The sequence below is a fragment of the Methanooceanicella nereidis genome (genome assembly GCF_021023085.1).
Taxonomy (GTDB): domain Archaea; phylum Halobacteriota; class Methanocellia; order Methanocellales; family Methanocellaceae; genus Methanooceanicella; species Methanooceanicella nereidis.
Window position 1 is genome coordinate 57,527 of the sequence record NZ_PGCK01000012.1, and the last position, 57,671, is coordinate 115,197.

A 57,671-nucleotide genomic window follows, 5' to 3' on the forward strand; every position below is an offset into this window, starting at 1 on the left:
GCAGCTTATTATCTTCCCGTCTTTAACGATACATGCCCCGAACGGGTTCTGGCCTTCCATGATGCCTTCTTTAGCTTTTTCTATGGCGATCCGCATGAAGGACTCGTCATCCATGAATGACACCTTTAATTAAAAATAATATTTATTTGGATTATTTTAAAATTATTTCAAACAATAAATGAAAAAATCACTGGCCCCAGAAGGAGCCGGTTGAATAATAAGCCCATCTTATTTAATTAAAAACTGATATCTTATTTATTAAGTAATACTTATCATTCCCTGCCGTGAACATCTCAATCCTGTACTTTTCAAGCACGGAATATGTCTTTCGCGGTGTGCAAACATCATAGGCCTTATCACAGTCCAGCCCGCCGCAAGCCATGTTTTTACAGCATCTTTCTTCCGGATCTTGAGAGCCGCATTTTTCCAGCTTTTCATTCAGCATTGTCACGACGCCCAGGAACTTGTCTAAAGCCTCCGGGTTCGAGACCTTCATATCCTTTGACTTGAGTTCTTTGATGGTACGGTCAATGAGTTCCAGTATGGCATAAGAGTTTGTGAGCCTGTTACAGAACGATAGCTCGTTATTCTCTATGTAAATTTTTTTTAACCTTTCGTATTGCACTTCGATGCGACTGAATTGCTCCTCACAATCCATAAAATCCCTCAGTTGTGCGATTAGATACAAATTACAAATACTTTGTCAATAATTGCTGTTTTTAACATTAATTTGTAGCTAAACCATTATTGAACGAGTCTTAATTACCAAATCTTATACTGTTATTATATAGCCTGTTACTAACAAAAAGATTGTATAGCAATATCTTTTTAGAGTAAAAAATTAATATAACAACATATATTATATTTTAAAATAATTTATTATTAAGTTATGAGTAATGGCGGATATATTAGGCTATATAAACAGTTTGAGGATATATTTGAACACTCCGCAGGACCTGTTTTTATATTCAATGAACTCGAAGAGCTTGTTTATCATAACCTGAGCGGTAAGTCTCTTCTTGATACATCGGGCAAAATAAAGCCTGTATTTGCTGAGATCATCGATGTTGAAAATAAAAGTTTAAAGGAGATAGTTGAAAATTTAAGATCGGGATACATGGCAAATCCAGTAGAAAGCAATGTCATGACACCTACCGGCATTTCTAATTACTATATGGACATATGGCCGGCAAAATATGGCCGCGAGACATTTTACGTATGTTATCTAAATGCAAGCCGGAAAGAATGTCCCGATGTCATTAGCCGTGCCTGTGAGTCATTTTATAACGAGTCGAGCGACGCGATGCTTATCATAGACTGTGAGAATTACACTTTCATCAATGTAAATAAGCGGGTCGAAGATCTCTGCGGCCATCCTTCGGGAGACCTTAAAGGCAAAAGCATGGAATCCCTTTATCCCCCCGATGATACGGAAAAATTAATACAGACGTTCAAGAGGCTCATCGAAAGCGGGGGATCGGGCAGAGACCGCGTATATATGAAGATCAATAAAGGTAAAGTAAAGCTCGTCGAGATAACCTCAAAGAAGATGTCGTTAAACGGCAGGGATGTCATCATTGCGCTGGTGACCGATATCTCCGAGCTGGAGAATGCCGCGGTAATAATAAAGCGAAGGAACAACGAGCTATCGGCGCTTAACGACATCAGCGCGACGATCAACAGCACTCTTGACCTTGATGTTGTCCTTGAAAGCTCATTGAACCGGTCATGCGAAGTGACCGGCATGCAGGGCGGATGCATCTATCTGCTGGATAAAGATACAGGGAAGTTCACTCCCTCATCCTGCATGAATATGGATATTTCGATACTGTTGCCTATAGATGAGATCGATATGTTAAAATGTATCGATAAACCGGCCTTAAGGGGCGGCTCTCCCGTAGTGGTGGATACATCAGAGTATTCCGGGGAGGCTTGCAGATCACTTCTGGAGGCCGGCATAAGAACGGTCATATATGTGCCTATCATATTCCAGGGCCAGCTGCTTGGGATCATGAACCTTGCCGAAAAAAGTGTCCGTCACTTTACCGAAGAAGACCTTACGTTCTTTACAAGTATCGCGAACACAATAGGGATAGCCATTAACAATGCCCGGTATGTAAAAGATGTCAGTTCCCAGGCAAAGAAGTTTTCATTGTTATTCAAGACGACGGGTATACTGACTTCCACGCTGGACCTTGAAGAGGTGCTTGAGCTTTTTGCCAAAAACGCCGCGGAAGTGGCCGGAACGGAGACATGTGCCGTATATTTCCTGGATAAAAAAAGAAATCGACTTAATATTAAAGCGGTATACGGGACAGGCCCGGAAGAAGTTGGCGAGCTGCTTGAAAATGCCCTTTTATCCTCGGGGATCATATCCGATGTCATTGAAACAAAATCCTCAAAGGTAGTAGAGGACACATCTGCGGATCCGGAGCTATCCCATGTTTTCCTCGATAAATACGATATTCGCTCGTTCTTATGCACGCCGCTGGTATACCACAAGGATGTCACCGGGGTCATACTACTTTTTACAAGGGGTAAACAACAGGAATTTTCTTCAGGCGCCATCGACGTCATCGAAAACCTTGCCGACCAGGCTGCACAGGCTATAGAGAACGCAAAGCTTGTGGACGACCTCCGTAAGCGTAACGATGAGCTAAGGCGCGTTTTCGACATTCAGAGAAAAATAACACAGAGCATCAACATCGGGGATACGCTGAATGTCATAGTTGAAAATGTCCCTTACCTGATAAAGCTTCCTTACTGTGTCATATTCCTCATAGATGAGGAACATCAGGAGATAACCTCGGTCAAGGCGACAAAAGCGGTTGAAATGAAACATGGCAAGCTAAAGTTCAGGATGGACGAGCTTGTCGCATCCCGGATCGCCATGGACGAAATGAGGCCGCTGGTGATCGAGAACGCCCGTGATTTCCCTAAGATCGCCCGGCCGATAGTTGATCTTCTCGATATGAAATCAACAATAATCCTGCCTCTCATAGCCCGTGGGAAGAAGCTTGGCGTAATGTGGCTATACACAGATGAAAAGCCCGTAATATTCGAGGATGAGGATGTGAGGCGTGCTATAGCGCTATCGGACCAGGCAGCTGTATCCATCGATAACGCCAGGCTGTTCAGAGAACTGTCAAGCGCAAATGACCAGCTTGAGAGCTCTTACGAAAAACTGAAAGACCTTGATAAAATGAAAATGGAATTCTTCACATTGATATCCCATGAGCTCAGGACACCTTTGACGACGATAAAAGGGTTTACGGAGCTGCTGCATGATGGTCTCCTCGGCCCTATAAACGAGAAGCAGCGTGATAAGCTGGATAAGATAAAGCATAACGTAGACAAGCTAAGCGATGTTGTGACCAGCCTGTCGGATCTTTCAAGCATCACGTCAAAGAAGTATTCCATAACAATGCTCCCGATGGCGCTGGATGAACTTATACGCGAGGTCGTGAGAAGCATTTCATTCCTGGTAGAAGAGAAAAAGATCAAACTTTCGGTTGACGTGCCCGTGAACCTCCCGTTGATAAATGCGGACAGGGAAAAGATCCAGCAGGTATTGCTCAATATAATCAACAACGCGATAAAGTATACGCCTCCCGGGGGAGAGATCGCGATCAAGGCCGAGGACAGGGAGAACGACATCCTTGTCTCGATACGTGATACGGGCATTGGGATACCTAAAAGCGATCTTGAGAAGATATTTACCGGATTCTATCATTCCGGATATAAATTATCTTATGAATATAAGGGAATGGGCCTCGGGCTCGCGCTCTCCAAAGGGATAATCGAGAGCCATGGGGGCAGGATATGGGCGGAAAGCGAGCTCGGAAAGTGGAGCACGTTCTATTTCACCCTGCCGAAATATGTGACGCCGATAGAGGAAAAATACCAGCTATCGGAGGCCAGATAACCTGTATTATCGTCATTGATATGTTTGAACGTTGTTCATAAGCGCGATCTATCCGGTCCATATGATACTTTGCAATGCTTAATTTTAATAACTTCCAGGGGTAACATATTTTCGATGGCAGAGCGTTGCACAGTTGATCTTGACCGATATAAGGCCGTACTTTTTGACATGGATGGAGTAATCACAAAAACAATGCCGCTGCACTATGAATCCTGGAAGGAGGCATTCGGCATGTATGGCGTGAAAGTGGAAAAGATCGATGTCTATAAGCGGGAAGGAGAGACATCGACACAGATGGCAAAGGAGATCTCGGATGAAAAGAACGCCGGACTAAGCCCTGAGGAATTGGACGCGATACGTGAAGAAAAAGGAAGGCTCTTCAACGAGAGGGCATCAATGCATGCCGAAGCTTTTCCGGGGGTGTCGGATACTCTTAAGATGCTGCGTGAAAAAGGAGTGAAGCTTGCGCTGGTCACCGGCAGTAGAAAGGATTCCTTAAAGAGCATAATGTCCCGGGTAGGCCTGGAGCACAGCTTTGACGTAATTGTCACCGGAGATGATGTCAAGAACGGAAAGCCTAACCCCGAGCCGTTCCAGAAGGCGATGGAAAAGCTGGGGGTGGATAAGAGCCATTGTGTCGTCGTGGAGAACGCTCCGCTTGGTATAAAGTCGGCAAAGGCGGCAGGCGTGGACTATGTCATCGCCGTAATGACCTCTCTGGATGAAAGCTACCTGAAGGAAGCTGATGACATCATGCCTTCGTTCGCCGACCTGGAAAAATGCCTGGCAAGACGTTATGAAAAACCGAAGCGCATCAGTGAGAATTAAGGATTTAATTTTAAATTTTATTGCTGTGTCATACAAATTTGCGCGTGATCCGGTATCATGCCCGCGTATAAAAATCAGGGGCTAAAGTTACTCCCCCGCTCATAATAATCTATCATAAAGGACAATTACCATATGGGATATTAGAACAGGTTCTTTAGCTCCGGGTATTTTGCCACATATGTCTCCCTGAACTTTTGCGCTTCCTCGCGCTTGTCATCCATGTTCATCGTCTGGTACGAATGCCAGAAGGAGAACTTTATACCGATCCAGTATCCGATCTTTTCGGAGTAGGTCATACAAGCGTTGAATAGCTGTAAAGCCCGGATATAATCTTTTTTATAACTGTACACAAGCCCCATGTTGCCAAGCTGGTTGGCTATCCCTTCGCTGTCATTGATGCGGACGCACATCTTTATCGTCTTCTTATAATACTCCATGGCCTTACTGTAGTCGCCTTTTATCCGGGACACTATCCCCATATAGTTATTCGAGACAAGCCTGCACTGATGTATGTGCTTTCCCCTTAGCTTGCCGGCAAGATTTTCCATGGCGTCAAATTCTTCTTCCGCCCGGTACACGTCCCCTAAGTTTACCGCACAGGACCCTATGTTGTTATGTATCGTGACTAAGTCTATGGGCTCCGTAACGTTTTTTAGCGATACCTCAAAGCTTTCTATAGCTTTTGCATAGTCCTTTTTCTCGAAGTATACGACACCAGTATAAAATGAAATAAGCGCCTTCAGCCTGCCGTCCTTAACCAGGCCGGAGCCTTCGGACAGGGATGTTATGGCTTTGTCATAGTCACATTGCTTTATGGAGATGCATCCCTGTAGTATCCTGACGTATGCTTTTTTATCCGTATCGGTCGTTCTGGTAAGGGCGTTCTTTGCGTGCAGAGACGCGAGGTCTAGCCTGCTGGTGAGCAGGTAGTTCAAAGCAAGGATCGCATTATACATATAGAGCAAATGATCGCTGGCGCAGGACGGTCTAAGTGATGCCAGGTAAGATACGAGCTTTTCCGACGGGTCTATGTTATAGAGTATTATGCCTATGGACACCATAAGGTCGTCTTTTTGAGGGCTTCTGTCCTTGCTACCCTGCTCTACATTCCTGACTATCCGGTATAGCCTCATCACCTCTTCGTATTTTTTACGCCTGTCCAAAAACCTTAGATATCCCGGCGCGCCCATCATCTTGTCTATTAGCTCGATCGTCCTGCTCGCGTCACGATCCGATATCAATTTTATTGCGTTAAAGTGGCTGACGAGATCCGTCATATACTCCGATAGCTCTATCTGGGCCGGCATCTTGGAGATCTCGTTAAGGTCAAGCTCTCCGAAATCTCTACACGGGAACACACGAAGCTCCATAATGCTGTCGTTAAGGTCATGGACTTCTCTGCCGGCCGTCGAAAAAGTGTCCATCGTATGCTTTACTATATCATTTAGAGACGAGCTCAGGCTCTCGATCAATTTGTTGAAGCAGCAATCGAAATCCTCAAAATCCGGGACTATTTCCGGCGACGATCTTTTGTAGGTCTCGTAAAGGTCGGCTTCCAGCGCGACCCTGAAGCTTCTTGTACCTGTCATTGAAAAATCATGGGGCTCATACTTGTCTATTACCTCGGATAGCTTTCCTATGTCCCTGTCATTCAAAACGTCTTTAAAGCTTACCTCAATGGACTTTCTGATCAGGGTGCTTATGTCCTCATCGGTCATCCTGTTGATCTTTTCATTGATCTCCCCCTGGCTTTCCGGGTCCATATGGCCGAATAGCTGTGTCAGCAAGTATCGAGACGGCATAAAACCTCCTGAACATAGACCTGCAATTAATATAATAATTTTATTATATAGTTACCTTTGTCGCATAGATAACGAAAGTGACAAATCGTGTGCATAAAGAATGACAAAAGAAATTATTAAAAAGATAAAAAGTTCGATAAGGTGTTTTTATTTTATATTTTGCCACACATATCATCCGCTCATACCCTGTCCGGGCCTATCCTCCCGCTCATGATCATATGGTCGACGAGCACCAGGCTTATCATCGACTCTACGACCGGTACGATGCGGGGAACTATTGAGGGATCGTGCCGCCCTTTTATCTCAATGACGGATTCTTTTTTCGTGACAATATTGACCGTGTTCTGAGGCTTTGATACTGAAGGAGTCGGCTTCACTGCCACAGTGCAAACCACGGGCATGCCCGAGCTTATTCCTCCTACGATGCCGCCGGCATAGTTGGTCCTGGTCTTGATGACACCTTCATCAAGGTAATACTCGTCGTTCATGACGCTGCCCCTGAGCCTGGCGGACTCGAAGCCAAGCCCTATCTCTACGCCTTTTACGGCACCTATGCCCATAAGCGCTGATGCGAGGTCTGCATCCAGTTTTCCGAATACGGGGGCTCCAAGGCCTGCAGGGACTCCCAGCGCGATAGCTTCCACCGTGCCGCCTAAGCTGTCTCCCTCGCTCTTTGCAGCTATTATGGCCTCCTCCATTTTTTTGGCCGCGGAAAGATCGGCGCATCTGACCGGATTAGTATAAGTGTTGTTGATGACATCGTCAAGGCCCATATCTGTTGCAATGACGTCATAGATTGAAGTCACATGGGCATATACACGGATGCCTTTCATGTCAAGAAGCTTCTTCGCCACCGCTCCGGCCGCAACGCGGCAGACTGTCTCCCTTCCCGAAGACCTGCCGCCTCCTCTGTGGTCCCTGAAACCAAACTTTTCCATATAGCCAAGGTCAGCATGGCCGGGCCTTATTAAGTCTTTAATAGCGTCATACGAGGATGAGTCTACGTCTTTATTCCGGACTATCATGGCTATCGGCATGCCAGTCGTCCTGCCTTCAAACACTCCTGACAGTATCTCCACCCGGTCAGCCTCAGACCTTTTTGTGGTCAGCTCGCTCTGCCCCGGACGGCGCTTATCAAGCTCCGGCTGTATATCCGATTCGCTCAGTAAAAGCCCTGCAGGGCATCCGTCTATCACCAATCCGAGGGCGGGCCCGTGGCTTTCTCCAAATGTCGTTACTCGAAAGCACCTGCCAAAAGTGTTGCCGAACATTAAAACTCCACCTTAGCACCAAGCTTTTTTAAATCGTCAAAGAAGCCAGGATATGAAATGTTGATGGCATCCGCGTCAGTTATGGTAGTGGTCCCGGTTGCGACAAGGCCGGCTATCGCCAGCGACATGACTATCCTGTGATCATCGTATCCTTCCACGTGCGCACCTCTCATCATGCCTCCCTTGATGACAAGCCCGTCCGGTTTCTCGATTATGTCCACGCCCATCTCTTTCAGCTCGTTAGCCATCGCCTTCAGCCTGTCCGTTTCTTTGAACCTTACGTGCTCGGCGTTGACTATCCTTGTAGTTCCCTTTGCGCAGGCTCCCAGGACAGCTAATGTCGGGACCAGGTCAGGAGTAGCGCTCGCGTCTATCTCGATACCGTGAAGTTCACCGCCTTCGACAGTGACGCTCCCTTTTTCGGTATCCCAGTATACGTTGGCGCCCATGTCCAGCAAGTATTCCAGTATCGCCGAATCTCCCTGTTTTGACTCGAACAGGTTATTGACGGTCACCTTCGTGCCTGTAATGGCCGCTGCCGCGACCATATACGATGCCGATGAAAAATCCCCCGGTATGCGATATGACCTGAGATCATATTCCTGTTCGGTCGGGATCACGAACTCCTTGAAATTTGTGGCGACCTGTGCCCCGGCCTTCTCCAGCATCTCGAGCGTGACCTCGATATACGGGCGGGACTTAAGCTCGCCCTCGATCTCTATCCTTGTCTCGTTCTTTGCGAACGGGCATGAGATAAGGAGCGAAGATATGAACTGTGAGCTGATCCCCCCGTCTATGGAGATCTTCCCGCCTTCCATAACACCATGCACTACTATGGGCGCGGTGCCGGTGCCTCTGGTCGAATAGCAAACAGCGCCGAGGTCGTTTAAGGCTTTTATCAAAGGCTTGTTAGGTCTTTTTCTCAGGGACTCGTCCCCGGTGAAGACCGTAGCACCATCGGCAAGCGCCGCCATGGACATGCACAGCCTTAAGGTCGTGCCGCTATTCTTTGCATCTATCACGTTATCCGGCACTTTTGGCTTTCCTATGACGCCCGCTATCTCTATTTCCTCGCCCTCTACTTTTATCTCGGCACCCAGCGCCCTGCATGCGTCCACGGTCGCGAGAGTGTCCGCTGATAGCAGCGGCTTCTGTATCTTTGAGTATTTGCCAAGGCTTCCGATTACGATAGCCCTATGAGTATAACTTTTCGACGGAGGGGCTTCGACACTGCCCCATACTTCGGACTTGCTGACCTTCGCGTTCATCCTGTCATAATATGATATTATTTAATATAAAGCTAAACCACATCTGTGTCAGAAGTCAGATGTTACTTATCTTATTTGTCTTAATTTTATATGCTGCGTCGACAGATACTCATACATGTACCCCCCCGAACCTGAGGATGTCCGCGAGATGTATCTCAGCATAATATTCGATGCAGAAGAGCTGGAGGTCATAAAACTTGCCTGCACAATGCAGTCCTCCCGGGAGGATGAGCTTGTAGATGATGCCGCAGGGATCGGGATGGACGAGATGATCGAACAGGCTGCAAAAGCCAATGAAATGTATCTTATCAGCGAAACGATCGTGTTCATGAGGCCCGGCCAGGAGACTTTAATGCGGTCGGAAGATCTTTTACTGATTAAAAATAGCCTTAAGAACTACCGGGGTCATGCAAGTGAAGGGCTGTCTGCTCCGCTTGAGAGCGCAATAGCTAAAATCGACTTAAAGATCAAAGTATAAGGTTAGCATTTTTAATCTGTCTGCGAAACAGCCAAAACACTCTGTTTTTCACCACTAAGCGCACAAGGGGCTCCAGGGTACACAAAGGACTTCTTTTAGAATGTTAGCATATTTTAAAAAAGATTTGTGGTCCTTCGAGCCCTTCGTGCGCTCCCATGAAAAACTTTTAGATGGTCTCTTTAAAAATGGGCATATAACATCTGTTCTGTGATTGAGTTCTGGCGTTGTGCCTGTCGGATGGCAGGTAGACACATAACCTCACAGAAACACAGAAACACAAAATTTTTTTATATGATTTTTTAAGGGCTCAAAGACCCCAAAATCTTACTCACAAAAACCACAAATGCTCCAGTATCACCGTCAACGCACCAAAGTATCAAATGCCCGGCTTAATGCTCGAAATGCTCTAATCCACTAACGCTAAAACAAGACCCGAACATTCTCCAAGGCACTAAAGTTTAATATCCCGGTTTGTGTACTCCTGATCCCATCAAGGATCATATCGATCATGTAAGCGTCAACCGTGCAATTAGACCTTCGTGCCCCTTGGAGAATGTTCGGGTCTTGTTTTAGCGTTGGTGACTTAGAGAGGTTGGTGCGTTGGGCCGAGCGTTAGAGGTGTTAGAGCGTTGACGGTGATACTAGAGCCTTTGTGATTTGGTGAGTGAGTTTTTGGGGCTTTTTGAGCCCTTAAAAAATCATATAAAAAAATTTTGTGTTTCCGTGTTTCTGTGAAATTACGTGTCTACCTGCCATCCGACAGGCATAACCATAAAAAACTTCATCTCAAAGACCGGGTAAGTACGACACGTTCTTTCATTCTTAAAACCTGAGCAAGACCCCGCTCATCAAAAATTTCGTGGTGAAAAATAGTGTGACTTTGTGGTGAGAAAAATAAGAATGGCGAGGTTTTGTCACCCCGCGGCTATCTTTATCTTGGCAGGAAGGCTATGACCTCGAATGCGATAAGCAATATGATGATTATCTCCGTTATCAGTGCCATCTTGCTATAGGATATCTCCTGCGATGTCGAATACAGGTCATCCAGCGCATCTATCTTATGCGTGACTATGTTCTCGTATTCTTTGACCTTCAGGAGCTTTAGCATATGCTCGTACGTGCTCTGGTAATACCAGTCAGACGTGACCTTTAGCGGGTTCATCAGGTCTTCCAGGTTATCAAGGATCTCCAGCTTGAACTCGCTCACCTTTAGCAGCGAACGCTCGAGACGCCTTGGCGCCTGTGTGAATATAGTGGACTTCTGGGCGGTCTTGATCGCCTTGAAGGCCTGCGATATCTCAAAGTCTATCTTCCAGTCGTATATGTGGTAAAGGAACGAAAGAGCTAGAGACAGCTCAAGATAGTGCCTCATATCGGTGAAATAGTCATCGCATCCCTTTACAAAGGCCGCTTCATATGATACCAGGAACAGGTCCTCATCATAATACGAAATGTCATGCGACAGCTTATCCGTGATCTCTTTCACATGTAGCGTCCTCGGCGTTGACTCGCCAGACAGGAAGCGCGTTATCTCCGCACCATACTCAGTCTTCAGTTTTACCTGGTCAATATCCGGGGAGTATTTTTCCAGCCGCAGCATGCTGAACTTTTTTGTAGGGTTATAGTAGGATTTGGATTTCGAGACAGGCTTTAAAAGCTCCCTTATCTCATTCATCTTCCTGTTCATGAAAGAGTTCAGGTCTAACCCGTCTACGAAGATGCCCTGGACATGCGATGCCAGTATCACGTCCTGGACTAGCATACCCTCCGGTATCTCGAACTCTATCCTTATGATCCCCACGCCCATCGCGAACATGTCCGCATATGCGTGGACGTTACATATCTTATTCTTGTCCTCGGACACGATAAGTCCGGTAAGCGTCCCGAAGCTCACCTCTATGGGCTTACTGTATTCGGGACCGGCCTGTATTTTTAAAACACTCGAAAGAGTCTGTTTTTCTACCTCTCCGCCAAAATCGAAAGAGGCCAAAATTATTAGCTTACCCTTGAGTATCTTTAAGCTCTCATTAGGTTGGGCCACAAATATCAATCTTCCTTAATAATTATAAGCTTAAATAATATCGGTATATTATCGTAAATAGCTTTTGTTATTATCCTATTTTTTAAAATACCCCCGCATCGACCTTTTTGTGTTTTCATGCGATCTAATGTATGGGCATGATCGCGGACATATGACGTGAAATTTCGTTGTGAACTAAGAATAACTTTTAATCTGATTAGCACCTATCTCCTCCGCAGGCGAGATCAGGATGTTACCTATCACAGATAATCACATGCATATCAACCTGGTGTCCGGTAGGGGCATGGAAGCCATAAAAGAGTTCAAGAACGTCGGAGGAACTCATGTCCTCATTGTCTCTTTACCCGCATCGGAGCTTGGATTCACCATAAAGAGCTCTGAAGACTACCACAGAGTATACGGACTGACACTGGACGCGGTCAAACAGGCGAACGAGTTCGTCAAGGCATATGCAGTCGTCGGCGTGCACCCCGCAGAGTTTATTGGCATGTGCGGTCCATATGGCATGGATAAGGCATATGAGATAGTAAAGGAAGGCCTTGAGATGGCCGCCAAATACGTGGCCGAAGGAAAGGCCATAGCCATTAAATCAGGCAGGCCGCATTACCCGGTGACCCCTGAACAATGGGAAGCTTCCAACGCTCTTATGAGCTATGCCATGCAGCTCTGCAAAGAACAGGGCTGTGCGATACAGCTTCATACTGAAAGCGAAGAAGGCACTATGGAAAGCATCTCCGGGATCGCCAGAAACGTGGGGATGCAGCCATACAAGGTCATCAAGCATTTCTCTCCGCCGCTGGTAAAACATTGTGAAAACCTTCATGTCTTTCCTTCCGTCATAGCGACAAAAGGCGCTCTGGAAGAAGCTTTATCGCAGGGGACCCGGTTCATGCTCGAGACCGATTATTGTGACGACGCGAACAGGCCCGGAGCCGTACTTGGACCTAAGACCGTGCCACGCAAGACAAAAGACGCGATAAGGAATGGCGTTCCGGAAGAGGTCTTCTACAGGATACACAAGGACAATCCCGAAAGGTCGTATGACATAAAGATCGAAGTTTAAGGCAGGAATAGCTTTCGAGAACTTAATGCTCTGTCCTTTAAGTTCTTTTATACATATCCGTTCATCTTTTATCAAGCCCATCACAAAGGCAACAAAGGTCCACTATTTTTCACCACGAAATCTTTGATGAGCGGGTTCTTGCTCAGGTTTTAAGAATGAAAGAACATGTCGTACTTACCCGGTCTTTGAGATGAAGTTTTTTATGGTTATGCCTGTCGGATGGCAGGTAGACACGTAACCTCACAGAAACACAGAAACACAAAAAATTTTTTATATGATTTTTTAAGGGCTCAAAGACCCCAAAATCTTACTCACCAAATCACGAAGGGCTCCAGTATCACCGTCAACGCTCTAACACCTCTAACGCTCGGCTCAACGCACTAACCTCTCTAAGTCACCAACGCTAAAACAAGACCCGAATATTCTCCAAGGGCACGAAGGTTTAATTGCACGGTTGACGCTTACATGATCGATATAATCCTTGATGGGATCAGGGATACACAAACCGCGGTTTTAAACCTTCGTGCCCTTGGAGAATGTTCGGGTCTTGTTTTAGCGTTAGTGGATTAGAGCGCTTCGAGCATTAAGCCGTGCATTTGAGACTTTAGCGCGTTGACGGTGATACTAGAGCCTTTGTGATTTCGTGAGCATTTTTTGTGATTTAGAGACCTTAAAAAATCATATAAAAAAATTTGTGGTTCCGTGTTTCTGTGAGGTTATGTGTCCACCTGCCATCCGACAGGCACAACGCCAGAACTCAATCACAGAACAGATATAATATGTCCATTTTAAAAGAGACCATCTAAAAGTTTTTCATGGGATCGCTCTAAGGGCTCGAAGGTCCACTATTTTTCACCACGAAGCGCACGAAGGCGAAAAAGGTCCACAAATTTTTTTTTAAGAATATGATAACATTCTAAATAAGTCCTTTGTGAACCCTTGAGCCCCTTGTGCGCTTTGTGGTGGAAGCTAGTGAACAATTGTGCTCCTTTGTGGAGAAATAAAAGTATTAAAAAAGGATGGGGTTTCCTTCCCCATTTATTCTTTTGACGCGAACGCGAGGTTCCCGTCTATCTTGTTTATGCGGGCCTTAACTATATCGCCGGACCTTACGCCCGGGACGAATATGGTGAATTTATCGACCTTAGCTATACCATCGCCCTTCTTCCCTACAGCATCTATCCTGAGCTCGTAGGATTTACCCTCTTCTATCGCGGGGGCGGGCGCGGGCATGGATGACGAGCGCTGTTTCCTCTTCTGGATCGAACGCTGCGCTCCGCAGGCGTCACATTTTAGGGTCATTATACGGTCATATTTTATGAGCTTCGTGTCCGGCCTGCCGCATTCGGCGCACCTGACAAATTCCTCAAAATATGCGTTGACGACCGATGAGATCATTTCAGAGGAGAAACGCCCCTGTAGTATAAGCCTGTTACCTTCGACTTTGCCGGCGGTTCCCAGCTCTTTTAAAAGGAATTTCACAAAATGGTCAGCCTCTCTATTGAGAGTCTCCCTTATCTCCTCAAAGTTTTCCCAGATAGTCGTACGACCTTCGATGAACGTCCTCAGTTTCGGAACGACAAATCGTTCTCCGCTCGTTTCAAAATCGGGTCTCTTAGATATGGCCCTGCTTAATAATGCGTCGTATCCTTCCATTGTTTACACATCTTTTTGATATGTAGACTAATGTATATGATGGTTTAAAAGATTTTGCTTTAAAAATAAATTATAAAGGGTGTAGAACGGCTTACTTTAACAGTTCTTGACCCTTTTCGACTACGAACCTTACCGGAGTCGGTAACTTGTGGCCCGCGCGTCTTAATGCTTCCTTTGCCTTCTCAAAGTTCTGCGGGGTGGTCCATATGGTGAAGATACCCTGACCCTCGTATACTCTCGCAGCGGTTCCGATCGCCTTGCCGAATGCCCTTCTCATACCATCGGATACACGGTCTGCTCCTGCGCCGGTGGCCTGCTTGTTCTCTCTCAGGACCTGGTGCGGGTAGACCCTTACCTTGAACCTGTAGTACTGTTTTCCAATATCGCTCATGAGGTACCTGTTTGCAGATATACGTGCTGCTTCAAGTGCATCGTGCCTTATCTGGCAGGTTTCATTCACTACAAGAGTTATTGCAACGGGTAATTCTTCGGTGAGGTTTCCCATGTCGAACTGGGTGACCTTAACGCCTGGCACACCGCCCATGTATTTTCTCCTGGTATATGCCGGGCCTGAAAAGCTCTTGTACATTCTTCCTGGTTTTCTCGCCATGATCAAGTCTCCATTGTAAATATATGAGATTTAATTCTCTATCAGATATAGTGGACTTTAAGATGTCTTTAGGTATAATAAATCTTATGGCGCAAAAATAAAAATTTACATTTTTATGATGTCGCTCATTGTGGATAACATATATTTGATCTTATCGATGGTCTGTTTGTCCTGCTCCAGCTTTTCGTTGATGGAGCTTTCGAAATCCGACTGAGCGCTTTTGATGGACGCCACAAGCTGGGAAAGCTCTGTCCGGGCGATGCCGCCCGTCTCGTCGAGCCTTTTTTCCGCTTCCTCTATCTTTTTGGTAAGCTCCATGTTGCGCGCCTTAAAGGCATCTTCCTGCTCTTTGGTCGCTTTGATGAACTCTCTGTTTCGGTCCTCAAGCGTTTTCATGCTGGTTTCGACACGGCCCATGAGCTCTTTATAGCTGGAGTCGAAAGACCTTTCCCAGTCTATGATGCGGAGCATAAGTTCCGCATTTTTCTTTTCCGCTCTCTCTTCGGACTCCATAAGGCGGGCTATCCTTTCGTCAAGGGCTTTCACGGCGCTATTGGCTGCCTCCGTATGGGCTTTCAAATAAAGGCCCGTGCGAAGGAGCTTAATCTCATCCTCAGCCAGGTCCAGGTTACCCTGGTCTCCTCTCTTTTCATAGACGTTGGCTGCGGCGTGCTCGCGCTCGAGCCTGGATATGAGTTGTTTTTCCTTCCCTATGTAGCTTTCAATGTCCACGATAGGGGCCTCCTTATGTCCTTATGAGCTCGTTCATGGTCTTCATTATCTGCTTGATCTTCTCGGTGTTTTCCTTGTCCGCTTCAAGCTTCTTGTTGATAGAATCCTCGACCTCCTGCCTTGTCTTCATCAACTGTGCGAGGACCTCGTCCTTCGTTGATATCATTGAAGACACGGTAGTGTTCTTCGTCGAGTTAGCCGTATCTATGATCTCCAGTTTTGCAGAACTGATCGCCTTGAGGGAATCGTCCTTTGCGCGCGTTACGGATGCTATGACCTCGTCCCTTGTCTTGAACATCGTGTCAAGCGCCGTCTCCTTCGTATTGTTCGACGCCGCGATCACGACATCTCTGGTGTCAAGGAGTTTCCTGATGGTCTCTTCTCTTGTGCTCCTTATAGAGTCAAGCAGCTCGTCGCGCGTCTTGACCATCGACTTTTCTGCCACTACCCTTGCGTTATCCGTAGACGACAGCACTATCGACTCGGTCTGCCTGAGCGCCGTTAAAAGCTCGTCCTTGACCTTGACCATGTTATCAACGGCATCTTTCTTCTGACCCTCGACAGCACTGGAAAGGGTTTCCCTTTCCTGCCTTATGGATTCGGTGACTTCTGCCTTGACCTTTTCCATGGTCTCGACCGCATCCTCGTGTACGCGGTTCACGATATGGTCAACTTCCTCTCTTGCCTTGTTCGTGGCGGTATTAAGCTCTGAAGAGATCTCAAGCAGCTCGTTTCTGGTGTTGCTGACAGATCCGAGCACATCGTCGCGCGCGCTGAACATTGACTCGCGGGCTTTTTCGACCGTCGTGTCGATCTCATTGAGGGTCCTGCTTCTTCTGGACTCTATCTCCGCCAGTGAATTATCCGCAAGCGTCGTTATGCCTGATATAGCGGAATCTTTGATGCTTGACATGACGACAGTGATGTCCTTCTTCGTGCCCTCGACCTCTGCTATGGACTCATCCTTCAGTAATCTTACCTCTGCGACTGCCGCTTCCTTCAGCGAGCGGACCTCTGACATCGCAGAGTCCCTTATGTCTCTTATCTGAGACGTCGCTTCTCTGTTCGCTGCCTCCGCTTCGGATATTGAGGATTCCTTCAGTGAGCTTATCTCCGATATCGTGGAGTCTCTTATTTCCTTTATCCTTGTTGTGGCTTCGTTGTTCGCTGCCTCAGCTGCGGATATTGCCGAGTCTCTTATTTCCTTTATCCTGGTTGTGGCTTCGTTGTTCGCTGCCTCCGCTTCGGATATTGAGGATTCCTTCAGTGAGCTTATCTCCGATATCGTGGAGTCTCTTATTTCCTTTATCCTGGAAGTGGCTTCGTCGTTCGCAGTCCTGACTTCCGTTATGGATGAGGATTTTAACGAATTGATCTCCGATATCGCGGAGCCCTTTATCTCATTGATACTGGATGTTACTTCTCTGTTCGCTGCCTCCGCTTCGGATATTGAGGATTCCTTCAGTGAGCTTATCTCCGATATCGTGGAGCCCTTTATTTCCTTTATCCTGGTTGTGGCTTCGTCGTTCGCAGTCCTGACTTCCGTTATGGATGAGGATTTTAACGAATTGATCTCCGCTACTGTCGAATCCATTATTGCGGCGATCTGTGCGGTGGAACTCTTGTTAATATTATCGATTTCAGCGACCGCAGCAGCCTTGAGGTCATTGATAGCCTTAAGTGACTCTTCCTTTTGTGCCAGGATTCCCTTGCTGGCGTCTGCTGTCTCCGTCTGGACCGTCTTGAGCACTTCATCCCTGGTGCTCCTGAGCGAGCTTTCAACGATGTCGCGAGTGCTCTTCGATACATCTATCACGTCGTCGCGAGTTTCTCTGAGCTCGGACACGGCCTCTTTCCTGGTCCTGTCAATAACGCCCACTGCGTCCTCTTCGACGTTCCTGATAGTGTGCGTCGCTTCGGACTGTATCTCATTTATATATTCCTGGACCGAGCGCTTCATGGACTCGATGCCGCTGACAGCCTCGGTGACCGTTTCCGACACCGATCTTACCGTTTCCGATTTAACGTCGGAGACCGAATCGAGGACCTCTGACTGTGTCTGCTTCAAGACGCTGATAGTGTTGTTTTGCATGTCTTGCAGCATCTTGATCGTTTCGCGCGCATCATGGTTCTGTTCAAGGACCCTTGCCTCGACGTCGCTTATCTTCATGACAAGGTCGCTCTCGGCCTCACGCACGCGGGTTATCATCTCGACCTCGATCTTGTTCTCGAGGTTCCTCTCCATGGCGTTCAGGTTATCCTCAAGGGCCCTGAAGCGGTACTCAATATTGTTGATGTTTATGAACTCTTTACGGACCGCCGACAATCTCTCGTCGAGGTCTGCGAAAGTGCGGTTGACCTGGTCGATCTGTGCTTTCAGGTACTGTCCCGACTTTATGAGCTTTGCCTCCTGAGGCGTCACATGCTCGGCATCGCTCTTGAACTGGTCAATAAGCTTCTTTATGCTGTCAAGCTCATCCTTGTAGTCCGCGACAAAGTTCCTGATGGTCTTTATGTCTGAGGTGTATACCTGAAGCTCGTCTTTGACGCGCTGGATCTCATCGCGCGATTTCGAGAGCTCCTTGACGACCTTCATCTCTTCGGCATACTTATCCATCATTCCCTTGACGGACTTGATCTCGTTGCGGTAATCGCTGATGGTCCTGGATAATGCGGACATCTCATCAGCATTGTTATCAAAATTATCCTTTATGGATTTGATCTGATCCTCGAGCGAAGAGTATTTCTCTATCGTTCCCTTGACGGACCCGATCTCTTCACGGTAGCCGTTCAAAACATTATTGATAGCCGCTCTCTCTTCAGCTTCTTTCGCCAGGCTCATTTTAACCATGTTGAGATCTTCGAGCGACGCGTATTTTTCGAGGGTACCTTTTAAGCTATTGATCTCTTCGCCATAGCCTCCGAATATATTGGATAGACCTGATATTGCCTCAGAATTACCTGCAAGCTCTACCTTTAATGTCTTGAGGTCATCTTCCAGCGGCGAGAATTTTTCCAGGGTGCCCTTTATACCGTTTATCTCTTCTTTGTAGTTATCAAGACTGCCGGATATGCTGCTGATCTCCTCCGATCTTGATGCGAATTGGTCCTTAAGTGAACTTATCTCGCCTTCAATGGCTGAGTAATCCTTAAGTGACCTGATCTTATCCGCATATTCCTCGACGAGCCCCTTTACCGGTATGATCTCGTTCCTGTAGCCTGCCACCTCGGATATGAGCGAATCCATTCCAGAGGCGCTTTCCTTCTTACGCTCTTCTAGTTCAGCATTTGTATTCGCTATCGAGTCGGCGAGTTCCTTTATCGAGCCCTGTATCGACTTGTAGTCTACGACAGCTTCCGATAATTGTGACTTCATCGACTTTACTTCAGAATAGTATGACTCTATCTTATCCTGTAGTGCAGTGATCGCTTCCTTGTCACCCGTCAGCCCTCTTAAAGTGGATACTTCTGCGGAAAGCGACGATAATTTTTGCTGCAGCGAGTTTACATCTTCCTTATTGCCTGCAATGTCCTTCAGTGACGAAACTTCTGCAGTCAGGCCGTCGAGTTTTTCAGTGAGCCTGCTGATGTCGCTCTCGTACTCAGGCCTCTCCTTGAACTCCTTGATATCCTGCGCCTGTCTCTCTACAAGCTCCTTTATAGTATCGAGCTTTTCCGAATATGCGTTGATGTCCGACGATACTGATTCTTTTAGGCTCTTTAGCTCATGGCCGTTCTGCTCTATCCTCTGGTTATAAGAGTCCATGGCTTCCTTTAAGGACTTGAGTTCCTCCTCGTATCCGCTTATCGAAGCGCGTAAAAGTTCGGAATCCGAGCTTCCTTTAATGGATTTTATATCCTTATCTATGCTCTCGACGGTCTCGCGAAGAGAGTTGATCTTACTGTCGACTATTGAGACCTCATTCTTGGCCTCGTCTACGTCCGACTTGTAATTACCTATGAACTCGGTTATTGACTTGATAGAATTAGAATATCCATCAATGGTATTTTTGAGTAAGTAAAGGTCCCTGTCATACTTATCGCAGCTCTCTTTCACTGTGTTGAACTCAGATTTTACAGTGGTTATCAGCTGGGCGTTAGAGCTGATCTTGTTGTCAATGGACTTTACCCTGTCCTCAAAAGTGTTGTTGACGGAACTTATTTTATCGTCTATGCCCGATGTGTTGCTCTTTAAGCCTTTGACCTCGATGGCCAGCTTCTGCAGGATCTGTTTTTCCTGGGCCACATAGTTCTCAAAGTCGATGGACCTGACCTTTGACAGCTCTTCTTCCAGCCTGGCAATTACCGACTTTTGCTCCTCTATGAGCGATCTCTGCTGCGAAAGCTCTGACATGTATTTATCGAGATCTACCGAACTTGCCGCCTCCTGTGCCGGAGATTCCAGTTTCTCTATCTTTTTCGTCAGCTCGATTATTCTCTGGCCAAGCTCATCCTTCTGCTTCTGGAAATCGTCGTTCTGCCGCTTAAGGTCCTCGCGGTATTTTTCGATCTCCTTACGCTGCATCGCGGAATCGGAAGCCTGTTTATCTAACTGGGCCTTGATCTCCTTTAACATCACGGAGTCGCCCATGGGCTGTAACTGGGGTTTTACTGGCGCCTCACGCTTGTCTTCCAGTATCTTTGCCCTTTCCTTGTCAGCTTTGATAAGCTTTGCAGGGCTTTCCTTTAGCTCAAACTTCTCGGGCGGCTTTTCCGCAGGTGGGATTCTCTGGGTTGGGATTGGTGATGATTGTAAAATATTGGGCTTTAATATGGGTTTTTGAATGGGCGGTACCGCCGGCTTTAATTGCTTCTCAGGTACTTTGACCGGTGCTTTCTCTACCTTCTCTAATTTTTCGGCCGTTTCGACGACCTCTACCTTTTCTACCTTCTCTACAGGCGGCTTTTCCTGGGCAGCTTTTTCCATCTGCTCAACGGGTTTGGCCGTAGAAGGTATCTTCCCGGTAAGTATGTTGATCTTTTCTGTCTTCTCTACGGGCTTATCTGAAGTTACTTCCGGCACGGCCGGTTTCTGTGGCTTCAGTATCTTTTCTGCAGGCTTCTCCTGGGGTTTCTCAGGGACTTTCTCTTGAAGCTCTGGCTTTACAGGGGCTTCGACCTTTGCCGGTGTGTCGCTCTTCTGAAGTATGTACGCGAGCGTTTCCAGCTCTTTTTTCATCCTTTCTTCGTCTTCCTGTATTTTTGCCGTTTTTGGCTCTTCCTTCTTCTTTCTATCAAATAAACCCATTCCATTTCCCAACCTTTATTTTCTTAGTTTTGGTTAATAGTTATATATTAGTTATCGTTTTATATACAAAAATTCATTGATATATACTTTGTTATAATTACACTCGCTTCACTTTGCCTTATTTTTTATGGTGTCATTACTTTTAGTATCTATCGTAAATAAAAATAGTTGTTTTATTAAACAAGTTCTTTGTAAATGATACATGACTCTATGAACTTTTTAGCGAATGACGTGTATGACGCAGCATGAAGATGTGTGTAGGAAGCAAGGGTATTATTCTTAATAAGGCCGTCCATGCCATCCTTTATGCCGATCCCCCTGTCCATGCGGTATGCGAACTTCGCATCAAACGGCAGATCAGTTATGACCGAATGATGGAATTCATGGCCCTTGAACATGGTGCCTTCTTTCCCTATCGGGGTGTCTTTCTCAAAACGGCCCATAACATAGCTGATAGTGCGAATATGCTTCATGGAAGCTTTTCCGTCCACTGCCCCGACCATGTCGTAGCATTTACCGTCCTCGCACTCAAGCCCTCCGGTGAGGTACATCAGCCCTCCGCATTCGCCATATATGGGCATGCCTCTCTTTGACGCTTCGAGGATGGACTTTCTCATGGGCTCGTTATCCGAAAGTTCCTTCGCGAATATCTCCGGATAGCCTCCGCCGATTATCAGCCCGTCGACCTCCGGTATCTTATCGTCGTGCAGCGGGCTGAAATTAACGACCTCCGCTCCTTTGAGCCTTAAGAGGTCGATGTTATCCTTATAATAAAAGTTAAATGACTCGTCAAGCGCTACGCCCACCTTGATACCTGCATCCTTCTCCCTGGTGAAGATATCGCTTTTCGGCGACTTAAGCCTTGGCGATTCTTTGGCGATCTCGAGTATGCGGTCTATGTTCACATGATCTTTGATCACGGATTTTATCTTTGAGAGCTTCGCATCAAAGTCTTCCACCCTTGACGCACCTTCCCTGGCAGGTATCAGCCCGAGATGCCTCATGGTAAGGTTCATTGACTTGTTCCGCGGGATGGACCCAAGCACTTCGATCCCGGTATATTTCTCGATCGCGAGCTTAGCCTTTTCAGCATGCCTGTCGCTGCCGATCTTGTTAAGTATGACGCCGCGTATGTTCACGTTCTTATCGAACTCGCAGTATCCCTTCACGATGGCAGCAGTGCTCCTGGTGATGCTCTGCGCATCGACGATCATGATGACCGGGGACTTTAATATCTTGGCTATCTGTGCCGTAGACCCGACGTCCGACAGGCTTTCGAGGCCTTCGTATAATCCTCTTACGCCTTCTATGACCGCGATGTCCGAGTCCTTCGACGAGTGTTCAAAAGCCTCGATTATCGCCTTATCGGTCATTAAAAAACCGTCAAGGTTCCCGCCGATCCTGTTAGTGACAAGCGAATGATAGCTCGGGTCTATGTAATCCAGCCCCACTTTAAAAGGCTGCACTCCGTATCCCTTCTCGCAGAGTAGCGACATGATGCCTACGGAGATCGTAGTCTTTCCGGCTGAACTTCTGTCACCGGCCAGGATTATCCTTGGTGTATTGATCATATTCTGGTCAGTTTCCTTAGGTCTTCGTCATCTAATGAATCTGGAACCTTTTTATCTTTTTCCGTTAAAATCCGCCCGGCAAGCCCTCTATATATATTCGCCATCTCTGACCCCGGGCTGCCCTCGATGACGCTCCGGCCCTCTCTTTCGCAGTCCTGCACCAGCTTGCGTCTCGGGATATACGCCAGCATCGGCACTCCCAGCTTTCCGGCAAAACTTTCGACTATCTCCTTTTCGCCGGACGCTTCGCGCTCGTTGCAGATTATCCCGGATAGCGGGGTATTGAGGGTCTTAAGGCCTCTGCATATGTTATTGGCCGCATACAGCGGCATATACTCTCCGGAAGTTATTATGTATGCCTCTCTCACCATGCCTTTGGTGATAGGCACGGCAAAGCCTCCGCATACGATATCACCGGGAACGTCGAATATCACGACGTCCGCTTCTTTCAGCGACGAGGATATCTTCTGCAGTGTCTGGACAGCCACTATGATGCCGCGCCCCGCGCATCCCACTCCCGGCTCGGGACCGCCTACCTCGGCGCATTTGACTCCCATGAAGCCTTCGAAGATGACGTCCTCCTCTTTTATCTCTCCCTTTTTACGCATCGTATCCATTATTGTGGGTATCCTTTTTCCGTTCAGGAGAGTTATGGAAGAGTCACTCTTAGGGTCGCATCCTATGAGCATGACCTTTTTACCAGTTTCGCCCATTGCGGCGGCGACATTAGATGCTGTCGACGATTTGCCTATCCCGCCTTTGCCATATATCGCCAATTGTTTCTGGCTCATCTTTTATCCTCCAGCATGCTCCTTAAAGTCGCGCCGAACTCCGACTCGACCATACCCGTCACTCCAAGCGTCTTGGGATGAAGGTCTATCTCGACCGTCACATGCTGGTGGCCGATATTCCTGATGGGTTCTACCTGCCTCGGGCCGTTCGTGATCGAAAATATCTCCATTCCTTTAATGGCATCGTACGGGATCGCGTGGGGCACGCCCGAAAGTACGACATAGTCGTGATCGCCATATTTCTCCTTTATGATATCGGCCGCTCTCTCCCCTGTGATAGAATACTCGTCCAGCCCTCCGGTGATCGCGTCTATGCCGACACCCTTATCAGCCATCTGGGACGTTATGGTGCTTGCATATCGCCTGATCCTGGGAAGGCCTATGTTCGGGTCAAGGTTCGCAATGGTCACGGGCTCAGGGGCTCCGAGAGCTTTTGCCGCCTGGCTGACTGCGAGGTTAACGTCCGCGAACATATATGCCGTCTCTTTTTTCGCGTTAAGCACCGAGATACCTTTCTTGCCCTGCCCCATCAATTCAAGCAGCCTGCCGCACACTTTATATTTCAGGTCTCCGCGGGACGGCTCGATATAATCCTTGCTTGCAGCGCCGAATTTTTTCTCCAGCTCGGTCGCGAGCCTTAACATCTCTTTTTGCCTTTCCAGCTCTCTCTCATCAATGAGGCCGACGGCATGAGCGGCTTCGAGAGTGACGGAGGCGCCGTATGTATTGTCCCCGAACCCCGCGTGGATCTCAACTTCTATGACCGGTATGCCCGGATTTACTTCCTCGACCGCCCTGTGGAAGTTCTCGCCGATGATCATGCTCGCGCACGTCCCGACAATCCCGACGGTCTTAGGGTTAAACCTGTCCATTACCTTTTCCAGCACCTCTACTAGAATGTCATGGCCTCCGAACACATAGTCGGAATCACACATGGCGGTAGTGACCACCCTCATGCCGTCCTCCTCAAGCAGGCGGGAATGTTTAAAACAGCAGCCTGATGGCCCGTGAAGTATAGCCACGTCCGTATCGAGGTCTCTGAGTGTGTATAGCGCGGCTACTATAGAGCTGGGCCTCGGCTGTATGATGCGCTCGTTAATAGAAATTGCCATTTTCTTACCTCCATGTTTTTACGCAGGATATGATCAGATCGCCGGGCGCCGTAATATCCAGCGCTATCGCCAATCCTGAGGACAGGTCATCGGAGACCATGTGCTTGCCTCCGTTCAGGGCGCGTAACCTATCGCCCACGAGTACGATCCCGTCGACGCCGGCGTTCTCAATAACATTCATAGCTTTTTCGGGGTCAAGCCCGTCACAGACATTATACGCTTCTTCCCCGATTATCAGTACTTTTTTGGCATTATACCTTTTCGTACTCTCAAGGGCTTTTAGTATGCCGTCGAACGAGAGACCGGAGTTTGAATTATCAAGCAGTATGCGGCCCTGAAGGTCGCTGTTCTTCATTCTGCCTTCGATACCGTGGAACTTTGCGAGCATTGACTTGATATTTTCATGGCCGGCCCCTAGCTTCAATGCTGCCGCCGCCGCACATAATAATGGTTCACTGTAAGCATCCCTGTCGAAACCGTCGTTGAATGCGGGGAAGAACTCGCCGGAGACGGGCCCCTCTCCGGACATAATATTATACCTGATGCGGCCATTTTCGGTAAATGAAACATCGCCGCCCGGGCCAAATGTGATGGCATTCGGGACCGGTATCTTGATAGCGCTGTTAATGATCAGGTCGCTTCCGGGTTTCCTGTTACTGATCATCTGCATCTTTGCTTCGCCCGACCTCTTCGAGCCTCCGGCGATCGGATAATCCCTGTCAAGCGTAGTGATGGCCCCGATATCCGCGGTCCCGCATCCCCCCAGGGATACCTCGAACACGCATATCGTGGGCTTTAGCCCGGCATCCTTTGCCGTATCAAGCGCCTCTATCATATTCGCTGGCGTAATGCTTAGCTTTTGCCGTATCAGGATGCCGTCGTAATACAGGCCTCTGCTTGTATGGAGCAGTACTTTTTCTCCCGCATCCTTTAGGATACCGGCAAGCATAGTACACGTAGTTGTCTTGCCATAAGTGCCGGTCACCTCAACGGACCTGATACCATTAAGCCTTCCAGTGGAGTTGATTATCATTCCCGCCATCATATGGTGGGTAAAAACAGGCTTTTTTTCATCGATAGCTTTTTTTAAGATGCTAACGGGCGGCATGTGTACAGGAGAGGCAAGGGCGTCAAAATCGCCAACCTCTTCGGGATCAAAGACCGGGACCATTGAACCGGCACTTTTCTTCGTACCGTAGACGTCCACGGCGAAAGCATCAAACCCGAGGGATATCAGGCTTTCCGCCAGCAGTATCCCGCCGTGATTGATATCGAGCACTCCTATCCTCGATATGCCGTCAAGGTACATATTATCTCATGCCTTCAGTTTGGATTGTATATTGTATATGCTTCCTGTATACGCTTTGTCGAAAGCTCTGCTATGAGGTCGTCGGCTCCCAGCGGGTCAGCATATACTATGTCATACCCGTCGTAATTGATCCTCTTCTGCCCCTCGGTAAGGCCGATAAGTCCGGGAACGTCTTCCTTGGTATGGACTCCTTTTGCCAGGAACAGCGGGAAAACTACGATCTTCTTGACGCCTGTGTCCTTGAAAGAATCTATGCCGTCCTTTATCGATGGCTTGTTGATGTTCATGAAACCTACTCTTGTCACTGCATTGGGGATCTTTTTAGATAACCTTCCAGCGATGTCTTCTATGAGCTCTTTGTTATACGGCATAGAACTGCCGTGCCCAACGACTAAAAGACCAAATTTTTCATCGTCCATTGTTAATTACTCCCATTTTTTCTTTTTTTCAGTTTCACAGGCAAATAATGTCTTACCTGATGCTAATATGGTAAGTAAGCGCTATGGTATAAAAATCTTGAGGTTCGTAATAACAAATATGTTATATATACAATTTTTTTATACTATACCACTAATTTTTCATAATATAAAAAGTCGATAGAGTGTATAGACGACGAGGTATTAGAACAAAAAAACAGTCCTTGGTGCTCTGTCCCGTAAATTCGATGGTCTAAGGGTTTACTGTCAGACAGGGTTTTAAAATATTATTTGAGTAGTGCATTGGTGTAATGCATTCTCGTCTCAAAGAGCTCAATGATTTTTTTTAAATGAAACGTTTAGCCTTTGAGATAAAGGTGCATCACATCAACGTACGGTATGAAGATCACGATCATATTCGACGATGATCTTATGGGCCAGCGAATTAACCTAACGCACCGCTTAGATTCTTTAATGATCGAGGTTTACACTCTATACCAGTACATGCAGTAGTTCTCGAGCTGATATTTCATTTTACCTTTGTCGATAAGGTCGCTCAAATGCCCCTTCAGCATCACTACTGTCAGCCAGTAGTTGTTAATGCTCTTGTATAGCTCCAGCCTGTTCGAGAACTCCGTGACGAGATCCTCCGTCGATATCGGCTCGGCAGTGAGCTCAAGTATTATGTCGTCCACACGGTCGAGAGCCTCGAGATGATAATCGGCGGCCATTAACGCCTCCTGCCTGGGCATAGGCACGCCATGTCCCGGTACTACGTAGTCGTAGTCGAGCGTTTTGATCTTTTGCAAAGACTCCCTGCAAAGATTACGGTCGATGCTGTAAGGCAGCTTGTACTTGCCCCATATCTGCTCAGAGTAAAGCGAATCTCCCGAATAGAACACCCCGTCTTCCGTGATGAACCCGTACTCGCCCAGAGTGTGGCCCGGCAGCGGCACAGCCCATATGGATGAGTCCTGCCACTCTTCAATGTATTCGTCTACCTCGCATGCATTTCCCTGGAAGAAATGGGTGACCATCTCCATCGGCGGCTTAGCCCAGCTAAACAGCCCTCTAAGGTTGACCTCGGGGTTCCTTACCAGCAGCGCATCGTCCTTCGACGCTATTACGCGCGCGCCTTTTTCACGGAACTCGCATGCATGCCTGAAATGGTCGTTGTGGCCATGAGTGATGAGTACGGAATGTACGTGCACTCCCTTTAGCTCTTCATATCCGGAACTGCCCGGGTCTATGACATAGCCTTTGAACAGTCCTGTGTTGCTCATTGATGGGATGTAATATGAGTTGCCCGTAACTTTGATCGGGGCGGTAATTTCGCTCTTAGCCATACAGATCACAGTCTTGTCTCTATCGATAATATTTATGTTAGGGTTTTACATACTTAACAAGCTTAAAATAATTGGTGGGTCGGGATAAGAAATGATACGCAATAGAGATAATACGATACCCTTTGTGACTAAGGACGGCTCTATTATCCATGAGCTGTATCACCCGGGCTCAACTCCTGTTGAGGGCACGAGTGTCGCCGAGGCCTATGTGGAGCAAACTCTGGAGACTAAAAGACATATCCATGAAAAGTCACAGGAAGTCTATTATATACTCAAAGGCAGGGGTGTGATGACTCTGGGCGAAAGGTCATTTGACGTAAAAGAGGGAGATGCCATACTGATACCTCCGGGGACGTCGCATAAAATAAAGAATACCGGAGACTCAGGACTGCGCATACTCTGTATATGTACGCCGCCTTATTCCCATGACGATACAATTCTTACGGGCTCATCTTAGGCGCCACATTATCCTGTGGTCTCTTAGCACATATTCTGCCTTGCCGGTCTCATATAGCGCGTGAAGGAAAGCACGCACTGTGGTGACCACTATCAGGTGCATTGAAAAGTCGCATCTGACGTTCAGAGCGACACCGACTCTGCTGACCATTTCTTCAGTCGAGTATTCCCCGCCTTCCAGCGCATCGATAACGGCCGCTTCTATACTGTCTATTCCCCTGATATTGATCTCCGCAAGTTCCGCCGCCTCATCCCCGGTCATCAGGTCGGCGTGAGAAGCCAGCACCCATTCAGCATCCGAGTCCATTATCGCCTTTAAAGTATTTTTTGCATCATAAGGCGTGGTGTAGAACACCATCCTTTTAGTGTCCCAGATCTTTTTAGTCACGATCGCATCGGATACCATCAGTACGCCGTCGGGCGTCAAGAAACCCGTCTGCCATTGTGTATGTCCTGGCAATGGGAATGTTTCCAGCGGGAGATCATCGATATCTTCAAGCGTCCCGTCCACGGGGCACGGCACGCCCTTAAAGAACCAGGGCAGCATGCTTTCCGGCGGCCTCGCCCAGTTAAAGATGCCGCTAGTGTTTACGGACGGGTTCTCCATGAACCCGCGTTCGTCGCGCGGAGCATATATTTTAGTCCCGGTCTTTCGCAGCTTCGCTCCGTTCCAGAAATGGTCCGTATGGCCGTGCGTGACAAGCGCCATATTAAAATTTAATTTAATGTTGTCCCAGTCAACGTTCTCGTTGTTACTCGGGTCTACCATGATGTCATCGTAGACCATCACGTTCGTTATTCCGGGGATATAATGTGTGTCGCCACAGATCTTTTTAAGCTTCAATTTGTTCACGACCGGTGTGACAAACTGTAGCAAGGTTATGGGTCATATACTTTACTGTGCCCGGCCTATCGATGTCGTATAAGAAGCAAAAAGACGTTAATTGATAGAAAAGCTTGTAAAATACATTAAAGAAGGGAAAGCTTATCTTCAGGATGATCTCCCTGCTTTCCCGGGTGTAAAAATATTTACGCCTGTGCGGCCTCTTTGCCGCCCTTACCGCTCTTTTCGCCTTTCTCTTTCTTCTTTTGATCTTCCTCGATCCATTCGAGCTTGCCGAGGGCGACCTGTCTCATCGTAAGGCCTATCTTGCTCTCTCTCGGGTCGCGCTCGTTAAGGCTTACAGCGACGATCCTGGCACGGACACTGTCGCCTTCCGAGAGGGACTTGCTGGTCTCCTTGCTGGAAAGCCTTGAGTTCTTCTCATCGTATGCCATGAACTCGTCAGCCACCTGGCTTACATGTATAAGGCAATCGATCGGGCCGACCGCGACGAACGCTCCGAAGTTCACTATCTCGACAATGCTGCCTTCGACGATCTCCTGAAGTTCAGGCTTGTAAGCTATAGCGTCAAAAGTGACCTCATAGTATACTGCCCCGTCTCCGACGAGTATGTGGCCTTCTCCGATCTCTACTACGTCCGTTACCGCCACTATCGAGCCGAGAGTCTTGTCGATCCTGCCTTCCAGCTTCTCTCTCAGTGTCTCCGCTATGACCTGTTCCAGGTCCTCTTCGAGCCTTTGCGGTGGTATTCTGATGATATCTACGAGTCTAACCTTCCTGTACATTTTCTCTCCATCCAAACGTTAAAGATAATGATTGTTATCGGGCATCATTCTATGGCAAGTTTATGTTTTGCACGCAGGTATATTGACCTTATACCCTCTTTTTTAAGCCTTGCCCTTAGCCCGGCATCGTTAGTGAAGACAGGGGCGTTCAAGGACTTTGCGACCTCGATCACTACATCGTCCGCAAATCCCTGCGCTTCTATGATCTCACACTTTTTTAGCATTTCACGGGCAATTGCAAGAGCTGTTCTATCTCTTCCTTTTACCTTGCCTTTCAGCTTTTCAATTTCCTCGACCACTGCCGAAGGCGTGACGAACTCATCATACCCCAGCGCTTCGAGCTCGTTAAATATGTCGACGCCCCACTGGGCGGGTACCATGAGCCCGTTCGTGTCGATTATCACTTTCAACTTGTCAGTACCCCTACTCCGATAAGCCTCCAGCGTGCGCCTATACGGCGGCTGATGGCTATCCTGGAGCCGACCTCGGCGCATACCGGCCTCTTAAGCTTTACCTCGGCCTCTCCCTTTCTCGCGCTTGAGACGACACCGATGGTGGTGGAAGTACCAATTGTGAGCATTAAAGGCTCGCTCGTGGCTATCGGCTTTATAGCGGACTCGTCGCTGACTCCGACGACACGCTCGAGAAGCTGAGTCTTCATGACGAACTTATGCCATACGGGGGGCAAAAACCCGGGTTTGCCAGCGACCTGTCCCGCCAGCGCATCGCTCTTGGTCATAGCGGGATCAAGCTTGGTCCCCGCGGCTAAAAGGCCGCCGGGGGTGGCTTCCTCTACTACGTCACCGCCATAGACCAGCCTTGTGACGGTGGTACTGATCGGCTCCCAGGTGGTCTTACCTTCGAACTCGACCTTCCTTCCGGGCCTTATCTCTATGTCGTCCTTTATCTTGAAAGTGCCCTGGGACAGGGTACCGCCTAAGACTCCTCCGTTAAGCTTTTGCGGCGGAGTTCCCGGCCTGTTGACGTCAAATGACCTGGCTACCTGCATTATGCCCGGCTTGTCAAGGTCATGTTTCGGCGTCGGTATCTTTTCTTCGATGGTCTTGATGAGCACATCTATGTTAATGTTCTGCTGTGCCGATATGGGCACTATAGGGGCGTTTTCCGCGACTGTGCCCTTTACGAATTCCTTGATCTGGTTATAGTGCTTGATCGCATCTTCGCGGGATACTATGTCGATCTTATTCTGGGCTATAACTACATTTTTAATGCCAATGATATCAAGAGCCATGAGATGCTCTTTTGTCTGCGGCTGCGGGCACGTCTCGTTCGCAGCTATGACCAGCACTGCGCCGTCCATTATGGCCGCTCCCGAGAGCATGGTGGCCATCAGTGTCTCGTGACCCGGCGAGTCGACGAATGATACTGTCCTTAACTCCTCCATATCTTCAGAGCCGCATGCGGCGCATTTTTTGCCAGATGAATAGCATTCCGGCTCATCACAGTTCTTACATTTATAAAAAGTACAATCGGCATAACCAAGCCTTATTGATATGCCCCTTTTTAACTCTTCGCTGTGCGTGTCAGTCCACACGCCCGACAGAGCGCTTACCAGGGTGGTCTTACCATGGTCGACGTGGCCCACCATACCAATATTAATGACAGGTTGCGACAAATTCAATATCCTCCAGTTAAAATGATGATAAAGACGATGCTATAGATACAAGTATATTATTAATACACATTATTAATTTCATCGATTATCAATTACGCTCAAATTAGTATCACTTCTCATATAAGTACATTTACATTCTTACAGGCATGTTCCAGATGGATCTTTTTGGCGTTTGGCATTCTTCTCCGGTTGCTTGCGGGTTTATTATTTTAAATCAATTATTTTTTAAGTATTAAACATAGGTGATAGAATCTTAGTGTATTTTATCTTTAGCCCGATGGTTTATATTGTCATTGCCTTATCTGATTGTGATGTGACATGTTGTGCCTGGATATGGTGCATTTTTATCTCAAAGGCTAAAAGAGCTTCCCAAAGGACCCGGCGCTTTTTAAGAAATGTTCGGATCGCCGGTTTTCTTCGAGCCGTCGGGAATAAAAGGTCACCGTATCAAAACATTTTAATAAAACAAATGACCGGCCGGACTCGATATGTGGCCTGTCAAAAGAGTATATAACTCATAGTCTCATTATATATTCTGTTACGGCCTTGCGGAGCCGAAGATGGGATACGCCCGAAAGAGGGCGAATCTGGTCAAGATCTATTAAGGCCATATATAAACTGTGACCAGGAAATTATGAGGGAATAAAGATGAAGTCTATCATTTTTACACATTCCGATAGCGACGGCATTTGCAGCGGGGCGTTAGCGCTGGCCGCAAACAGGGACTCTCCCGTATTTTTCACCAACGCAGTGGCCATACTCTCGGACATTGAACAGGCGAGGGGCTTTGACCGTGTCATAATATGCGACATCGCAATTAACATCCCTGTAAGCAAGAAGCTAAAAGCGAAGATAGATGAGATCAGCGAAGAGTCCGAAGTAATATATATCGACCACCATCCTCTTCCTGAAGGTTTTGATGCCCCATGGCTGATCAGCGATGTGACTGCAAGTGCGTCGGAGCTCACCTTTTATCATTTCAAGAATGACCTCGACCCTAACATGAGCAGGGTGGCACTTTACGGCGCAATAGGCGACTACAGGGATAATACGGACAGGGTTTGCGACCTTGTTTCGGACTGGGACAAAAGAAGCCTGTATTATCAGGCAGGCACGCTTTCGCAGGGCATGGAAGTGGGGAGAAGGGACTACGACTTCAAGAGGGACATAGTAAGGCTGTTATCAGTGAATACGCTGCCTTCGGAGATCCCGGTGCTGGCGAAGAACGCCATCATATCCGCAAGAAAAGAGAATGAGCTGCGTGTCATGGTGGAGCGTGACGTGATCCGCATGAAAAACTTCTCCTACATGCTTAACCCTAACGGCTGCATGTCAAAGGCGGCCATATACGCCCGCGTATACGGCAGGACAACGGTCGGCCTGGCGGCAGAGTATCGTGAGCACAAGGACGTATACGATATCAGTGTCCGCGCAAAATGCTGTCCGGTGGATAAGCCTAACATTAACCTTAACCTCATAATCAGCCGGCTGACGGAGAACTACGGCGGCTCAGGCGGCGGACATCCGCTCGCAGCGGGCGGCAGGGTCCCGGCAAGCGCATTCAAGGAATTCCTTCTGGAACTTGATTCGGCGGTAGGCGAAGCGTTGGGAAACAAATAAAACTTAATATGGCATGCAAGGCATATCGTAACATATTAATACGAGAACAAACTAATTCAGGGCGGTGATTCAGCATGGGAAAGACCGGAAGCATTGAATGGGTCCAGATCAGGGGCAGAAAAGGTCAGATGAGGCTCGTACCCAAGGGCGACTCTCAAGCCAACAAGCCCGGACCGGGCCAGAGATATGACTCCAGGGGTTTCGTTCGTCGCGTCCTCTCAAGGACAAAGAAGAACGTACTTGGCGTCAAGTCCAAATCGAAGAAATAATCTTATTGATTTTTAATCGACAGGGCTTTTTTAGGCCCCGAACGGGGCCTGACAGATCCTTTTGGGGAAATATGGTAAGGCGAGGTTAACTTTTACCATTTTACTTATCCTTAGATCATTTTCACATATTATTATTAACATATTAATATCTAATTATTTTTATAATCACTTAGCGCATCCCGGCCTTTTTGATTTTTTTCTGAAACGCTCGCTTAATACCGCTTACTATACGATATTTAAGCAAGTATTCGTAAAATCGCTTGATTAGCTTTTGGTATATCCACGGTCAATTACTCTTCTGAATGTACCTACCATCCGGAGGAAATTGATGAAAAGGATAAATGTCTTGATAATCTTATTGATCATCGGATCATTGCTGATGGCTTCTTTTCCGGCGTATGCCAACACTTATAATCCGAGCAAGCCGGAAGTATATTTACAGGAATCGTTTGACGGGCATCAGAGCTGGGCTATCTATCCCTATCCGGGCGGATCTTCCTCTCCCATAAACACGGCGACAGAATATTTTTTGGTCGCTCCGGGGACATCGATCTACAGGAAAGTGATAATACATAATGCGCTGCCATATAACAGCTCTTTCACGATCTCGGTCACAGGGATAGACCCGTCATGGGTCAAGATCAGCTCGGCGAACGGGGTCACTTCTGTCATAACATCCGCTCTTTACTACCCGCTTCATTATCCTTCGATCAATACTCATCAAGGATATGCGAGCATAGTCATCACCCCTCCCGAGGGGACGCCTTCGGGCAATTACTCGTTTAACGTGGAAGTACGTTCCACCGTGGATCCGAATTATTATGACAGGTTTAACAGTGCCCAGATCTTAAGGGTCGGATATCCCGGTACCCCATCGCCGACACCAACACCGACCGTCACGGCCACTCCAACCCCTACACCTCTGCCTACACCGACTCCAACCCCTACCCCAGTGCCTACTCTAACGCCTACTCCGACTGCGACACCTCTCCCGCCTCAGGATGGCTATAGCGTAGATACGGTACAAAGATGGGCGAAGTATGACGGATACTTTGGCCTTATCGGCGGGGTCCTGATAAAGCCCGGCACAAGTGTCGAGCAGGGAATATACTTTAGAAACACAGGAACGTACACGGATTCTTATAATGTCTACATCGAAGGTATACCTGCCGAATGGTGTAAACTAACGTTATTCGGCACAGGAACTCTGTCTCCCGATCAGGGCTGCTATGGTAATGTGATAATAACTCCGGCCACCGGCGGAACATATGACTTCGCCGTAAAGGTGATATCTAACTCTTATCCCGGGGTTTTCGACACGGCGCAATATACAATGTATGTAGAGCAAACAGGCACGCCTACCGTGACACCTGTCCCAACGTCCACACCTACACCTACTCCGACGGCCACTCCTACTCCAACTCCTACTCCGTCGCCAACTCCGACGCCAACTCCGACGCCAACTCCGACGACAGATCCGTCCGAGCGAATAATAGATGGCGGATTTGAGAGCGGGTCCCTTGCAGGCTGGACATTGACCGGCGGCGATAATTACAAGAAGGATAAGATCGTGGTGGAGACCGATCGTTTCTATTCGGGAACACGGGGAATAGGTAGTACGACCGAACTATATTCAAGGATGGGATATATAGTTCCTTATATTAACAACCGGTACTCTTTTAGCTACTACTTCTATGTCGATCCGGCATATTCTGGAAGCATATGGGGAGGCGTGACCGCTAAGGCAGGCGATATAAACGATCTCACGTCTATGAGATGCATCGGTTATAACCATAAGACCGACAATATCGGACGGTTCGAGTGCCAGTTTTATGATTCCGCCGGCTTGCATTTTGCCGCTATAGGTCCTGCCCCGGTGACAAAAGGGTGGTATAAAGGCGTAATAACTTATCAAAATGGCAGAACGAAATACGAAATATGGGACACGTCAGGCAGGCTTATCGGTAGCTATGACATATCTGACACTTCATACGTCCCGCAGGCGGCCATTTTGAACATCGCTTCCACCGGTTACTATGCAGACGATGTCAGCTATAAGACTGGCTAGGGCTTGAAAAAGCCCTCCCTGTTTTATGTAAATCGGCATTCATAGATTTCATTTTTGAAAGCCTGTCTTTTTTTTATTTATTTAATTTTTATTTTATTTATTTTTTTAATATGTTTCTAATAAACTCAAATCCAAAATTTAAATATTTGACAGGGCTTGTGTCCGTTAATTTTTTTATTTTTATATTATTTTTTGCATAATTTTAGATATTAATAAAAAGCTTTAAGAAGGAAGCAGTACATTAATCATGCAACTCATAGAGATTATTCTGTATTCAGGGGATTCGTATGTCCAGGGCAGAAATATTGACGCAGTTAAAAACCGCCGAGGAAGAGGCTAAGCAGCGTATTGTCAGGTCCGAGGAAGAGGCCAGGCAGATCGTCGCCAACGCCAAAAAGGAGTCCTCGACTATCGTTGAATCAGCCAAAAGCAAAGCTGCGGCTGACGCACAGGACAAGATAAAGAAAGCCTCCGGGGAGATCGATGCTGAAGCCAACGCATTACGCGCAGAAGGCGAAAAGAGCGCATCCGCGCTAAAGGCATCCGCTAAAGGCAACGTCGGAGCCGCTACCAATTATCTTATGAAAGAGTTTGAGGGGTACATAGATGTTAGAGCCTCAAAGAATGGATAAGGTCCTTATAGTAGGGTCCAAAGAAGTAATGGAAACCACTATAAACACACTCCATGACATTAACCTCCTTCACATGGAGGACTACACTGAGGAAGAAGAATATTTTCGTATAGGCAAACCCCTGAAGAGCGCGACTTCATTATCTGAAAAGCTTTTAAAGCTACGTTCTATCAAGAGCTATCTAGGGACTAACGCTGGCAAATATTATCCGAAACAGTCCCGTGAAAAGGTCCTTAAAGACCTTGAGGCTAACCTCACTGCCCTTGAAAGCAGCGTCACTCAGAAGATGTCCGAAAAGAGCTCTTTGGAGTCCGAGCAAAAAGAGCTTGCTCACAGGGAAGAGCTGCTCAAGCCCTATGAAGCTCTCGGGCTGTCAGTGGACCTTCTCAGGGGATATGAAAATATTAACGTATACATCGGCACCGTCCCGGGCGATATCGAGCCCGTGATCAAGGATATAACCGATAAGTACGAGATCTTCTCAGCGCCTTATGGCAAAGGCAATGTTGTAGCATTGCTCGTGGAGAAGTCGTTCGCGCCGAAGATTTCCGAAGCGCTTATGAAGAACGATTTTGTCGAAGTGGAACAGCTTCACGAATCGGGCGATCCGGCAGTCATTAAGAAGGACTTGGAGGAAAAGAAGGCGAACATGACCGCAAAGCTTGAGGTCGTGAACAAGGAGCTAGCAGAGCTCAACCAGAAATTTGCCGACTTCATAATGTCCTCAGAGGAACTTCTTGCTATCGATACGCAAAAGGCCGAGGCACCACTCAGGTTCGCCACGTCCGACAACACGTTCGTTATAGAAGGCTGGGTCCCGAAAGTCGATTTCCCGGCACTGAAGGACACGCTATCAAAGGCCACGAACGATAAAGTCTATATTACTATTATTGAACCGGTTCACGAGAAATATTCTACGGAGATCGAGGTCGGCGAACACCCCGAAGAACACAAAGAGGTGGACGCGCCGGTCAAGTACAACAACCCGAAGATATTCCGCCCGATCGAGGCGTTCACGGACCTGTACGGCAGGCCCAGGTACGACGAGATCGATCCGACTATGATATTCGCGATCGTATTCCCGCTTTTCTACGGGTTCATACTTGGCGATATCGCATACGGTTCAATATTATTACTATTGGGATTATTACTCAAAGTGAAGTTGAAGCACAATGAAGGCATCCAGATACTGATCAATGTAATGTTAGTATGTGCTGTGTCCTCGATATTCTTCGGCATACTATACGGAGAGTTCCTGGGCTTCGCGATCGCAGAGCCGATAGAGCATGGCGAAGGCGGTATAATGGGACTTGTGTCTTTTGCACAATTCTACCCGCACGAAGTCCACATCGGCCCGGTCGGCCCGTTCTCACTGCCGATCGAAAGGATGCAGGCAGGCGGGTTCCATGGTGACTCGTACATGTTCGGTATCAAAGACCTGCTCGTCTTCACCTGTATCATTGGTGTATGCCAGCTCATGCTCGGCTACATACTCGGATTCAGGAACGAGCTCAAACAGCATGGCCTGAAGACGGCCATCCTTCACAAGGCCAGCTGGGCATTAGTGCTTGCGGGCGGCGTAGCGCTCGTATGGTACGTGTTCCCGCTTGCGCTGAACCAGGCTCTGGGCGATTTCAACGCGATGGACCCGCTGTTCCTCATCGGCGCAATAGTGTTCCTTATCGGATTCATATTGCTGCTCATCGGTGAGGGAGCCATGGGTATCATCGAGCTTACGACCCCGTTGAGCCACACACTCTCCTACACTCGTCTACTGGCAGTGGGCCTGTCCTCAGTCGGCATCGCATTCGCCATAAATACAATTGCGGCAATGCTGGCCGAAGCAGGCATCCTGGGCCTTATAGGAGCTATAATTGTGTTCGTTTTAGGACACACTGTAAACCTGGTGCTGGGCACATACGCCCCCTTCATCCAGTCTCTCAGGTTACATTATGTAGAGTTCTACCAGAAATTCTACAAGAGCGGGGGCAGAATTTACGATCCATTTGGATATAACAGAAAATACACGGAGGATTAAAATATGGTTGATGGATTAATCGCAATTGGTGCAGGATTAGCAGTCGGACTCGCAGGCATTGGTACCGGTCTCTCTCAGGGCCCTATCGGTGCAGCAGCAGTAGGCGCAGTCGCTGAGGACCGCTCATTCTTCGGTATGGGTATTATCTTCGTGGCGCTGCCGGAAACCATCGTCATCTTCGGTCTGGTCATTGCAATCCTGTTGATGTTCCTGTAAATACGCTTTGTATAGGTGACCTAGATGGGACTGGACAAAGTAGTAAAGGACATCTCAGATAAAGCCGATGCCGAAAGCAAGGCTATAATTGCCAGGGCGGCGTCAGAGGCAGCTGAGATCAAGAAGGCTGCCGAAGGCGAAGCTAAGGACTTATACGCCAGCCAGCTGGAGAAGGCTGATCTATCCATATCTAAGATGAGGCAAAGGGAACTTTCCAGCGCTAAGCTTGACATCAAGAAATCGAAGCTTAACGCTGAAAAGGACGTGCTCGACGAAGTCCACAAGAACTTCAAGAAGGAGCTTCAGGCACTTCCAAAGGAGAAGAAAGCCGATATGCTGAAGAAGCTTGTCGCTCTGGCAAAGAAGGACGTTCCAGCCGGTAAGATATTTACCAGCGCGGGCGATGCCGACCTTGTGAAGGACTCAGGTTATGAGTACGGCGGTAACGTTAATGTTATCGGCGGTATCATCGTGACGAGCGCCGACGGTAGCATCAACCTGGATTATACCTTTGACTCAATGCTCGAAGATGTGTGGACCTCTTCGATGAAACCTGTATCTGATATCTTATTTGGCATTAGGTGAGTTCTATGGGACAACGTGCTGGGGCGGGTAATTATGCTTACGCGACAACGAGGGTAAAAGCCCGTAAGGCTTTTTTATACCCCCGGGAGACCTACCTTAAGCTTCTCCAGATGGATCTGCCTGAAATAAGCAGGTTCATAGGGGAGAGCAAATATAAGCAAGAGATAGATGAGCTCGCGACCAAATATGAGGGCATAGACCTTCTTGAATATGCATTGAACCTTAACCTCGCCAAGGAAATGAACCAGATCATCGGCTTCTGCCAGGGAGAATTGAAACTTATTGTGGGCTCTTACCTGATGAGGTGGGACGTCTGGAACATAAAGTCTATCCTCCGAGGCAAGAACTATGGCGCAACGGAAGACGAGATACGCGAGACGCTCGTTCCGGCAGGATACTTGAGCTTACAGCAGCTCGTGGAGCTTATCAGGAAGTCCACTATAAACGAAGTTATAGAGGGACTGTCCAAGACTATCTTCTATAAGCCACTGACAGCTGCTCTTGACGAGTACAACAAGACACAGACACTTTCCAGGTTCGAGAACAACCTCGATAAGGCCTATTACGCGAACTTACTTTCGCTTGACCTGCCTAACACGATGGCTGACGAGCTTTTCATCATGTTCGTCAGGCGTGAGATCGACGTTGTAAATCTCAGGACGTTGTTCAGGTTAAAGAGAGAAGGTCTTGAACATGAAAACCTGATGGACTATCTCATACCCGGCGGCGCAAAGATCGGAATGGACGATCTTAGAAAACTATCACAGGCCCCGAACGTGGATGAGTTCATTGGCATGCTCAAAGAATATCCGTACTGGGAAAATCTCTCGGAAGCGGTTCAGGTCTTCAACGAGACCGGGTCGTTAAATGCCATAGAAGTGGGTCTGCGTAAGGCTCTTATCTCATATGGGGATAAAATATCTCATTTATACCCTCTTTCGATATGCCCGATAATAGGATACGTCTTAAGGAAAAACGGCGAAGTCAACAATCTCCGTATCATCGCGAGAGGCAAAGAAGCACAGCTTAGCGACGACGTTATCAGAAGCCAGCTGGTGATATAAAATGGAAATTGCAGTAGTAGGTAAGAGCGATTTCGTCGTTGGTTTTAGACTGGCAGGCGTCAGGAAAACATTTGACGTGAAATCGGACAGCGAATTAGAGGAGACAATAAGGAAATGCCTTGACAGTCCCGACATCGGCATCATCGTGTTACACACGGACGATGTCAGGAAGTTACCTGTAAGTCTTCAAAAGGTCGTAGATGAGTCGGTCGAGCCGACCTTCATAGCGATCGGCGGTAAAGAAGAATCAGGATTAAGGGAAAAGATAAAGCGCGCTATAGGCGTCGATCTTTGGAAATGACCCCTTAAAGGCATGAATGAATGTAATCGTGTTAAACAGCAGGTGTTATTGTGAGTCAAGTTGGAGAAATTTACCGAGTAGCAGGTCCGGTCGTGACCGCTATCGGCCTTAACGCACGTATGTACGACGTGGTAAAGGTCGGTAAAGAAGGCCTGATGGGTGAGGTCATCGAGATCGACAACGAGAAGGCCATCATCCAGGTATACGAGAATACCTCCGGTATAAGGCCCGGAGAGCCCGTGGAGAACACTGGCCTCCCGTTATCAGTAGAGTTAGGTCCTGGTCTGCTCACATCAATTTATGATGGTATCCAGAGGCCGCTTCCTGTACTGACCGAAAAGATGGGCAACTTCATTACCAGAGGTGTGTCCGCGCCAGGTCTGTCAAGGACAGCAAAGTGGAAATTCGTACCGACCGTAAAGGCAGGCGACAAGGTCAAGGGCGGAAGCATAATTGGTACCGTGCAGGAAACCAAGACCATCTTACACAAAGTAATGGTGCCACCCAATGTGCCCGAGACATCGATCAAGGACATAAAAGAGGGCGAATACACGGTGGAAGATGTTATCGGCCACCTCGAGAACGGCACTGAATTAAAGCTCATGCACAAGTGGCCCGTCAGGAGCCCGAGGCCTTACAATGAAAAATTAAGGCCGGACATACCCCTTATCACAGGTCAGAGAATACTTGACGGTCTGTTCCCCATAGCAAAGGGCGGAACGGCAGCCATCCCCGGACCATTCGGCAGCGGTAAGACCGTTACACAGCAGCAGCTGGCAAAGTGGTCGGACGCGGAGATCGTGGTCTACATAGGATGCGGCGAGAGAGGCAACGAGATGACAGAAGTTCTTGCCGAGTTCCCGCACCTTACCGACCCCAAGACCGGAAACCCGCTCATGCACAGGACAGTGCTTATAGCCAACACGTCCAACATGCCTGTCGCAGCAAGAGAAGCATCCGTGTACACCGGTATTACCATAGCGGAATACTACAGGGACATGGGATACGGCGTCTCGCTGATGGCAGACTCGACTTCGAGATGGGCAGAGGCAATGAGAGAGATCTCATCACGTCTTGAAGAGATGCCCGGAGAAGAGGGTTACCCCGCATACCTCGCAGCAAGACTTTCAGAGTTCTACGAGAGGGCAGGCCGTGTCATAACCCCGATGGGACAGGAAGGAAGCGTTACCGTTATCGGAGCAGTTTCGCCGCCAGGCGGAGACTTCTCAGAGCCGGTCACGCAGAACACACTCCGTATAGTGAAAGTGTTCTGGGCGCTTGACGCAAAGCTCGCACAGAGAAGGCACTTCCCGGCCATCAACTGGCTTAACAGTTATTCATTATACCAGGATTCCTTGAAGGACTGGTACGACAAGAACATCTCCCCGAAGTGGAACACTCTTAAGGCCCAGTCGATGGAGCTCTTACAGAGAGAGTCCGAGCTTCAGGAGATCGTGCAGCTCGTCGGTTCCGACGCCCTGCCCGAAGACCAGCAGCTTACTCTTGAGATCGCCCGTATGATCAGAGAGTACTTCCTGCAGCAGAACGCATACCACGACGTCGATACATTCTGCAGCCTGCAGAAGCAGTTCATGATGCTGGACTCTATCATGACGTTCGGCGCATATGCAAAGGCTGCACTTGGGGCAGGTGTGCCCATGCAAAAGATACTCGCGCTTAAGTCCAAGACCGACCTGGCAAAGGTAAAGTTCGAGCCAGACTTTGAGAAGTACCTCAAGGACATAGACGCACAGATGAAAGCCGAGTTCAAGTCACTGGAGGCGGCTTAAAATGAAGGAATATAAGACAATCAGCGAGATCGCAGGCCCGCTCGTTTTCGTCAGGAAAACGGAGCCTGTAAGCTTTGAGGAGCTTGTCAACATCCAGCTCTCAGATGGTAGCATAAAGAGGGGTCAGGTCCTTGACACCTCAAACGATCTGGTAGCCGTCCAGGTTTTCGAAGGTACTGCAGGCATCAGCCGTGACAGCGGTGTAAGGTTCCTCGGCGAGACTATCAAGATGCCCGTGAGCCAGGACATGCTGGGCAGGATACTTTCGGGAGCAGGCGAGCCGCTCGACGGCGGACCGTCCATCATACCCGAAAAGAAGCTTGACATAGTCGGCGCAGCCATCAATCCGTACTCCAGGAGACAGCCCAAGGACTTTATCCAGACCGGTATATCGACCATCGACGGTATGAACACCCTCGTCAGAGGACAGAAACTCCCGATCTTCTCGGGATCAGGTCTTCCGCACAACGAGATCGCTCTGCAGATCGCCCGTCAGGCAAAAGTGGTAGGATCCACCGAGCCGTTCGCAGTAGTATTCTGTGCGATGGGTATCACCGCAGAAGAAGCGCAGACCTTCATGAAGGACTTCGAGAGGACAGGCGCTCTTGAAAGGGCAGTAGTGTTCATGAACCTCGCGGACGACCCGGCCATCGAAAGGATCATCACCCCGAGGCTGGCATTGACCACCGCAGAGTACCTGGCATTCGAGCACGACATGCATGTGCTTGTCATTTACACTGACATGACCAACTACTGTGAGGCATTAAGACAGATCGGTGCAGCAAGAGAAGAGGTGCCCGGAAGACGTGGTTACCCCGGTTACATGTACACCGACCTTGCGATGCTTTACGAGCGTGCAGGCATCATCGAAGGCAAGAAGGGTTCCATCACCCAGCTGCCTATCCTTACCATGCCCGGTGACGACATCACTCACCCGATCCCTGACCTTACAGGCTACATTACCGAAGGACAGATCGTCATTGCGAGAGAGCTTCACCGTAAGGGTATCTACCCGCCCATCAACGTATCACCGTCACTGTCGAGGCTTATGAACCTCGGTATAGGCGCGGGCAAGACCAGGGAAGACCACAAAGCAGTGTCCGACCAGTGTTACTCGGCATATGCAGAAGGTAAGGACCTTAGAGGCCTCGTGGCTATCGTCGGTAAGGACGCACTGTCCGAGAGAGACAGGAAATTCCTTGACTTCGCCGATGCGTTCGAGGACAAGTTCGTCAGGCAGGGCCGTGAAGAGGACAGGACCATCGAACAGACCCTTGACCTCGCATGGGAACTGCTCACGATGCTTGCGGTCACCGACCTTACGAAGATCGATAACAAGTACATCGAGAAGTATCACCCCTCGATGAAGAAAAAATAAGACAGGTGGGTTAAATGGCTATTAAGGACAACATCAAGCCGACTCGTTCCGAGCTTCTTGAGCTTAAGAAGAAGATCGCTCTCTCGAAGAGCGGCCATAAGCTCCTGAAGATGAAGCGTGACGGCCTCATCATGGAATTCTTCGAGATCATGGAGAAGGCAAAGAACGCAAGGAGCGAGCTCCAGAAGTGCTACGATGATTCGACCCGTAAGATAGCCATTGCCAGAGCCGTTGAGGGTAATGTGGCCGTTACATCGGCTGCGTTCTCCCTTAAAGAGAAGCCTGAGATCACTCTCGAAAGCAAGAACGTGATGGGTGTCATCGTCCCGAAAATCGAATCCTCGGGCATCCAGAAGCCGCTCCAGGAGAGAGGCTATGGTGTGATAGGCACCAGTTCGCGTATAGACGAGGCCGCCGAAGCTTACGAGAAACTGGTCGAACAGATCATCATATCCGCAGAGATCGAATCCGCCATGAAAAAGCTTCTCGATGACATTGAGAAGACCAAGAGGCGTGTCAACGCGCTTGAGTTCAAGGTCATCCCGGAGCTTCTAGAGGCTGAAAAGTTCATCAAGCTCAGGCTTGAGGAAATGGAACGTGAAAACACATTCCGTCTTAAAAAGATCAAAGCATAAACACTATGACTACGCTGGAGAAAAGACTGGAGGAATTCTGGGATGTACCTGAAAACAGGGGCCGTGTCCTCATGGTGCTCTGGTACAGCTCTCTGGGTATGCTAGTGCTCGGCTATCTGATAATGGCCTATCTGTTATTTGTGGAATGAAAAAGTTGGGGTTTTACTCCAACATTTTTTAATTATTTTACATTTGATCTTTTATTCTGTTTAACCAATTGATATTCTGGTGAAATATCCCCTGTTAGTTCCTTTGTATTATCAGGTTCATTTACAGAAAAATGTCTTTTCTTTCACATAATGTAAGTTTTTATTTGTAATCATTTTTTTATAGTTGTGAATCTAATATTTTAATATGTCCGGTTATCGCGCTTTTCCGCCAATTTCAACAGCGTTTGAGAAGACAAAGAAAATACTGTTTGAGCCGTTCAACGTCATAACATGGATAAAACTGGCGATAATAGTGTTTTTTATTGGCTCTAGCGGAAGCCGCTTAAGCAATACCGGACAGTACAGAACAGGCCCCTATGATGACTATTCAGGTATAGGGAGATCACTGTCAGATATATCATCAGATACTAACCTGATGATAGCCATAATCGCTTTAATATTGCTGGTCTTAATACTGGCTCTCGTATTGTTCTATTTACGAGGCGTTTTCTCATTCGTTTTCATCCGCGCACTTACCACATTTGACGTAAGGATATTGAAACCATTCAGGGAGAATATGGGAAGAGGGTTTAAAATATTCCTTTTTAACCTGTTCATCGTCATCATTTCGATCGTTTTAGCGATCATACTGATAGGCATCATGGTTTTCGCTATCGTTACAGCCGTTAACACCGGACTTGGCTCATTACCGGCTATACTTCTGGTATGGTTCCTTGCGTTCATAGCTTTATTCGCATTGCTTGCGCTTATCGTCCTCCTATTTTTGATGACGATCGTCGCAGGTTTTACCTATGATTTCGTAGCTCCCCTGATGTACTTTAAAGATATGGGAGTTATCGACGGATGGAAGTACCTCTGGAAGATAATAAAAAGCGCTCCGGACCAGTTCGTCGTATATGTGCTTACGAGATGGGCGCTTGAGTTCGTCGTTGGCATCCTGTTATTTATCCTTATGCTGCCGATCATATTCCTGATGGTGGCAGTTGCGATATTGAGCGCTTTGGTCGCCGCGGCGCTATCGCAGGTATCAGTATATTTAATGATGTTCTTCATCGGGCTGCTTATACTGGCAATACTGCTCGGCGTTTTGATACTGCTGTTCATATCGATGCCGGTGGCAGTTTACTTCAGGTATTATTCGCTTGATTTCCTAAAAGAAATGGACAATACTGCTGTAGTTTATTAAACATTTATTATGTTTTTTAATGCAGTTTTATCGTTTTTGATTTTAGTCATGTGCTAATGGCCAGTAGTACTTTTTAATATTAGATCTAGCACTTGACATGAGAAGTGTCAGTTACATTTTGTTTGCTGACAGGAAAAAACTTAAAAGAAGTATGCTATGTACATTAAACATAAAAATTACGGAAAAGGACACATAGAGTTTTGGTGTTATATTTTTACACTCTACACTCTAAGCATTATCCGGGATATAAACTCAAAACATGCACAGGAAATATATTCTTACTTTTCAAGTTTTTCCAGGTCCTTATGCTTGTAGATATCCATGCATCTGTGTGAGCAGAAACTCCTGCCCCCGTACTTCTCAACCTTCTTACCCGCCAAAGGCTTTTTACAGGTTGCGCACTCTTTAGCTCCGAATAAGCCTCCGAACATATGATGAATCACCATTAAATATATAGCACTATTAGAACATAAAACCGACGTGGTTAGTACTGATGCTCACAAAAAGAATTATCCCGTGCCTTGATGTAACGTTCGGCCCAGGCGGAGGGTGTGTCGTAAAGGGCGTAGAGTTCGTCAACCTGCGTAACGCGGGCGACCCGGTGGAACTGGCTCGCCGCTATAACGAGCAGGGCGCCGATGAACTCGTGTTTTTGGATATAACCGCTTCTCACGAGGGCAGGGCGACAATGATCGATGTCATTGAGCGGACCGCGAACGAAGTGTTCATACCGATGACCGTCGGCGGCGGAATAAAGACCATAGACGACATCCGAAATATTCTCCGCGCGGGCGCCGATAAGATCACTGTCAACACTACTGCAGTGAAGGACCCGCAGTTCATCAAGAAGTCATCCGACCTGTTCGGTTCCCAGTGTATCGTGACGGCCATTGACTGCAGGAGCAACACGAACATAGACGACCCTAAAGCCGTTAATATCCTGGAGAGAAAGGATGGCGTCCCCGTATGGTATGAGGTCGTCATCTACGGCGGCAGGACTCCTACGGGCATCGACGCGGTAGAGTGGGCAAAGACCGTAGAGGAACTCGGCAGCGGCGAGATAATGCTCACAAGCATGGACGCGGACGGCACAAAGGACGGATACGACATTCCCATAACCCGTGCGATATCCCGCGCTGTAAGGATACCGATCATTGCTTCGGGCGGTGCCGGCAACGTCGATCATATGTACGATGCTTTCGAGAAAGCAGAGGCAGACGCGGCGCTGGCTGCCAGCATTTTCCACTTCGGCGAATACACTATCGGCGAGGTCAAAGAGATATTAAGAGGGAGAGGCATCCCTGTAAGGCTGTGAGCATATGGAGATAAGCGAGTTCCAGCGGCTGATGAAAGACCTTTATTCCGAGAACGATAAGACCCGCGGCATGGAAAAGACCATGCTCTGGTTCTTCGAGGAAGTGGGCGAGCTCGCCGAGGCCTTGAGGAAAGAGGATAAAAGGGAGATAGAGCATGAGATGGCCGACGTGTTCGCATGGATGGTGTCAATTGCCAACATGCTTGATATAGACGTTGAAAAGGCATGCCTGTCAAAATACCCGATGAAATGCCCCCGCTGCGGCCAGATACCCTGTACTTGCAATAAATAGGACATGCATTTTACAGGGATATAATTTAATTTTTGTTTTTATCGCTTAATGCAATAGCCATTATTTTACTCTTCTGAATCTAATGCGGGTTTACTATTTTTCCATGTCATTGTAAAATGTATATGATGAGGTCGAGATCAACTGCTGATAGGGAGGGGTCGCTGGGCGTCTTAGACCTTGTAGGACTGGGAGTCGGCGGTACCATAGGTTCGGGTATATTCGTCGTACCGGCTGTCGCGGCACAGATGGCCGGACCAAGCTCTCTGCTTTCATGGGTATTATGCTCGATATCTTTCGGGGCAGTGTTAGCGTGCCTTACACTGTTATCGACAAAATACGCTATCAGCGGCGCGTTTTATACATTATTCTTTAAGGCCTTTGACAGGCGCCTTGCAAGGCTCATCATTCTCGACTATGTGATATCCGGCATTTTTGGCATGGCTACGATAGCAGCTGCGATAGGGGAGAACGTGTCTGTCTCATTTATCAATGAAAATATATTTCTTATAGGCATTATCATCCTGTTCGGTCTCATAAATCTCCTGGGTATTGTCATCTCCGCATGGGTCGAGGATGTATTGACCGCTTTGAAGATATTGCCGCTGATACTTGTTTCAATATTGCTGCTGCCTTTTATCGATACGGGGAATTTTACTCCGTTCGCGCCTGCAGGCAACCTTGCTTTTCTCGGCAGCGCCGTCATAGTATACTGGTGTTATACAGGTTTCGAGGTATCTGCGATACCGTCCGGGTCAGTAAAAGACCCGAAGAAAAACGTCCCGTTATCTCTTATGCTTGTCTTTATCATAGTCACGCTGATATACTTCATCGTAAACTTCGTGCTGATAGGCAGCGCCGGCGCGGAGTCTGTCGCGTCGACATATTACCCCTTATCTTACGTGATGGAACGATTTTACGCAGGATCCGGTATATTTGTTCTCGCCATAGCTCTTATCGCAATGCTCTCAGCCCTTAACGCTTATCTGCTCGGGACTGCGACAGTGTTGAAAAGTTTCGCGGCCGGTATAGGATCTTACTTATCAAAAGAAAGTAATAACGGAGTCCCTTATTACGCCATAATAACATGTACCGCTTTGGGTGCCGGGCTTATTTTTTTCTCAAACTATTTCGTACTTCTTGCCAGCATATCTGTCATCATGACCTTGATACCTTACATCTTTTTGTGCTGGGCCGCATTCAGGACATTTAAAGGGCCGGGAATAAGGATAATAGCAATTATAGGAATTCTTTCCAGTATCGCTGTTCTTGTATTTTCCTTTTTGGTCCCGTCATTGCCTTGAGGATCTATAATTTTTCAACACTCTATATCGTCTTTGACCATCATGTTTTTAAAATCCCGGAACTATTCAGATACAATGTCCGATTCGATGGCTTCCAGGGCTGTAAAGAATACGAGTAAAAGTATTAAGGAGCTTCTATTCTCGCCGTTTGATATTATCTTTTTACTTCGGGCTTACTTTGTAACGTCCCTGAGACTGAAAAGCGACGACGGCAGGATATTAGAGATGCAGAGGCTAAAGCCGTTCTATCGCGGCACAAGACTGCTGACCGGGATGGGGCTGATACTTATCGCGGCCGCTTTCTTGCTTCCGTTCAGCGTGATCTTTGTCGGCATGGATGGTTTCTGGAAACTCCTTATCGCATACATGGCCGTATTTTTCATCTTCTCTATCGCAGGGATAGTCCTCGAAGCGGCGCTGGACGCCGTATTCGCTTTAATGTATGTGCACAAGTTTTCTTTTACTACGGCCGTAAGCAAATTCATTAATTATACGAGATCCAACCCGGGCGATTCTGTAAAATATATGGGCGTTAAACTCCTGCTGGACATCTCGTTCATGACAGTGATATTAGGGCTTTTCATGCCGATGATGATAGAAGCGATAATAGTGATGCTAAAGATCACTGCAGAAGTACAGGCAGGGACCGCGGATGTCGGATCAATTGCCTTTTCAGGACTGGCGATAGTCACGATCCTTGGCGCGCTGGCTTTCCTATCCTCAATGATATTGTCGGTGCCTATATCGGCATTTTACGGGTACTATACGGAAAATGCCGTGAAAGATATGATGCCGATTATTATTAGAAAGTGTTAAGGGGATAGCTCAGGTAATTTATTTTTTATCGTATCTACGATCTTCCCGTGTACCTCGTCAGGTTTCCCTGATGCATCTATGACCGCAGCGTTAGGCTTTTCTCCTATCTTTAAAAAGATCTCCCTGACCTTGATCAGGTAGTTCTCGCTTTCGAAATGATCTAAAGCGCTTTTCCTGTTATTAACTATCCTTGAGATGCTGTTCTTTGGATCGATGTCCAGCACGATAATGAGGTCGGGCACCGGCGAGAACTTTTCATTCTCCTCCCTTATCTTTTCCGGATTCAGCCCTTTTGCCCCCTGGTATGCCATATTTGACTGATAATACCTGTCCATTATCACGACATCCCCTGATCTAAGCGCCGGAAGGATATTTTTCTCGACGTCCTCTTTACGGTCCAGCATGAACAGCCTCAGCTCTTCTTCCGGCCCGGGAAGCATATGTTCGGCCGCAAGCCTGTATATCTCTTTGCCGTACTGTCCCTGTGTCGGCTCTTTAAGATGTGCGACATTATGCCCCTCTTTTTCGAGCCATTCCTTTAGCATTTTTACCTGGGTTGACTTTCCTGCGCCGTCAATGCCTTCGATGCTGATCAAGTATCCTCTTATAGACCGGGTCATCCCATCTTCATTGACCTGATAAACTATAAAGGCATCTCTCCTAACTTATATTCATTATAATGAAAAAATATATCTATTAAATGCTTCATTATTAACAATAGAAATAATTATGACGGTAACGCTTTTTTGGAAACTTGCAGGATCTGCTATCATTATGACCGGATCGTTCATGGCTGTTTTTATCGATCCCGTTTATCCGCATAACAATAATGTCCATTTGATAAGCTATGTGGCCGGAATGGCCATGATAATAGGCACGTTCTCGCTTTGTTCTGCGATAAACAAGACATTCCTGCGTTCCGGGGGCCGCATGTCTTTCAAAATTATGCATATCTCCTTTCTATCATGCTGCTCAACAGGCTTTGCATTGATCCTTTCCGTGCATCTCTCTTTAAATTTTTATCCGGTGTTCATTATCTCGCTTTTACTGTTATTGATCTCGGGGCTTTCCACGCTATCTTTTCATTCTAAGGCGGGTGATTGACTTGGTAAGTCTGGTGGAAATGATCATACCCGTATTAGCATTATCCTGCATACTTGTCTTCTATCGAAATTACCAGCATACTGGCAACAATATTTTCAAGTATTTTCTCTTATCGGTCACTTTTCTATCAATACCTGCGATGTTACCTGTTTTATCGATATTCTATCCTCTATCCGAAATGTTAAGTTACACCATTTTATGCATGAGCATGATCTTATGCGGCGCTTCGATGTTCGCAGCTTCGGAGTGGATCAGGTATGTTTTTCAAGGAGCGGGGGAAGATGACATCCTATAAAATGATCGTCGAGTCGGTAAGGTCTATAGACGGATATGCCGGCATGGCAATATATAATGGCGCAGAAGAAATTTTTATCGAAGGCATGCCACCTGAACTTGTCTTGGGCATGATGCGCCTGTATGGTGATATTCCAGGTGTCATGAAAGGCACTTTGAATAAAATGTCTGCCTACATTAAGGGATACTCTATACATGTGTCATGTGTCGACGGCTTGTTAATACTCGTTCGAGTATCCGGCATGGATAATGATATACCGGGGATAGCTCCCTGTGAAGCGGATTTTATCGACCCGGAGCCTCTGCCTGCGCTGCCATCCCGGGAAAAGGCTGCTATGGAAGCTGAAGAGTTACTGAAAAAGCTTAAAATGATATAATGCCCGGATCTTGTATTATTGATCTATGTAAACTATTTATACTCCTTCGACCATTTATGCTTCCCACCATAACTTACAATAAACAATACTTTTCGCTCTTTAATGCCCTTTTTTGAGCATCATTGTTTTATTCCATTAAAAAGTAAATTTTTGTAATTTCTGAATTTTCAAAAAATTTAAATACTTGTCAGGTATCTAAGCAATAGATGACCAAAACGTACTCTGACATACTCAAGGAAAGAGATGCTATACTAAGCACTTTCGAGGCGTTGTTCAAGGTCCGTGGTCTCGGGCCCCTGCACGGCAGGGTGTTCGGAGCCATCATGCTCTCAGTGGATGCGCTGACACAGGATGAGATCGGCGAATTCACGGGATATTCGGTACCGGCAGTCAGCTCGGCACTGGATGACCTTGTCAGGGTAGGTCTTGTCTACAAGCAAAAGAGGCAGGATAGCCGGAAAAACTATTATTCTAGCAAAGCAGACCTTGACGAGATCATGAAAATGATCCTGAAGACTATACACGACGACTATGTAATGGTGGTCCTGAACAGGCTGGAGACCAGCAAGAATAACATGGCCGCCATTGACGAGCCTTTCGCACAGGGGCACATCGAGATAGTGCAGAACTACGAGAAAGAGCTCAGAGATTTAGAATTATATCTTAAAAGATTATTGGAAGTCCCACTGGAGGAAAAAAAGTGATAACCGTTAACAGATTCAAGTGCGGTTACTGCGGGGCATGCGTAAGCGTGTGCCCGAAGAACGCCATTGACCTGGTAGAGACGTTCATCGAGATCGATGAGAACTGCAGCAACTGCAGCATATGTACGAAGATTTGCCCGATGGGCGCGCTGGAGCTGGTGGAAGATGAAGAGTGAGTATGACGTAATAGTCATAGGCGCCGGCCCGGCAGGATCACAGGCTGCACGCGCAGCGGCATCCGAAGGACTGGACGTCCTTCTTATAGAAAAGAGGCAAGAGATAGGCGACCCGGTCAGGTGTGCAGAAGGCGTGGGCAAAGAGGGCATATCAAAATTCATAGAGCCGGACCAGAGATGGATATGCGCCGAAGTGACCGGCTCCAGGATATACTCTCCGGACGGCACAATGGTTGAATTAGCCGAGAAACACTCCGGTAACGAAGTAGGCTATGTCCTCGAGAGAAAGATATTCGACCGCGAGATCGCAAAGCTCGCCGCAAAGGCAGGCGCAGAGGTTCAGGTCAAGACCCAGGCAAGAGGGCTCATCATCGAGAACGGCTACGTCAAAGGCATAAAAGGGATGTACCGTGGCACAGAGTTCGAGGCCCGCGCTAAAGTCGTAGTTGGTGCAGACGGTGTCGAGTCAAGAGTCGGAAGATGGGCCGGTATAAACACCGCCCTGAAGCCGAAGGACATCGAGACCTGCGCACAGTTCCTTATCACTGACATCGACATAGACCCGACATACTGCGAATTCTACATAGGCAGCAAGTATGCGCCGGGCGGATATGTATGGGTATTCCCGAAAGGCAAGAGGGAAGCGAATGTCGGAATGGGCATGCTCGGAAGCCACTTTAAGGGCAAGCACCCGATAGAGTATATCAGGGAGTTCGCAGAGTGGAAGTTCCCCGAAGGCAAGATCATCGAGACCGTCGTAGGTGCGGTTCCTGTAAGCGGAATGCTGCCGAAGCTCTCCGTTAATGGACTGGTGTTAGTGGGAGATGCAGGGCATGTATCTGACCCGATCACTGGCGGAGGTATCATAAACGCTTTAGAGAGCGGTGACATAGCCGGAAAGGTCATAGCGGAATGCATAAAGGCCGGGGACGTGTCTCAGGCTAAACTCTCGAAGTATGATCATGAGGCGAGGGAAAAGCTGGGCAAGATGCTTGACCGCAACTATAAGGTCAAGGAAGTCGTGACCGGCGTTAGCGACAATACCATGAACGCGGTGGCGCACTCGCTGCAGGGTGTAAGCTTTGATGATATTTCGATACCGAAGCTTTTGACTGAGGTAGTTAAGCGCAACCCGATGGTATTAAAAGAACTTGTAGGGCTCTTCTGAGTTCCTACAATACTACTATTTTTCACCACTAAGTACACGAGGGTTACTAAGGTACACTAGCTTAACCACTAAGTACACGAGGGTTACTAAGGTACACTAGCTTAACCACTAAGTACACGAGGGTTACTAAGGTACACTAGCTTAACCACTAAGTACACGAGGGTTACTAAGGTACACTAGCTTAACCACTAAGTACACGAGGGTTACTAAGGTACACTAGCTTAACCACTAAGTACACGAGGGTTACTAAGGTACACTAGCTTAACCACTAAGTACACGAGGGTTACTAAGGTACACTAGCTTAACCACTAAGTACACGAGGGCAACCAGGGTACACTATTTTTTTATTATTTTCGGTTTGGTCATTGTTAATGTTTAAGACTTTATCTCATAATTTTGCATATAATAATGATTATTTGGTGATTGATCATGGATTTCGATGAGAAACATTCCGGTAAAAGGCTTGTTGAAAATGTTCTTAGTGAGAGAAAAGCACGAGAGTATCGTCCTATCCCTGAGGGGACTGAAAGAATAGTGAAAGAAGTTATTGATGCTTGTTTTAGTGTACATTCTGAAACAGGGACGGGTTTGCTGGAAAGTGTTTATGAGGATTGTCTTTTTGAGGAGTTAAGGTTACGGGGGATATTTTCGGAATCTCAGGTCGATATTCCTTTAAACTATAAGGGTGTTAGGATAGGGTCCAGATTAAGGCTGGATTTACTGGTCGAGAATCAGATCATTGTTGAAATCAAGTCTATTGAGTCTATATTACCTGTCCATAAATCACAATTGATAACCTACCTGAAGTTATCCGGTAACAGGATAGGGCTAATAGTGAATTTTAACACTCCACATCTCAGGGATGGCATTTCTCGGATAGTCTACTAACTTTAAAAATACTATCCTATCTTTTTTAAAAAAATTTGTGTTCCTTTGTTGCCCTTGTGTACTTTGTGGTTAGGCTTGTGTTCCTTTGTTGCCCTTGTGTACTTTGTGGTTAGGCTTGTGTTCCTTTGTTGCCCTTGTGTACTTTGTGGTTAGGCTTGTGTTCCTTTGTTGCCCTTGTGTACTTTGTGGTTAGGCTTGTGTTCCTTTGTTGCCCTTGTGTACTTTGTGGTGAAATATAGTGTTTCTTAGTTGCCTTAGTGGTGAGATAAGGGGAATATCCTTTATCAATTAAATGTTTAACATGTCAAAAATAATCTCAAAGCGTTTATCTTAATGTGGATCAAATAATGTATGCTATTAACAATTAACGGAAGAATTTATTTTCATTGACGGTCATTACATTATCCGCATATAATTTACTAAAGAAGGATCCGATATGTCTAACGTAAAGAAATTATTCATTATACTGATAGCCTCGGCCCTCCTGCTTTCTGCATCGGTCTCGATGGCATCCGCCAGCAGTAATGCAGTCACTCATGAGCAGGAGCCGGACATCACAGTCATGATGGGCGCGACCGGCGGGAAGATCTCCGGCGCCAGCGTCTACATCGATGACGTGCTCGCAGGCAAGACCGACTCGAATGGTAACTTCACCTTTGAACAGGCACCGACGGCAGGAAACCATACTATAAAGATCGCAAAGAAAGGTATCGAGGATATTGTGGAGACAGTAGACTTCGCGCACAAGCCGGTCGTCCTTAAGGCAGTGCCTGATTACCCATGTAAGAACATCACCGTATCCGTCACTGACAAGAACACTAAGCACGGCGTCGAGGGCGTCTCGGTAATGTTCGGCGACTTTGTCGCGGGCCAGACTGACGCGAACGGCGAGCTTAAGCTGGACAACTTCCCGCCAGGACTGTATCTAATTAAGTTCAAGGCAGAAGGTTACAAAGACTCTACGGGCCTGCTGATAGTATACAAGGACATGACCTGGAAGTATGTGCTTACACCCGGCATGAGTGCGGCAGAACCCGCATCAGGGCATTAAAAGGGTAAATAATCCTTTTTAATTTTTTGATTTTTCTCTAGGATAAAAAACTATGTTTTCACATTAGTATCATGAATATTTTCAACATGGTGTCATGCAGAAGTTAAATACTACTTTATGAAATTAAGTTTATGGAGTGATAACATAGTATTTAAGGATAGACCCATTAATAGCATTAATCAGGGAGAGTTTTCGTTAATGGAAGTCAGGATCAGGGTATATCGTGGTGAAAAATATCTATGTGCAGAAGGTATGGATGCAGATATTTTTACTCAGGGTAAAAATCTGGAAGAACTGATGCATAACATTATCGAAGCTATCGAATGCTATTATGATGTATCGATAAAAGATGTCACCATAATAACCGAATACAAGGCTGGTACTTTTGCCGAGACTGCCAGTTGTTAGCGGGTATGATGCTGTCAGGCTACTGGAAAAGATCGGGTATCAAAAAGTAAGGCAAAAGGGAAGTCATCTGACACTTAAGAAACTGACCGTGACAGGCGAACATTCGATACAGGTGCCCTTACACGATGAACTTGATAAAGGGACTTTAAACAGTATCCTGACAAGAGTATCGGAGCGTAATATCGTTGAAAAAGAAAAACTGGTCGAATTATTGTCCGGCAATTGATTTTTCAACAAGATAAGAAAGGCTAAATATTTTTAGGATATTTTAATTCTCGCAAAGATGGTCAATGTTTTTAATCTATTAGACGAACGGATACAGGAAGCTCTTTCTAAGCTCGGTATGACTACTCCGACGGACACGCAGGAGAGGGCCATCCCTGTCATACTGAACAACAAGAACACTCTTGTCATAGCTCCCACGGGTACTGGCAAGACCGAGTCTGCCATGCTGCCCGTGATGAACGATATTTTAAAAATGTCCGGCGATGACCGTGCCGGCATCAAGGCGATTTACATCACGCCTCTCAGGGCGCTCAACAGGGACATGCTGAAGAGGCTTAACTGGTGGTCGAAAGAGCTGGATATTTCAATAAGTGTGCGCCACGGCGATACGACACAGCATGAGCGCAGGAAGCAGGTGCTCAAGCCGCCCGAAGTACTGATCACCACGCCCGAAACATTACAGGCCATGCTCGTCGGCCCGAGAATGAAGCACAACCTTCGCTCACTCGCATACGTCGTGGTCGACGAAGTCCACGACCTGGCTTCTTCAAAGAGGGGTACGCAGCTTTCGATAGGGCTGGAGAGGCTGGCCAAATTCTCGAAGTTCAAGAGGATAGGGTTATCAGCTACAGTCGGCAGCCCGGAAGAAGTGGCGAAATTCCTCGCAGGGACTGAAAGGGACGTTAAGATAGTAGAGGTATCCATCGCTAAATCGCTCGATTTCCACGTCACACAGCCCGAAGTCAACCATAGCGACAAGCAAATGGCAAGAAAGCTGCTGACAGACCCGGATATCGCGGCGCAGATCCGGATAATGATAGATATCATAGATAAGAACAAGTCCACGCTGATGTTCGTCAACACCAGGCAGTCGGCCGAGGCAATCAGCGCCCGGTTTAAGAAGCTGGAAGAGAATATCGCGGTGCATCACGGCTCTCTTTCAAAGGATGCCCGGATAGAGGCGGAGGACTCTTTCAAGGAAGGCCGTGTCAAAGCTCTTGTATGCACGTCCTCCATGGAATTAGGCATCGACATAGGCGACATCGACCATGTCATCCAGTACATGTCCCCTCGTGAGGTCTCAAGGCTTTTACAGCGTGTCGGAAGGGCAGGACACCGAATAGGCGAGACATCCACAGGAACTATCATCACTATAAACGAAGACGACTCGGCGGAGGCATGGGCTATCGCTCGCCGCGCCCACGAAGGCGAGATCGAGCGGATGGACCTTCACACAAAATCCTACGACGCCCTTGCAAACCAGATATGCGCCATGGCGCTCGAATACGGCGACATCAGTTCCGAAGAAGTACTGAGCATCGTAAGAAAGGCGTATCCATACAGGGATCTATCCAGAAAGGAATTCGACGATGTCTGCAAACAGCTTATGGAAGAGCGGCTTATCTTCGTAAACCCCGAAAACGGCATGATAAACAAGAAAGGCAAGACCAGAGAGTACATCTTCGAAAACCTTTCCATGATACCCGACGAAAAGCGGTATGACGTATACGACGTCATCAGCGGACGCCAGATAGGGACTCTTGACGAGGCATTCGTCATTAACTTTGCAGAATTAGGCTCGATATTCATCACTAAAGGCGAGATGTGGCGCATAGTGGAAGTCACCGAGGACCGTGTCAAGGTCGAGCCCATAGAGAACCCGCAGGGTGAAGTGCCGTCCTGGACGGGCGAAGAGATACCGGTGCCTTTCAACGTGGCAATGGAAGTCGGCGCTATAAGAAGGATCGTCGAGGAGATGCCCGACGCCTCTGTGAAAGAGGCTGTGGATAAAATAATGTCGGCTTACCCGACCGATGAGTACACCGCCCGAAAATTCGTCGAATATGTCAGAAAGCAGATAGCTGATAATTTCCCTGTGCCTACTGACAAAAAGGTCGTCGTCGAGGATGAGGATAAGACCATAATGATCAACGCCTGTTTCGGGCATAAGGTCAACGAGACGCTGGGGAGGGTCATAACCGCATTGCTCGCGTCAAAGTTCGGCAGCGGCGTTGCGATGGAGATCGACCCATACAGGATAAAGCTTGAACTGCCGCGGCGCATACGAGCGACTGACATCGTCAAGATGATAAAGGACCTCGAACCCATATATGTAGAGCCTATCATTGAAAAGACACTCAAGAACACGATACTTTTAAAATGGAAGATGGTGCACGTCGCCAGGAAGTTCGGCGCGTTATCCAAAGATGTGGACTACGAGCGCATTTCCATGGAAAAACTTCTGAAGGTCTTCGAAGGCACACCGATGTACGAGGAGGCTGTCCGCGAAATATTCCACGATAAGCTGGACATCGACATGACCAAGATGGTGCTCGAAAAGATCAGGAGAGAAGAGATCAAGCTTATACCGGGACGATTAAGCCCTATCGGTAATGCGGGCTTCACCGGTGG

At 47.5% G+C, this 57,671-nt stretch carries 56 protein-coding genes (2 of these 56 running past the window's edge); 34 read left to right on the top strand and 22 right to left on the bottom strand.

Translation table 11 applies throughout. The annotated features are described in order from the left end of the window. Positions 1-114, bottom strand: partial view of a nucleoside deaminase gene (locus CUJ83_RS13330; protein ID WP_230742821.1) — the 5' portion only. It extends 372 nt beyond the left edge of the window; the window shows 114 of its 486 coding nt (coding positions 1-114); it begins with the start codon at positions 112-114; the stop codon falls past the left edge of the window. Between the two features lie 118 nt (positions 115-232). Further along, entirely contained in the window at positions 233-658 is a 426-nt protein-coding gene (locus tag CUJ83_RS13335) for a hypothetical protein (RefSeq protein ID WP_230742822.1), read from the bottom strand. A 231-nt stretch (positions 659-889) separates the two neighbouring features. Here CUJ83_RS13335 and CUJ83_RS13340 point away from each other — a divergent pair, with 231 nt between their 5' ends. Together CUJ83_RS13340 and CUJ83_RS13345 are read left to right on the top strand one after the other, a co-directional pair. Next, positions 890-3,925, top strand: a complete 3,036-nt coding sequence (locus tag CUJ83_RS13340; RefSeq protein WP_230742823.1) for a GAF domain-containing protein — start codon at positions 890-892, stop codon at positions 3,923-3,925. A gap of 114 nt (positions 3,926-4,039) precedes the next feature. Beyond that, positions 4,040-4,753 carry an HAD family hydrolase gene (locus tag CUJ83_RS13345; RefSeq protein ID WP_230742824.1) on the top strand — a complete coding sequence of 238 codons (714 nt, stop codon included), beginning with the start codon at positions 4,040-4,042 and terminating at the stop codon, positions 4,751-4,753. 140 nt (positions 4,754-4,893) lie between these two features. Here the strand turns inward: CUJ83_RS13345 and CUJ83_RS13350 are convergent, their stop codons facing one another. The 3 genes from CUJ83_RS13350 to aroA form a co-directional block, all read right to left on the bottom strand. Next, a complete protein-coding gene (locus CUJ83_RS13350; protein WP_230742825.1) occupies positions 4,894-6,555 on the bottom strand; it encodes a tetratricopeptide repeat protein in 1,662 nt (553 codons plus the stop codon). A 179-nt stretch (positions 6,556-6,734) separates the two neighbouring features. Then, complete coding sequence (aroC, locus tag CUJ83_RS13355; RefSeq protein WP_230742826.1) at positions 6,735-7,826, bottom strand: chorismate synthase; 1,092 nt, start codon at positions 7,824-7,826, stop codon at positions 6,735-6,737. Beyond that, positions 7,826-9,094, bottom strand: coding sequence for a 3-phosphoshikimate 1-carboxyvinyltransferase (aroA, locus tag CUJ83_RS13360; protein WP_230742827.1), 1,269 nt, complete (start codon positions 9,092-9,094; stop codon positions 7,826-7,828). The genes aroC and aroA overlap by 1 nt, the downstream gene beginning before the upstream one ends. A 115-nt stretch (positions 9,095-9,209) precedes the next feature. Between aroA and CUJ83_RS13365 the strand changes: the two genes are divergently transcribed. After that, positions 9,210-9,572: a hypothetical protein gene (locus CUJ83_RS13365; protein ID WP_230742828.1), complete on the top strand. Its 363-nt coding sequence runs from the start codon at positions 9,210-9,212 to the stop codon at positions 9,570-9,572. Between the two features lie 931 nt (positions 9,573-10,503). Here CUJ83_RS13365 and CUJ83_RS13370 read toward each other — a convergent pair. Further along, positions 10,504-11,613 (bottom strand): hypothetical protein, encoded by a 1,110-nt coding sequence (locus CUJ83_RS13370; protein ID WP_230742829.1) that lies wholly within the window; start codon positions 11,611-11,613, stop codon positions 10,504-10,506. A gap of 229 nt (positions 11,614-11,842) precedes the next feature. Between CUJ83_RS13370 and CUJ83_RS13375 the strand changes: the two genes are divergently transcribed. Then, entirely contained in the window at positions 11,843-12,676 is an 834-nt protein-coding gene (locus CUJ83_RS13375; RefSeq protein ID WP_230742830.1) for a TatD family hydrolase, read from the top strand. Between the two features lie 1,038 nt (positions 12,677-13,714). Here CUJ83_RS13375 and CUJ83_RS13380 read toward each other — a convergent pair. From CUJ83_RS13380 to CUJ83_RS13425, 10 genes are all read right to left on the bottom strand, one after another. After that, on the bottom strand, positions 13,715-14,332 hold the full coding sequence (locus CUJ83_RS13380) for a translation initiation factor IF-2 subunit beta (RefSeq protein WP_230742831.1): 618 nt from the start codon (positions 14,330-14,332) through the stop codon (positions 13,715-13,717). A gap of 91 nt (positions 14,333-14,423) precedes the next feature. Further along, positions 14,424-14,942: a 50S ribosomal protein L16 gene (locus tag CUJ83_RS13385; protein WP_230742832.1), complete on the bottom strand. Its 519-nt coding sequence runs from the start codon at positions 14,940-14,942 to the stop codon at positions 14,424-14,426. A gap of 105 nt (positions 14,943-15,047) precedes the next feature. Next, positions 15,048-15,674, bottom strand: coding sequence for a hypothetical protein (locus CUJ83_RS13390; protein WP_230742833.1), 627 nt, complete (start codon positions 15,672-15,674; stop codon positions 15,048-15,050). Between the two features lie 13 nt (positions 15,675-15,687). Beyond that, positions 15,688-20,922 (bottom strand): hypothetical protein, encoded by a 5,235-nt coding sequence (locus CUJ83_RS13395; RefSeq protein ID WP_230742834.1) that lies wholly within the window; start codon positions 20,920-20,922, stop codon positions 15,688-15,690. A 176-nt stretch (positions 20,923-21,098) separates the two neighbouring features. Next, positions 21,099-22,493 (bottom strand): Ni-sirohydrochlorin a,c-diamide synthase, encoded by a 1,395-nt coding sequence (gene cfbB / locus CUJ83_RS13400; protein WP_230742835.1) that lies wholly within the window; start codon positions 22,491-22,493, stop codon positions 21,099-21,101. Next, complete coding sequence (gene cfbC / locus CUJ83_RS13405) at positions 22,490-23,284, bottom strand: Ni-sirohydrochlorin a,c-diamide reductive cyclase ATP-dependent reductase subunit (protein ID WP_230742836.1); 795 nt, start codon at positions 23,282-23,284, stop codon at positions 22,490-22,492. The genes cfbB and cfbC overlap by 4 nt, the downstream gene beginning before the upstream one ends. Continuing rightward, the gene (gene cfbD, locus CUJ83_RS13410) at positions 23,281-24,396 is read right to left on the bottom strand and encodes a Ni-sirohydrochlorin a,c-diamide reductive cyclase catalytic subunit (protein WP_230742837.1); all 1,116 of its coding nucleotides are present in this window, start codon (positions 24,394-24,396) and stop codon (positions 23,281-23,283) included. The genes cfbC and cfbD overlap by 4 nt, the downstream gene beginning before the upstream one ends. A gap of 4 nt (positions 24,397-24,400) precedes the next feature. After that, positions 24,401-25,705, bottom strand: coding sequence for a coenzyme F430 synthase (cfbE, locus tag CUJ83_RS13415; RefSeq protein ID WP_230742838.1), 1,305 nt, complete (start codon positions 25,703-25,705; stop codon positions 24,401-24,403). A gap of 14 nt (positions 25,706-25,719) precedes the next feature. Further along, on the bottom strand, positions 25,720-26,124 hold the full coding sequence (cfbA, locus tag CUJ83_RS13420; protein ID WP_230742839.1) for a sirohydrochlorin nickelochelatase: 405 nt from the start codon (positions 26,122-26,124) through the stop codon (positions 25,720-25,722). Between the two features lie 482 nt (positions 26,125-26,606). Next, complete coding sequence (locus CUJ83_RS13425) at positions 26,607-27,467, bottom strand: MBL fold metallo-hydrolase (protein WP_230742840.1); 861 nt, start codon at positions 27,465-27,467, stop codon at positions 26,607-26,609. Between the two features lie 91 nt (positions 27,468-27,558). Between CUJ83_RS13425 and CUJ83_RS13430 the strand changes: the two genes are divergently transcribed. Next, entirely contained in the window at positions 27,559-27,924 is a 366-nt protein-coding gene (locus CUJ83_RS13430; protein WP_230742841.1) for a cupin domain-containing protein, read from the top strand. Here CUJ83_RS13430 and CUJ83_RS13435 read toward each other — a convergent pair. The 4 genes from CUJ83_RS13435 to CUJ83_RS13450 form a co-directional block, all read right to left on the bottom strand. Next, positions 27,916-28,800 carry an MBL fold metallo-hydrolase gene (locus CUJ83_RS13435; RefSeq protein WP_230742842.1) on the bottom strand — a complete coding sequence of 295 codons (885 nt, stop codon included), beginning with the start codon at positions 28,798-28,800 and terminating at the stop codon, positions 27,916-27,918. The two genes, CUJ83_RS13430 and CUJ83_RS13435, sit on opposite strands and share 9 nt — an antisense overlap. Positions 28,801-28,952: 152 nt before the next feature. Further along, on the bottom strand, positions 28,953-29,552 hold the full coding sequence (locus CUJ83_RS13440) for a DNA-directed RNA polymerase (protein ID WP_230742843.1): 600 nt from the start codon (positions 29,550-29,552) through the stop codon (positions 28,953-28,955). Positions 29,553-29,596: 44 nt separating this feature from the next. Continuing rightward, positions 29,597-29,956 carry a type II toxin-antitoxin system VapC family toxin gene (locus CUJ83_RS13445; RefSeq protein WP_230742880.1) on the bottom strand — a complete coding sequence of 120 codons (360 nt, stop codon included), beginning with the start codon at positions 29,954-29,956 and terminating at the stop codon, positions 29,597-29,599. Between the two features lie 2 nt (positions 29,957-29,958). Continuing rightward, entirely contained in the window at positions 29,959-31,188 is a 1,230-nt protein-coding gene (locus tag CUJ83_RS13450) for a translation initiation factor IF-2 subunit gamma (protein WP_230742844.1), read from the bottom strand. Between the two features lie 648 nt (positions 31,189-31,836). Between CUJ83_RS13450 and CUJ83_RS13455 the strand changes: the two genes are divergently transcribed. From CUJ83_RS13455 to CUJ83_RS13520, 14 genes are all read left to right on the top strand, one after another. Next, positions 31,837-32,808 carry a DHHA1 domain-containing protein gene (locus CUJ83_RS13455; RefSeq protein WP_230742845.1) on the top strand — a complete coding sequence of 324 codons (972 nt, stop codon included), beginning with the start codon at positions 31,837-31,839 and terminating at the stop codon, positions 32,806-32,808. Between the two features lie 74 nt (positions 32,809-32,882). Next, positions 32,883-33,077 carry a DUF5350 domain-containing protein gene (locus tag CUJ83_RS13460; RefSeq protein WP_230742846.1) on the top strand — a complete coding sequence of 65 codons (195 nt, stop codon included), beginning with the start codon at positions 32,883-32,885 and terminating at the stop codon, positions 33,075-33,077. A gap of 328 nt (positions 33,078-33,405) precedes the next feature. After that, positions 33,406-35,145: a COG1470 family protein gene (locus CUJ83_RS13465; RefSeq protein WP_230742847.1), complete on the top strand. Its 1,740-nt coding sequence runs from the start codon at positions 33,406-33,408 to the stop codon at positions 35,143-35,145. 287 nt (positions 35,146-35,432) lie between these two features. Then, positions 35,433-35,777 carry an ATP synthase archaeal subunit H gene (ahaH, locus tag CUJ83_RS13470; RefSeq protein ID WP_230742848.1) on the top strand — a complete coding sequence of 115 codons (345 nt, stop codon included), beginning with the start codon at positions 35,433-35,435 and terminating at the stop codon, positions 35,775-35,777. Beyond that, positions 35,752-37,815, top strand: a complete 2,064-nt coding sequence (locus tag CUJ83_RS13475) for a V-type ATP synthase subunit I (RefSeq protein ID WP_230742849.1) — start codon at positions 35,752-35,754, stop codon at positions 37,813-37,815. Before ahaH ends, CUJ83_RS13475 begins: the two co-directional genes overlap by 26 nt. A gap of 3 nt (positions 37,816-37,818) precedes the next feature. Continuing rightward, positions 37,819-38,031 (top strand): ATP synthase subunit C-like protein, encoded by a 213-nt coding sequence (locus tag CUJ83_RS13480; protein WP_230742850.1) that lies wholly within the window; start codon positions 37,819-37,821, stop codon positions 38,029-38,031. A gap of 24 nt (positions 38,032-38,055) precedes the next feature. Beyond that, on the top strand, positions 38,056-38,616 hold the full coding sequence (locus CUJ83_RS13485; RefSeq protein WP_230742851.1) for a V-type ATP synthase subunit E family protein: 561 nt from the start codon (positions 38,056-38,058) through the stop codon (positions 38,614-38,616). Positions 38,617-38,621: 5 nt separating this feature from the next. Next, positions 38,622-39,680 (top strand): V-type ATP synthase subunit C, encoded by a 1,059-nt coding sequence (locus CUJ83_RS13490; RefSeq protein ID WP_230742852.1) that lies wholly within the window; start codon positions 38,622-38,624, stop codon positions 39,678-39,680. A 1-nt stretch (position 39,681) separates the two neighbouring features. Beyond that, on the top strand, positions 39,682-39,981 hold the full coding sequence (locus CUJ83_RS13495) for a V-type ATP synthase subunit F (RefSeq protein ID WP_230742853.1): 300 nt from the start codon (positions 39,682-39,684) through the stop codon (positions 39,979-39,981). Positions 39,982-40,031: 50 nt separating this feature from the next. Beyond that, on the top strand, positions 40,032-41,771 hold the full coding sequence (locus CUJ83_RS13500; protein ID WP_230742854.1) for an ATP synthase subunit A: 1,740 nt from the start codon (positions 40,032-40,034) through the stop codon (positions 41,769-41,771). Between the two features lies 1 nt (position 41,772). After that, positions 41,773-43,149, top strand: coding sequence for an ATP synthase subunit B (locus tag CUJ83_RS13505; protein ID WP_230742855.1), 1,377 nt, complete (start codon positions 41,773-41,775; stop codon positions 43,147-43,149). Between the two features lie 14 nt (positions 43,150-43,163). Next, complete coding sequence (locus CUJ83_RS13510; protein WP_230742856.1) at positions 43,164-43,784, top strand: V-type ATP synthase subunit D; 621 nt, start codon at positions 43,164-43,166, stop codon at positions 43,782-43,784. A 5-nt stretch (positions 43,785-43,789) separates the two neighbouring features. Further along, on the top strand, positions 43,790-43,933 hold the full coding sequence (locus tag CUJ83_RS13515; RefSeq protein ID WP_230742857.1) for a hypothetical protein: 144 nt from the start codon (positions 43,790-43,792) through the stop codon (positions 43,931-43,933). 205 nt (positions 43,934-44,138) lie between these two features. Then, positions 44,139-45,140, top strand: a complete 1,002-nt coding sequence (locus tag CUJ83_RS13520) for a DUF7544 domain-containing protein (protein WP_230742858.1) — start codon at positions 44,139-44,141, stop codon at positions 45,138-45,140. Positions 45,141-45,418: 278 nt separating this feature from the next. Here CUJ83_RS13520 and CUJ83_RS13525 read toward each other — a convergent pair whose 3' ends face one another. Continuing rightward, on the bottom strand, positions 45,419-45,571 hold the full coding sequence (locus CUJ83_RS13525; protein WP_230742859.1) for a hypothetical protein: 153 nt from the start codon (positions 45,569-45,571) through the stop codon (positions 45,419-45,421). Positions 45,572-45,633: 62 nt separating this feature from the next. Here CUJ83_RS13525 and hisF point away from each other — a divergent pair, with 62 nt between their 5' ends. The 4 genes from hisF to CUJ83_RS13545 all read left to right on the top strand — a co-directional run bounded on the left by hisF (position 45,634) and on the right by CUJ83_RS13545 (position 48,864). Continuing rightward, on the top strand, positions 45,634-46,455 hold the full coding sequence (gene hisF / locus CUJ83_RS13530; RefSeq protein ID WP_230742860.1) for an imidazole glycerol phosphate synthase subunit HisF: 822 nt from the start codon (positions 45,634-45,636) through the stop codon (positions 46,453-46,455). A 4-nt stretch (positions 46,456-46,459) separates the two neighbouring features. Further along, positions 46,460-46,747, top strand: coding sequence for a MazG nucleotide pyrophosphohydrolase domain-containing protein (locus CUJ83_RS13535; RefSeq protein ID WP_230742861.1), 288 nt, complete (start codon positions 46,460-46,462; stop codon positions 46,745-46,747). A 125-nt stretch (positions 46,748-46,872) separates the two neighbouring features. Continuing rightward, the gene (locus CUJ83_RS13540) at positions 46,873-48,048 is read left to right on the top strand and encodes an APC family permease (protein ID WP_230742862.1); all 1,176 of its coding nucleotides are present in this window, start codon (positions 46,873-46,875) and stop codon (positions 48,046-48,048) included. Positions 48,049-48,123: 75 nt separating this feature from the next. Further along, a complete protein-coding gene (locus CUJ83_RS13545; RefSeq protein ID WP_230742863.1) occupies positions 48,124-48,864 on the top strand; it encodes a DUF7544 domain-containing protein in 741 nt (246 codons plus the stop codon). On the opposite strand, the gene tmk is transcribed toward CUJ83_RS13545, so the two are convergent. After that, a complete protein-coding gene (tmk, locus tag CUJ83_RS13550; protein WP_230742864.1) occupies positions 48,861-49,484 on the bottom strand; it encodes a dTMP kinase in 624 nt (207 codons plus the stop codon). The two genes, CUJ83_RS13545 and tmk, sit on opposite strands and share 4 nt — an antisense overlap. A 109-nt stretch (positions 49,485-49,593) precedes the next feature. Here tmk and CUJ83_RS13555 point away from each other — a divergent pair, with 109 nt between their 5' ends. The 11 genes from CUJ83_RS13555 to CUJ83_RS13605 all read left to right on the top strand — a co-directional run. Continuing rightward, positions 49,594-49,968: a hypothetical protein gene (locus tag CUJ83_RS13555; protein ID WP_230742865.1), complete on the top strand. Its 375-nt coding sequence runs from the start codon at positions 49,594-49,596 to the stop codon at positions 49,966-49,968. A gap of 1 nt (position 49,969) precedes the next feature. Continuing rightward, positions 49,970-50,263 (top strand): hypothetical protein, encoded by a 294-nt coding sequence (locus CUJ83_RS13560; RefSeq protein ID WP_230742866.1) that lies wholly within the window; start codon positions 49,970-49,972, stop codon positions 50,261-50,263. Then, positions 50,250-50,639 (top strand): hypothetical protein, encoded by a 390-nt coding sequence (locus CUJ83_RS13565; protein WP_230742867.1) that lies wholly within the window; start codon positions 50,250-50,252, stop codon positions 50,637-50,639. The genes CUJ83_RS13560 and CUJ83_RS13565 overlap by 14 nt, the downstream gene beginning before the upstream one ends. A 206-nt stretch (positions 50,640-50,845) precedes the next feature. Continuing rightward, positions 50,846-51,343 carry a GbsR/MarR family transcriptional regulator gene (locus tag CUJ83_RS13570; RefSeq protein WP_230742868.1) on the top strand — a complete coding sequence of 166 codons (498 nt, stop codon included), beginning with the start codon at positions 50,846-50,848 and terminating at the stop codon, positions 51,341-51,343. Continuing rightward, the gene (locus CUJ83_RS13575; RefSeq protein WP_230742869.1) at positions 51,340-51,519 is read left to right on the top strand and encodes a DUF362 domain-containing protein; all 180 of its coding nucleotides are present in this window, start codon (positions 51,340-51,342) and stop codon (positions 51,517-51,519) included. The genes CUJ83_RS13570 and CUJ83_RS13575 overlap by 4 nt, the downstream gene beginning before the upstream one ends. Next, a complete protein-coding gene (locus tag CUJ83_RS13580; protein WP_230742870.1) occupies positions 51,509-52,687 on the top strand; it encodes an NAD(P)/FAD-dependent oxidoreductase in 1,179 nt (392 codons plus the stop codon). Before CUJ83_RS13575 ends, CUJ83_RS13580 begins: the two co-directional genes overlap by 11 nt. Positions 52,688-53,116: 429 nt before the next feature. Continuing rightward, a complete protein-coding gene (locus CUJ83_RS13585) occupies positions 53,117-53,575 on the top strand; it encodes a GxxExxY protein (RefSeq protein ID WP_230742871.1) in 459 nt (152 codons plus the stop codon). Between the two features lie 436 nt (positions 53,576-54,011). After that, on the top strand, positions 54,012-54,626 hold the full coding sequence (locus CUJ83_RS13590; protein WP_230742872.1) for a peptidase associated/transthyretin-like domain-containing protein: 615 nt from the start codon (positions 54,012-54,014) through the stop codon (positions 54,624-54,626). Positions 54,627-54,824: 198 nt separating this feature from the next. Continuing rightward, positions 54,825-55,034, top strand: coding sequence for a hypothetical protein (locus tag CUJ83_RS13595; RefSeq protein WP_230742873.1), 210 nt, complete (start codon positions 54,825-54,827; stop codon positions 55,032-55,034). Further along, positions 55,012-55,260, top strand: coding sequence for a type II toxin-antitoxin system HicA family toxin (locus CUJ83_RS13600; protein ID WP_230742874.1), 249 nt, complete (start codon positions 55,012-55,014; stop codon positions 55,258-55,260). Before CUJ83_RS13595 ends, CUJ83_RS13600 begins: the two co-directional genes overlap by 23 nt. Positions 55,261-55,317: 57 nt before the next feature. Beyond that, positions 55,318-57,671 carry the 5' portion of a DEAD/DEAH box helicase gene (locus CUJ83_RS13605; RefSeq protein ID WP_230742875.1) on the top strand. 460 nt of this gene lie beyond the right edge of the window, so the window shows 2,354 of its 2,814 coding nt (coding positions 1-2,354); the start codon lies at positions 55,318-55,320; its stop codon lies beyond the right edge, outside the window.

What these genes read in the sequence shown, in the direction of transcription:
- CUJ83_RS13335 (WP_230742822.1), bottom strand. Translation starts at nt 658, where the DNA reads ATGGATTGTGAGGAGCAATTCAGTCGCATCGAAGTGCAATACGAAAGG.
- CUJ83_RS13340 (WP_230742823.1), top strand. Translation starts at nt 890, where the DNA reads ATGAGTAATGGCGGATATATTAGGCTATATAAACAGTTTGAGGATATA.
- CUJ83_RS13345 (WP_230742824.1), top strand. Translation starts at nt 4,040, where the DNA reads ATGGCAGAGCGTTGCACAGTTGATCTTGACCGATATAAGGCCGTACTT.
- CUJ83_RS13350 (WP_230742825.1), bottom strand. Translation starts at nt 6,555, where the DNA reads ATGCCGTCTCGATACTTGCTGACACAGCTATTCGGCCATATGGACCCG.
- aroC (WP_230742826.1), bottom strand. Translation starts at nt 7,826, where the DNA reads ATGTTCGGCAACACTTTTGGCAGGTGCTTTCGAGTAACGACATTTGGA.
- aroA (WP_230742827.1), bottom strand. Translation starts at nt 9,094, where the DNA reads ATGAACGCGAAGGTCAGCAAGTCCGAAGTATGGGGCAGTGTCGAAGCC.
- CUJ83_RS13365 (WP_230742828.1), top strand. Translation starts at nt 9,210, where the DNA reads ATGTACCCCCCCGAACCTGAGGATGTCCGCGAGATGTATCTCAGCATA.
- CUJ83_RS13375 (WP_230742830.1), top strand. Translation starts at nt 11,843, where the DNA reads ATGTTACCTATCACAGATAATCACATGCATATCAACCTGGTGTCCGGT.
- CUJ83_RS13380 (WP_230742831.1), bottom strand. Translation starts at nt 14,332, where the DNA reads ATGGAAGGATACGACGCATTATTAAGCAGGGCCATATCTAAGAGACCC.
- CUJ83_RS13385 (WP_230742832.1), bottom strand. Translation starts at nt 14,942, where the DNA reads ATGGCGAGAAAACCAGGAAGAATGTACAAGAGCTTTTCAGGCCCGGCA.
- CUJ83_RS13395 (WP_230742834.1), bottom strand. Translation starts at nt 20,922, where the DNA reads ATGGGTTTATTTGATAGAAAGAAGAAGGAAGAGCCAAAAACGGCAAAA.
- cfbB (WP_230742835.1), bottom strand. Translation starts at nt 22,493, where the DNA reads ATGATCAATACACCAAGGATAATCCTGGCCGGTGACAGAAGTTCAGCC.
- cfbC (WP_230742836.1), bottom strand. Translation starts at nt 23,284, where the DNA reads ATGAGCCAGAAACAATTGGCGATATATGGCAAAGGCGGGATAGGCAAA.
- cfbD (WP_230742837.1), bottom strand. Translation starts at nt 24,396, where the DNA reads ATGGCAATTTCTATTAACGAGCGCATCATACAGCCGAGGCCCAGCTCT.
- cfbE (WP_230742838.1), bottom strand. Translation starts at nt 25,705, where the DNA reads ATGTACCTTGACGGCATATCGAGGATAGGAGTGCTCGATATCAATCAC.
- cfbA (WP_230742839.1), bottom strand. Translation starts at nt 26,124, where the DNA reads ATGGACGATGAAAAATTTGGTCTTTTAGTCGTTGGGCACGGCAGTTCT.
- CUJ83_RS13425 (WP_230742840.1), bottom strand. Translation starts at nt 27,467, where the DNA reads ATGGCTAAGAGCGAAATTACCGCCCCGATCAAAGTTACGGGCAACTCA.
- CUJ83_RS13430 (WP_230742841.1), top strand. Translation starts at nt 27,559, where the DNA reads ATGATACGCAATAGAGATAATACGATACCCTTTGTGACTAAGGACGGC.
- CUJ83_RS13440 (WP_230742843.1), bottom strand. Translation starts at nt 29,552, where the DNA reads ATGTACAGGAAGGTTAGACTCGTAGATATCATCAGAATACCACCGCAA.
- CUJ83_RS13455 (WP_230742845.1), top strand. Translation starts at nt 31,837, where the DNA reads ATGAAGTCTATCATTTTTACACATTCCGATAGCGACGGCATTTGCAGC.
- CUJ83_RS13460 (WP_230742846.1), top strand. Translation starts at nt 32,883, where the DNA reads ATGGGAAAGACCGGAAGCATTGAATGGGTCCAGATCAGGGGCAGAAAA.
- CUJ83_RS13465 (WP_230742847.1), top strand. Translation starts at nt 33,406, where the DNA reads ATGAAAAGGATAAATGTCTTGATAATCTTATTGATCATCGGATCATTG.
- ahaH (WP_230742848.1), top strand. Translation starts at nt 35,433, where the DNA reads ATGTCCAGGGCAGAAATATTGACGCAGTTAAAAACCGCCGAGGAAGAG.
- CUJ83_RS13475 (WP_230742849.1), top strand. Translation starts at nt 35,752, where the DNA reads ATGTTAGAGCCTCAAAGAATGGATAAGGTCCTTATAGTAGGGTCCAAA.
- CUJ83_RS13480 (WP_230742850.1), top strand. Translation starts at nt 37,819, where the DNA reads ATGGTTGATGGATTAATCGCAATTGGTGCAGGATTAGCAGTCGGACTC.
- CUJ83_RS13485 (WP_230742851.1), top strand. Translation starts at nt 38,056, where the DNA reads ATGGGACTGGACAAAGTAGTAAAGGACATCTCAGATAAAGCCGATGCC.
- CUJ83_RS13490 (WP_230742852.1), top strand. Translation starts at nt 38,622, where the DNA reads ATGGGACAACGTGCTGGGGCGGGTAATTATGCTTACGCGACAACGAGG.
- CUJ83_RS13495 (WP_230742853.1), top strand. Translation starts at nt 39,682, where the DNA reads ATGGAAATTGCAGTAGTAGGTAAGAGCGATTTCGTCGTTGGTTTTAGA.
- CUJ83_RS13505 (WP_230742855.1), top strand. Translation starts at nt 41,773, where the DNA reads ATGAAGGAATATAAGACAATCAGCGAGATCGCAGGCCCGCTCGTTTTC.
- CUJ83_RS13510 (WP_230742856.1), top strand. Translation starts at nt 43,164, where the DNA reads ATGGCTATTAAGGACAACATCAAGCCGACTCGTTCCGAGCTTCTTGAG.
- CUJ83_RS13515 (WP_230742857.1), top strand. Translation starts at nt 43,790, where the DNA reads ATGACTACGCTGGAGAAAAGACTGGAGGAATTCTGGGATGTACCTGAA.
- CUJ83_RS13520 (WP_230742858.1), top strand. Translation starts at nt 44,139, where the DNA reads ATGTCCGGTTATCGCGCTTTTCCGCCAATTTCAACAGCGTTTGAGAAG.
- CUJ83_RS13525 (WP_230742859.1), bottom strand. Translation starts at nt 45,571, where the DNA reads ATGTTCGGAGGCTTATTCGGAGCTAAAGAGTGCGCAACCTGTAAAAAG.
- hisF (WP_230742860.1), top strand. Translation starts at nt 45,634, where the DNA reads ATGCTCACAAAAAGAATTATCCCGTGCCTTGATGTAACGTTCGGCCCA.
- CUJ83_RS13535 (WP_230742861.1), top strand. Translation starts at nt 46,460, where the DNA reads ATGGAGATAAGCGAGTTCCAGCGGCTGATGAAAGACCTTTATTCCGAG.
- CUJ83_RS13540 (WP_230742862.1), top strand. Translation starts at nt 46,873, where the DNA reads ATGAGGTCGAGATCAACTGCTGATAGGGAGGGGTCGCTGGGCGTCTTA.
- CUJ83_RS13545 (WP_230742863.1), top strand. Translation starts at nt 48,124, where the DNA reads ATGTCCGATTCGATGGCTTCCAGGGCTGTAAAGAATACGAGTAAAAGT.
- tmk (WP_230742864.1), bottom strand. Translation starts at nt 49,484, where the DNA reads ATGACCCGGTCTATAAGAGGATACTTGATCAGCATCGAAGGCATTGAC.
- CUJ83_RS13555 (WP_230742865.1), top strand. Translation starts at nt 49,594, where the DNA reads ATGACGGTAACGCTTTTTTGGAAACTTGCAGGATCTGCTATCATTATG.
- CUJ83_RS13565 (WP_230742867.1), top strand. Translation starts at nt 50,250, where the DNA reads ATGACATCCTATAAAATGATCGTCGAGTCGGTAAGGTCTATAGACGGA.
- CUJ83_RS13570 (WP_230742868.1), top strand. Translation starts at nt 50,846, where the DNA reads ATGACCAAAACGTACTCTGACATACTCAAGGAAAGAGATGCTATACTA.
- CUJ83_RS13580 (WP_230742870.1), top strand. Translation starts at nt 51,509, where the DNA reads ATGAAGAGTGAGTATGACGTAATAGTCATAGGCGCCGGCCCGGCAGGA.
- CUJ83_RS13585 (WP_230742871.1), top strand. Translation starts at nt 53,117, where the DNA reads ATGGATTTCGATGAGAAACATTCCGGTAAAAGGCTTGTTGAAAATGTT.
- CUJ83_RS13590 (WP_230742872.1), top strand. Translation starts at nt 54,012, where the DNA reads ATGTCTAACGTAAAGAAATTATTCATTATACTGATAGCCTCGGCCCTC.
- CUJ83_RS13595 (WP_230742873.1), top strand. Translation starts at nt 54,825, where the DNA reads ATGGAAGTCAGGATCAGGGTATATCGTGGTGAAAAATATCTATGTGCA.